Origin of the sequence: Pseudomonas sp. NY5710 (assembly GCF_013305665.1) — a bacterium.
Lineage (GTDB): Bacteria > Pseudomonadota > Gammaproteobacteria > Pseudomonadales > Pseudomonadaceae > Aquipseudomonas > Aquipseudomonas juntendi.
In genome coordinates this window covers 918,315-975,985 of record NZ_CP045554.1, presented here as the reverse complement: position 1 = coordinate 975,985, position 57,671 = coordinate 918,315, and the positions used below count along the sequence as shown (strand labels likewise).

53 protein-coding genes (2 of these 53 cut by a window edge) are annotated in these 57,671 nt (G+C 62.4%); 30 read left to right on the top strand and 23 right to left on the bottom strand.

The genetic code is table 11. The annotated features are described in order from the left end of the window. From GEV39_RS04405 to GEV39_RS04385, 5 genes are all read left to right on the top strand, one after another. On the top strand, positions 1–176 hold the end of the coding sequence (locus tag GEV39_RS04405) for an RNA polymerase factor sigma-54 (RefSeq protein ID WP_173887685.1). 1,318 nt of this gene lie to the left of the window's left edge; the window shows 176 of its 1,494 coding nt (coding positions 1,319–1,494); its start codon lies beyond the left edge, outside the window; the stop codon is at positions 174–176. A gap of 79 nt (positions 177–255) precedes the next feature. Continuing rightward, a complete protein-coding gene (gene hpf, locus GEV39_RS04400) occupies positions 256–564 on the top strand; it encodes a ribosome hibernation-promoting factor, HPF/YfiA family (protein ID WP_003255135.1) in 309 nt (102 codons plus the stop codon). Between the two features lie 12 nt (positions 565–576). Further along, entirely contained in the window at positions 577–1,041 is a 465-nt protein-coding gene (gene ptsN, locus GEV39_RS04395; RefSeq protein WP_173887684.1) for a PTS IIA-like nitrogen regulatory protein PtsN, read from the top strand. 2 nt (positions 1,042–1,043) lie between these two features. After that, positions 1,044–1,898 carry an RNase adapter RapZ gene (gene rapZ, locus GEV39_RS04390; protein ID WP_009683042.1) on the top strand — a complete coding sequence of 285 codons (855 nt, stop codon included), beginning with the start codon at positions 1,044–1,046 and terminating at the stop codon, positions 1,896–1,898. Positions 1,899–1,917: 19 nt separating this feature from the next. After that, on the top strand, positions 1,918–2,190 hold the full coding sequence (locus tag GEV39_RS04385; RefSeq protein WP_173887683.1) for an HPr family phosphocarrier protein: 273 nt from the start codon (positions 1,918–1,920) through the stop codon (positions 2,188–2,190). Between the two features lie 84 nt (positions 2,191–2,274). On the opposite strand, the gene GEV39_RS25925 is transcribed toward GEV39_RS04385, so the two are convergent. The 5 genes from GEV39_RS25925 to pmbA all read right to left on the bottom strand — a co-directional run bounded on the left by GEV39_RS25925 (position 2,275) and on the right by pmbA (position 6,472). Next, positions 2,275–2,397, bottom strand: coding sequence for a hypothetical protein (locus GEV39_RS25925; protein ID WP_283246104.1), 123 nt, complete (start codon positions 2,395–2,397; stop codon positions 2,275–2,277). A gap of 11 nt (positions 2,398–2,408) precedes the next feature. Then, positions 2,409–3,020, bottom strand: a complete 612-nt coding sequence (locus GEV39_RS04380; protein WP_173891649.1) for a superoxide dismutase — start codon at positions 3,018–3,020, stop codon at positions 2,409–2,411. A gap of 105 nt (positions 3,021–3,125) precedes the next feature. Next, positions 3,126–4,502 (bottom strand): class II fumarate hydratase, encoded by a 1,377-nt coding sequence (locus GEV39_RS04375; protein ID WP_173887682.1) that lies wholly within the window; start codon positions 4,500–4,502, stop codon positions 3,126–3,128. Then, positions 4,495–4,896, bottom strand: a complete 402-nt coding sequence (locus GEV39_RS04370; protein WP_173887681.1) for a FagA protein — start codon at positions 4,894–4,896, stop codon at positions 4,495–4,497. The genes GEV39_RS04375 and GEV39_RS04370 overlap by 8 nt, the downstream gene beginning before the upstream one ends. Positions 4,897–5,125: 229 nt before the next feature. Further along, positions 5,126–6,472: a metalloprotease PmbA gene (gene pmbA, locus GEV39_RS04365; protein WP_173887680.1), complete on the bottom strand. Its 1,347-nt coding sequence runs from the start codon at positions 6,470–6,472 to the stop codon at positions 5,126–5,128. A gap of 108 nt (positions 6,473–6,580) precedes the next feature. Here pmbA and yjgA point away from each other — a divergent pair, with 108 nt between their 5' ends. Continuing rightward, positions 6,581–7,102: a ribosome biogenesis factor YjgA gene (yjgA, locus tag GEV39_RS04360; protein WP_009683052.1), complete on the top strand. Its 522-nt coding sequence runs from the start codon at positions 6,581–6,583 to the stop codon at positions 7,100–7,102. Between the two features lie 114 nt (positions 7,103–7,216). Here yjgA and tldD read toward each other — a convergent pair whose 3' ends face one another. From tldD to mreB, 8 genes are all read right to left on the bottom strand, one after another. Further along, entirely contained in the window at positions 7,217–8,656 is a 1,440-nt protein-coding gene (tldD, locus tag GEV39_RS04355) for a metalloprotease TldD (protein WP_173887679.1), read from the bottom strand. Between the two features lie 2 nt (positions 8,657–8,658). Further along, complete coding sequence (locus GEV39_RS04350; protein ID WP_173887678.1) at positions 8,659–9,510, bottom strand: carbon-nitrogen hydrolase family protein; 852 nt, start codon at positions 9,508–9,510, stop codon at positions 8,659–8,661. A 14-nt stretch (positions 9,511–9,524) separates the two neighbouring features. After that, on the bottom strand, positions 9,525–13,346 hold the full coding sequence (locus GEV39_RS04345; protein ID WP_173887677.1) for a YhdP family protein: 3,822 nt from the start codon (positions 13,344–13,346) through the stop codon (positions 9,525–9,527). Positions 13,347–13,434: 88 nt separating this feature from the next. Then, positions 13,435–14,892: a ribonuclease G gene (rng, locus tag GEV39_RS04340; RefSeq protein ID WP_173887676.1), complete on the bottom strand. Its 1,458-nt coding sequence runs from the start codon at positions 14,890–14,892 to the stop codon at positions 13,435–13,437. Positions 14,893–14,946: 54 nt separating this feature from the next. After that, positions 14,947–15,585 carry a Maf family protein gene (locus GEV39_RS04335; protein ID WP_173887675.1) on the bottom strand — a complete coding sequence of 213 codons (639 nt, stop codon included), beginning with the start codon at positions 15,583–15,585 and terminating at the stop codon, positions 14,947–14,949. Between the two features lie 32 nt (positions 15,586–15,617). After that, positions 15,618–16,106, bottom strand: a complete 489-nt coding sequence (gene mreD / locus GEV39_RS04330) for a rod shape-determining protein MreD (protein ID WP_029885529.1) — start codon at positions 16,104–16,106, stop codon at positions 15,618–15,620. Continuing rightward, positions 16,106–17,131 (bottom strand): rod shape-determining protein MreC, encoded by a 1,026-nt coding sequence (gene mreC / locus GEV39_RS04325; RefSeq protein ID WP_249414352.1) that lies wholly within the window; start codon positions 17,129–17,131, stop codon positions 16,106–16,108. Before mreC ends, mreD begins: the two co-directional genes overlap by 1 nt. 195 nt (positions 17,132–17,326) lie before the next feature. Continuing rightward, entirely contained in the window at positions 17,327–18,364 is a 1,038-nt protein-coding gene (gene mreB, locus GEV39_RS04320) for a rod shape-determining protein MreB (RefSeq protein WP_003255163.1), read from the bottom strand. Between the two features lie 205 nt (positions 18,365–18,569). Between mreB and gatC the strand changes: the two genes are divergently transcribed. The 5 genes from gatC (at position 18,570) to GEV39_RS04295 (ending at position 23,370) form a co-directional block, all read left to right on the top strand. Further along, a complete protein-coding gene (gene gatC, locus GEV39_RS04315; RefSeq protein ID WP_003255165.1) occupies positions 18,570–18,857 on the top strand; it encodes an Asp-tRNA(Asn)/Glu-tRNA(Gln) amidotransferase subunit GatC in 288 nt (95 codons plus the stop codon). Positions 18,858–18,872: 15 nt separating this feature from the next. Beyond that, a complete protein-coding gene (gene gatA, locus GEV39_RS04310; RefSeq protein ID WP_173887674.1) occupies positions 18,873–20,324 on the top strand; it encodes an Asp-tRNA(Asn)/Glu-tRNA(Gln) amidotransferase subunit GatA in 1,452 nt (483 codons plus the stop codon). A gap of 11 nt (positions 20,325–20,335) precedes the next feature. Next, positions 20,336–21,781, top strand: coding sequence for an Asp-tRNA(Asn)/Glu-tRNA(Gln) amidotransferase subunit GatB (gatB, locus tag GEV39_RS04305; RefSeq protein WP_009685165.1), 1,446 nt, complete (start codon positions 20,336–20,338; stop codon positions 21,779–21,781). Positions 21,782–21,891: 110 nt separating this feature from the next. Further along, positions 21,892–22,266 carry a septal ring lytic transglycosylase RlpA family protein gene (locus GEV39_RS04300; RefSeq protein ID WP_009685164.1) on the top strand — a complete coding sequence of 125 codons (375 nt, stop codon included), beginning with the start codon at positions 21,892–21,894 and terminating at the stop codon, positions 22,264–22,266. Between the two features lie 60 nt (positions 22,267–22,326). Continuing rightward, a complete protein-coding gene (locus GEV39_RS04295) occupies positions 22,327–23,370 on the top strand; it encodes a calcium/sodium antiporter (protein ID WP_173891647.1) in 1,044 nt (347 codons plus the stop codon). Between the two features lie 77 nt (positions 23,371–23,447). Here GEV39_RS04295 and GEV39_RS04290 read toward each other — a convergent pair whose 3' ends face one another. From GEV39_RS04290 to GEV39_RS04275, 4 genes are all read right to left on the bottom strand, one after another. Continuing rightward, entirely contained in the window at positions 23,448–24,809 is a 1,362-nt protein-coding gene (locus GEV39_RS04290) for an amino acid permease (RefSeq protein ID WP_173887673.1), read from the bottom strand. Positions 24,810–24,865: 56 nt separating this feature from the next. Beyond that, positions 24,866–25,807 (bottom strand): AEC family transporter, encoded by a 942-nt coding sequence (locus tag GEV39_RS04285; RefSeq protein ID WP_173887672.1) that lies wholly within the window; start codon positions 25,805–25,807, stop codon positions 24,866–24,868. Positions 25,808–25,959: 152 nt separating this feature from the next. Continuing rightward, on the bottom strand, positions 25,960–26,520 hold the full coding sequence (locus GEV39_RS04280; protein ID WP_173887671.1) for a response regulator transcription factor: 561 nt from the start codon (positions 26,518–26,520) through the stop codon (positions 25,960–25,962). Then, a complete protein-coding gene (locus GEV39_RS04275) occupies positions 26,520–27,776 on the bottom strand; it encodes an ATP-binding protein (protein ID WP_009685158.1) in 1,257 nt (418 codons plus the stop codon). Before GEV39_RS04275 ends, GEV39_RS04280 begins: the two co-directional genes overlap by 1 nt. 201 nt (positions 27,777–27,977) lie before the next feature. Here GEV39_RS04275 and GEV39_RS04270 point away from each other — a divergent pair, with 201 nt between their 5' ends. From GEV39_RS04270 to GEV39_RS04230, 9 genes are all read left to right on the top strand, one after another. Continuing rightward, positions 27,978–28,694, top strand: a complete 717-nt coding sequence (locus tag GEV39_RS04270; RefSeq protein ID WP_009685157.1) for an SIMPL domain-containing protein — start codon at positions 27,978–27,980, stop codon at positions 28,692–28,694. Positions 28,695–29,106: 412 nt separating this feature from the next. Beyond that, the gene (locus GEV39_RS04265) at positions 29,107–30,732 is read left to right on the top strand and encodes an ABC transporter substrate-binding protein (protein WP_173887670.1); all 1,626 of its coding nucleotides are present in this window, start codon (positions 29,107–29,109) and stop codon (positions 30,730–30,732) included. Positions 30,733–30,877: 145 nt separating this feature from the next. After that, positions 30,878–32,470: an ABC transporter substrate-binding protein gene (locus GEV39_RS04260; RefSeq protein WP_173887669.1), complete on the top strand. Its 1,593-nt coding sequence runs from the start codon at positions 30,878–30,880 to the stop codon at positions 32,468–32,470. A gap of 144 nt (positions 32,471–32,614) precedes the next feature. Continuing rightward, positions 32,615–33,994, top strand: a complete 1,380-nt coding sequence (locus tag GEV39_RS04255) for an OprD family porin (protein ID WP_173887668.1) — start codon at positions 32,615–32,617, stop codon at positions 33,992–33,994. Positions 33,995–34,072: 78 nt separating this feature from the next. Next, positions 34,073–35,683, top strand: a complete 1,611-nt coding sequence (locus GEV39_RS04250) for an ABC transporter substrate-binding protein (RefSeq protein ID WP_173887667.1) — start codon at positions 34,073–34,075, stop codon at positions 35,681–35,683. A 90-nt stretch (positions 35,684–35,773) separates the two neighbouring features. Beyond that, on the top strand, positions 35,774–36,784 hold the full coding sequence (locus tag GEV39_RS04245; protein WP_009685151.1) for an ABC transporter permease subunit: 1,011 nt from the start codon (positions 35,774–35,776) through the stop codon (positions 36,782–36,784). A gap of 10 nt (positions 36,785–36,794) precedes the next feature. Next, positions 36,795–37,721 (top strand): ABC transporter permease subunit, encoded by a 927-nt coding sequence (locus GEV39_RS04240; RefSeq protein ID WP_009685150.1) that lies wholly within the window; start codon positions 36,795–36,797, stop codon positions 37,719–37,721. Positions 37,722–37,731: 10 nt separating this feature from the next. Beyond that, positions 37,732–38,700: an ABC transporter ATP-binding protein gene (locus tag GEV39_RS04235; RefSeq protein WP_029885062.1), complete on the top strand. Its 969-nt coding sequence runs from the start codon at positions 37,732–37,734 to the stop codon at positions 38,698–38,700. Continuing rightward, entirely contained in the window at positions 38,700–39,668 is a 969-nt protein-coding gene (locus GEV39_RS04230) for a peptide ABC transporter ATP-binding protein (protein ID WP_054881444.1), read from the top strand. The genes GEV39_RS04235 and GEV39_RS04230 overlap by 1 nt, the downstream gene beginning before the upstream one ends. A 300-nt stretch (positions 39,669–39,968) precedes the next feature. On the opposite strand, the gene GEV39_RS04225 is transcribed toward GEV39_RS04230, so the two are convergent. After that, on the bottom strand, positions 39,969–40,292 hold the full coding sequence (locus tag GEV39_RS04225; RefSeq protein WP_173887666.1) for a TylF/MycF/NovP-related O-methyltransferase: 324 nt from the start codon (positions 40,290–40,292) through the stop codon (positions 39,969–39,971). A 541-nt stretch (positions 40,293–40,833) separates the two neighbouring features. Continuing rightward, on the bottom strand, positions 40,834–41,826 hold the full coding sequence (locus tag GEV39_RS04220; protein ID WP_173887665.1) for a hypothetical protein: 993 nt from the start codon (positions 41,824–41,826) through the stop codon (positions 40,834–40,836). Positions 41,827–41,951: 125 nt separating this feature from the next. Here GEV39_RS04220 and metG point away from each other — a divergent pair, with 125 nt between their 5' ends. Then, on the top strand, positions 41,952–43,502 hold the full coding sequence (gene metG, locus GEV39_RS04215; RefSeq protein WP_173887664.1) for a methionine--tRNA ligase: 1,551 nt from the start codon (positions 41,952–41,954) through the stop codon (positions 43,500–43,502). A gap of 532 nt (positions 43,503–44,034) precedes the next feature. On the opposite strand, the gene GEV39_RS04210 is transcribed toward metG, so the two are convergent. Beyond that, entirely contained in the window at positions 44,035–44,934 is a 900-nt protein-coding gene (locus GEV39_RS04210; protein ID WP_047150133.1) for a hypothetical protein, read from the bottom strand. A 211-nt stretch (positions 44,935–45,145) separates the two neighbouring features. On the opposite strand from GEV39_RS04210, the gene GEV39_RS04205 reads away from it, so the two are divergent. From GEV39_RS04205 to GEV39_RS04190, 4 genes are all read left to right on the top strand, one after another. Next, positions 45,146–45,946 (top strand): AraC family transcriptional regulator, encoded by an 801-nt coding sequence (locus tag GEV39_RS04205; protein WP_173887663.1) that lies wholly within the window; start codon positions 45,146–45,148, stop codon positions 45,944–45,946. Between the two features lie 64 nt (positions 45,947–46,010). Further along, positions 46,011–47,417: an NAD(P)/FAD-dependent oxidoreductase gene (locus GEV39_RS04200; protein ID WP_173887662.1), complete on the top strand. Its 1,407-nt coding sequence runs from the start codon at positions 46,011–46,013 to the stop codon at positions 47,415–47,417. A gap of 31 nt (positions 47,418–47,448) precedes the next feature. Continuing rightward, on the top strand, positions 47,449–47,790 hold the full coding sequence (locus tag GEV39_RS04195) for a cupin domain-containing protein (protein ID WP_009685143.1): 342 nt from the start codon (positions 47,449–47,451) through the stop codon (positions 47,788–47,790). Between the two features lie 52 nt (positions 47,791–47,842). After that, positions 47,843–48,922 carry a polyamine ABC transporter substrate-binding protein gene (locus GEV39_RS04190; protein ID WP_173887661.1) on the top strand — a complete coding sequence of 360 codons (1,080 nt, stop codon included), beginning with the start codon at positions 47,843–47,845 and terminating at the stop codon, positions 48,920–48,922. 132 nt (positions 48,923–49,054) lie between these two features. Here the strand turns inward: GEV39_RS04190 and GEV39_RS04185 are convergent, their stop codons facing one another. After that, the gene (locus GEV39_RS04185; protein ID WP_003248481.1) at positions 49,055–50,638 is read right to left on the bottom strand and encodes a peptide chain release factor 3; all 1,584 of its coding nucleotides are present in this window, start codon (positions 50,636–50,638) and stop codon (positions 49,055–49,057) included. A 557-nt stretch (positions 50,639–51,195) separates the two neighbouring features. Here GEV39_RS04185 and GEV39_RS04180 point away from each other — a divergent pair. From GEV39_RS04180 to GEV39_RS04160, 5 genes are all read left to right on the top strand, one after another. After that, positions 51,196–51,909 carry an ABC transporter permease gene (locus GEV39_RS04180; RefSeq protein WP_173887660.1) on the top strand — a complete coding sequence of 238 codons (714 nt, stop codon included), beginning with the start codon at positions 51,196–51,198 and terminating at the stop codon, positions 51,907–51,909. A 13-nt stretch (positions 51,910–51,922) separates the two neighbouring features. Beyond that, on the top strand, positions 51,923–52,837 hold the full coding sequence (locus GEV39_RS04175; protein WP_173887659.1) for a glycine betaine ABC transporter substrate-binding protein: 915 nt from the start codon (positions 51,923–51,925) through the stop codon (positions 52,835–52,837). Then, the gene (locus GEV39_RS04170) at positions 52,834–53,487 is read left to right on the top strand and encodes an ABC transporter permease (RefSeq protein WP_029885069.1); all 654 of its coding nucleotides are present in this window, start codon (positions 52,834–52,836) and stop codon (positions 53,485–53,487) included. The genes GEV39_RS04175 and GEV39_RS04170 overlap by 4 nt, the downstream gene beginning before the upstream one ends. Beyond that, the gene (locus GEV39_RS04165) at positions 53,484–54,641 is read left to right on the top strand and encodes an osmoprotectant ABC transporter ATP-binding protein OsmV (RefSeq protein WP_110680044.1); all 1,158 of its coding nucleotides are present in this window, start codon (positions 53,484–53,486) and stop codon (positions 54,639–54,641) included. Before GEV39_RS04170 ends, GEV39_RS04165 begins: the two co-directional genes overlap by 4 nt. 505 nt (positions 54,642–55,146) lie before the next feature. Further along, positions 55,147–56,310, top strand: coding sequence for a type III PLP-dependent enzyme (locus GEV39_RS04160; RefSeq protein WP_029885071.1), 1,164 nt, complete (start codon positions 55,147–55,149; stop codon positions 56,308–56,310). A gap of 105 nt (positions 56,311–56,415) precedes the next feature. Here GEV39_RS04160 and GEV39_RS04155 read toward each other — a convergent pair whose 3' ends face one another. Continuing rightward, a complete protein-coding gene (locus tag GEV39_RS04155) occupies positions 56,416–57,165 on the bottom strand; it encodes a tetratricopeptide repeat protein (protein WP_029885072.1) in 750 nt (249 codons plus the stop codon). 2 nt (positions 57,166–57,167) lie between these two features. Next, positions 57,168–57,671: the 3' portion of a Fe2+-dependent dioxygenase gene (locus GEV39_RS04150; protein ID WP_029885073.1), read on the bottom strand. 177 nt of this gene lie beyond the right edge of the window; the window shows 504 of its 681 coding nt (coding positions 178–681); its start codon lies beyond the right edge, outside the window; it ends in the stop codon at positions 57,168–57,170.

Below are 57,671 nucleotides of genomic sequence, written 5' to 3'. Positions count from 1 at the left end.
TCCGCGCGATCATCAAGAAACTGGTTGCAGCGGAAAATCAGAAAAAGCCATTGAGTGACAGCAAGATCGCTGGTTTACTGGAGGCACAAGGCATCCAGGTGGCCCGCCGCACCGTCGCCAAGTACCGCGAGTCTCTCGGCATCGCACCGTCGAGTGAGCGCAAGCGACTGATGTAGCCCCTGGGCTCTGCCATAGCGTTTGCGGGGCAGGTGCAAGACCTGCCTCTTTATGCACGGGCAACAAAGGAGAAGCTGTATGCAAGTCAATATCAGTGGACAGCATGTAGAAGTCACCCAGCCACTGCGCGATTACGTGCTTGAAAAGCTCGCCCGCGTGGAAAGTCACTTCGACAAGATCACCAACGTGCAGGTCATCATGAAGGTCGAGAAACTGCAGCAGAAGGTCGAGGCGACCCTGCAGATTCCCGGCGGCGAAGTGGTAGCAAACGCCGAACACGAAGATATGTATGCAGCGATCGACGCCTTGGCCGACAAGCTCGACCGCCAACTGAAAAAACACAAGGAAAAACAGCAAAGCCTGCTGCAAGGTGCAGCTGCCCGCTGATCCCCCTCATCCATGATCCGACTTGAAACCATCCTGACCCCCGGCCGTTCCCTCGTGAACGTGCCGGGCGGCAGTAAGAAGCGCGCCCTGGAAAAGGTCGCCACCATCATCGCCGAACAAGTGCCGGAACTGGAGATGCAAGTTGTCTTCGAAAAGCTGGTCGCCCGGGAAAAACTCGGTTCAACCGGTTTCGGCAATGGCATCGCCATTCCGCACTGCCGGCTTGAAGGCTGCTCCGCGCCAGTCAGCGCCCTGCTGCACCTGGAAGCACCCATCGATTACGATGCCATCGATGGCGCGCCGGTAGACTTGCTGTTCGTCCTGCTGGTCCCTGAAGCCGCCACCGATGCCCACCTGGAACTGCTGCGCCAGATCGCCAGCATGCTCGACCGCAAGGACGTGCGTGATCGCCTGCGTTCGGCCCCCAGCAACGAGGCCTTGTACCAGGTTGTCCTGGACGTACAGAACGAGCACTGAACATGCGCCTGATCATCGTCAGCGGCCGGTCCGGCTCCGGCAAGAGCACCGCCCTCGATGTCCTGGAAGACAACGGTTTCTATTGCATTGACAACCTGCCCGCCGGGCTGCTGCCGCAGCTCGCGGAAAATGCACTGATCAACACCGAACTGCTGCAGCCGAAAGTGGCAGTGTCGATCGACGCCCGCAACCTGCCCAGCCACCTGTCGCGCTTCCCCGAGCTGCTAGCCGACGCCCGTGCCCGCCACATCCAGTGCGATGTGCTGTACCTGGATGCCGATGAAGATACCTTGCTCAAGCGGTTTTCAGAAACCCGCCGCCGCCACCCGCTGACCAACGCCGACCGCTCGCTGGCAGAGGCCATCCGCGTGGAGAGCGAGCTGCTGGGGCCGATTGCCGACCTGGCCGACCTGAAGATCGACACCACCAGCCTGAACCTCTACCAGTTGCGTGACACCATCAAGTTGCGCCTGCTCAACAAGCCCGAGCCTGGTACCGCATTCCTGGTCGAGTCATTCGGCTTCAAACGCGGCATGCCGGTCGATGCCGATTTGGTGTTCGACGTACGCTGCCTGCCCAACCCCTACTGGAAGCCCGAATTGCGTGAGCACTCCGGCCTGGAACAGCCAGTGATCGACTACCTGGCCGCGCAGCCGGACGTCGAAGACATGTTCAACGATATTTCCAGCTACCTGCTCAAGTGGCTCCCCCGCTTCGCAGCCAGTAACCGTGCCTACGTGACCATTGCCATTGGCTGCACCGGCGGCCACCATCGTTCGGTGTACATCACCGAACGTCTCGGCCAGTTGCTGCAACAGTCCCTGAAAAACGTCCAGGTCCGCCACCGCGACCTCTAGCCCAAGGATCCGCCCCACGATGCCCGCCCGCGAAATCACCATCATCAACAAGCTGGGCCTGCATGCCCGGGCGGCAGCGAAGTTCGTCGGCGTGGCCGGCCGCTTTCCCTGCCAGGTGCGGGTCGGCCGCGCGCCGGACAAGCTGGTAGACGGCAAAAGCATCATGGCCGTGATGATGCTGGCGGCTGGCAAGGGCACCCAAGTGCACCTGCATACCCAGGGTGAGCAGGAAAACGATGCCATGGACGCGCTGGTCGAGTTGATCAACAACTACTTCGACGAAGGCGAATAAGCTTCCCGCTGCAACTTGAGTGTTCAGCGCATGTGAAATCGAGCGCCGCCCGCGCAGCGCTCGATTTCACATGTGCAAAAATGTCTAGGTGAACAGCCAGGCAACACCGCGCGCCGCCAGCAGCGCGGTACCCGCCAGCAACAGCAAGGCCCCCAGCGCCTGGCGAAACAGGCGCACACTACTGACCGACATGATCTGCGAGCGCATACCGCTCCGACTCACTTCAGGGCGTCGAGATAACGGCGTTGGACTTGCGCCCAGTCGATGACGTTGTAGAAGGCACCAATGTATTCCGGCCGCCGGTTCTGGTATTTCAGGTAATACGCATGCTCCCACACGTCCAACCCGAGAATGGGCGTATTGCCATGCATCAGCGGGCTGTCCTGGTTGCCGCTGCTTTCCACGACCAGTTTTTTTTCCGGCGTTACACTGAGCCAGGCCCAGCCGCTGCCGAAGCGGGTCAGGGCGGCCTTGGTGAAGGCCTCCTTGAAGGCGTCGAAACCGCCCAGTTGCGTGGTGATGGCTAGTGCCAGCTCGCCCGTGGGCTCACCGCCGCCCTGCGGCGACATCACGGTCCAGAACAGGCTGTGGTTGGCGTGACCGCCACCGTGGTTGGTCACGGCGCCACGCAGCTGCGCCGGCAAGCGCGCAACCGCAGCAACCAGTTTTTCGACCGGCCACTCAGCCCACTCGGTGCCTTCGACGGCGGCATTCAGGCCGTTGACGTAGGTCTGATGGTGCCTGGTGTGGTGGATCTCCATGGTCTGCGCGTCGATGTGCGGCTCCAGCGCGTCGTAGGCGTAAGGCAAAGCAGGCAAGGTATGGGACATGTCAGTGAATTCCATAGGCTTGTAGGCATGTTCGAACAGGCGGTTGGCGGCTCCCGTGGTGCGGGTCCAGTGCGGCACGGTTGCCTTCTGAACGGTGACGCAGGGTCATATGCCGCCAGCGGTGAGTTTTTCCGGGTCTAGCAGCGTTTCCAGCTGGTCCCGCGACAGGTCGGTGTGCTCCAGGGCTACATCAATGATCGGGCGGCCTTGCTGGTAAGCGGTCTTGGCAATTTCAGCAGCCTTCAGGTAGCCGATGATCGGGTTCAGTGCAGTGACCAGGATCGGGTTGCGCGCCAGCGCCTCCTTCAGCTTGCCCTCGTTGACCTTGAAGCTGGCAATGGCTTTGTCGGCCAGCAGGCGGCTGACGTTGGCCATCAACTCGATGCTCTCCAGCAGGTTGCGTGCGATCAGCGGCAACATCACGTTCAGTTCGAAGTTGCCCGACTGCCCAGCCACGGCGATGGTGGTGTCGTTGCCGATGACCTGGGCGGCGACCATGGCCGTAGCCTCCGGGATCACCGGGTTGACCTTGCCTGGCATGATCGAAGAGCCTGGCTGCAGACCTTGCAGTTCGATTTCCCCAAGGCCGGCCAGAGGGCCCGAGTTCATCCAGCGCAGGTCGTTGGCAATCTTCATCAGTGCCACAGCTGTGGTCTTGAGCTGGCCGGACAGGGCTACGGCGGTATCCTGCGAACCGATCAAGGCAAACAGGTTGTGCCCCGGCGTGAACTGGACCTGGGTCAGGCCGCTGAGCTGGCGCGCGAAAGCGGCAGCGAACTGCGGGTGGGCATTGATGCCGGTGCCCACTGCGGTGCCGCCCTGGGCCAGCGCCTGCAGGCTTGGCAGGGTGGCTTCGAGGTGCGCCTTGGCCCCCTCGATCTGCGCTGCCCAACCGTCCAGCACCTGGCTCAGGCGCACGGGCATCGCATCCATCAGGTGGGTACGGCCGGTTTTCACGTACTGATGCACCTGCCTGGACTTGGCCTCGCTCACCTTCACCAGGTGCGCCAGGGCAGGCAACAGCTGCTCATGTACGGCGAGGGCAGCGCTGACGTGAATGGTGGTGGGAATGATGTCATTGCTGCTCTGGCCGCAATTGACGTGGTCGTTGGCATTGACCGGCTCGCCGAGCACACGGCTGGCCAGGGTGGCGATCACCTCGTTCGCGTTCATGTTCGAGCTGGTGCCCGAGCCTGTCTGAAACACGTCGACCGGGAAGTGCTGGATGTAGTCTTGCGCCAGCAAGTGTTCCACCGCCTTGACGATGGCCTGCCCCTGGGCGGCGGACAGCTGCTCCAGCTCTACGTTGGCCTTGGCCGCAGCCGCTTTGGCCAGCAGCAAGGCACGGATGAACTGTGCCGGCATGCGCTGGCCGCTGATCGGGAAGTTGTCGACCGCGCGCTGGGTCTGGGCGCCGTACAGGGCTTGGGCCGGCACCTGCAATTCACCCATGCTGTCGCGCTCGATACGGGTATCACTCATCATCAAATCCTTGCATCAGTTCATCGGGAGAAATCGACGGCAGCAGGCTGCAATTGGCCAACTGCATGGCGTAGGGCTGCCAACGCTGGTTCTGGGCCTGGCGGTCGAGGTTGCGCAGGTCCAGCAACGGCCGCCAGGCCTGGTCCAGGCACAGGCAGCGCCAGTGCCAGGGCAACATGCGGTCGCAGGCGGTGTCGAGCAGCAGGCGGAAGGAGGTCAACGCCACCGTCCATGGCGAGGTTTCGGTACAGCACACCAAGTAACGGCCTTCGGCCAGGTAGTGCTCGATCAGGCGCGGCTCGTCAGGTTCGAGCGCGCAGCGGATCCGGCGGCTGAGCCAGCGCCAGTTTTCCAGGTAGGGCAGTTCGCGGAGGACGGAATTCATGAACATCATCGCCGAGTTACTGGATAATGATATTCATTATTAATTGATAAATAGAATCACTTCAAGGGGAGCTGATGAAAGAAAAAACCCGGCGCGAGGGCCGGGTCTTGTATTCCACTGAAATTCTTTATTGCCTGTACCGGCCTCTTCGCGGGCTTGCCCGCTCCCACAGGGGATTGCATAGGCTTCAAGCTGTGGGAGCGGGCGAGCCCGCGAATGGGCCGGTACAGGCAATGAATCAGCTACCTGCCACAGTCATCCGCTCGATCAGCACCGACCCAGTGTGGATATTGCTGCGTGTTTCAAGATCGCTACCAATCGCGACAATCTGCTGGAACATATCCTTCATGTTGCCGGCAATCGTCACTTCCTGCACCGCATGCTGGATTTCACCATTCTCGACCCAGAAACCCGCTGCGCCTCGGGAGTAATCACCCGTCACCATGTTCAGGCCATGGCCCATCAGCTCGGTCACCAACAGCCCACGCCCCATACGCCGGATCAGGGCAGCCTGGTCCTCGACGCCGTGGCTGACGAACAGGTTGTGTACACCCCCCGCGTTGGCCGTGCTGGGCAAGCCCAGCTTGCGCCCCGAATAGGTACCCAGCAGATACGACACCAGCTCGCCTTTGTCGACGAACGGTTTGGCATAGGTCGCCAAGCCGTCGGCGTCGAACGCTGCACTGGCCAGCGCGCGCGGAATGTGCGGCCGCTCGTCGAGTGTCAGCCAGGACGGGAACAGGCGCTGGCCAATGCTGCCTTCAAGGAACGACGACTTGCGGTACAGATTGCCGCCAGAGATCGCCGACAGGAAGCTGCCGAACAACCCCCCTGCCAGTTCTGCCGAAAACAGCACCGGCACTTCGCAGGTTGACACCGGCCGCGCGCCGAGGCGGCTGGCGGCCCGCTGCGCGGCACGCACGCCAATGCTGCGCGGGTCGGCCAGCAGGTCGCCCTGGCGGTTGACGTCATACCAGTAATCGCGCTGCATCTGCCCGTCGCCTTCAGCGATCATCACGCAGCTCAGGCTGTGCCGGGTCGAGGCGTAAGCACCGATGAAACCGTGGCTGTTGCCGTACACGCGGCAGCCCTGGTGGGTGTTGAGGGTGGTGCCATCGGCATTGAGGATGCGCGGGTCGGCATCGAACGCCGCCGCTTCGCAAGCCAGCGCCATCTCGATGGCTTTCTCGGGCTCGAGAGCCCAGTCATGATACAGGTCCAGGTCAGGGATTTCCCGGGCCATCAACGCTGCGTCCGCCAGGCCCGAACAATCGTCCTCGGAGGTGTGCCTGGCAATGGCCAGCGCTGCGGCGACGGTTTCCCGGATCGCCTCCGGGCCACTGGCCGAGGTACTGGCCGAGCCTTTGCGCTGGCCAACATAGAGGGTGATGCCAAAGCCCTGGTCGCGGTTGAATTCAACCGTTTCGACCTCGCGCTGACGTACCGTGGTGGACAGGCCCTGCTCCAGCGACACGGCCACTTCGCAGGCACTGGCCCCTTGGCGGCGCGCTTCGGCGATGATCGCCTCGACCTGCTCTTGCAATGCTGGCAGGTCTTTCGGACCTACGCTCTGGACTGCACTCATGGTTCTCTCCACTCAAATTCTGCGTTCGGCGAGGGTCATTCTACGACCGGGCCGGACAAGCGGCCCCCGACTGGTTATCATGGCGGCGATTTCTAGCGGACTGCCACCATGGTTGATTCAAACGACGACGCCTTCGACGGCGAAAAAAGCAAAACCCAGATCAAGCGCGAGCTGCATGCGCTGGTCGAACTCGGCGAGCGCCTGACTACGCTCAAGGCCGATACCCTGGCCCGCCTGCCGTTGACCGACGAGCTGCGCAAGGCCCTGGCCGAGGCCAGCAAGCACACTGCTCATGGTGCGCGTAAACGCCACATGTCGTTCGTCGGCAAGCTGATGCGCGTGCAGGACCTGGATGCCATCCATGCCCTGCTTGAGCAGATGGACAGCTCCACTCGCCAGTACAACGAACGCTTCCACGGCCTGGAGCGCTGGCGCGACCGGCTGATCGACGGTAACGACGAAGACCTTGAACGCTTCGTCAACGAATACCCCGACACCGATCGCCAGCAACTGCGTTCGCTGGTGCGCCATGCCCAGCACGAGAAGGCGCGGAACAAACCGCCGGCCGCCGCGCGCAAGGTGTTCAAGTACATCCGCGACCTCGACGAGTTGCAGCGCGGGTTGCGCTGACAGGCTGGGACCCTGTGGGAGCGGGCGTGCCCGCGAAGCAGGCGACGCGGTGCTTGGCACCGGCTTCGCCGGTGCTGGCGGGCAAGCCCGCTCCCACAACGACCCCCAAGGCCGTCACGCGCCGGTACCGCCCACGGTAATCGCATCCAGCTTCAGGGTCGGCTGCCCGACCCCGACCGGCACCGACTGCCCGTCCTTGCCGCACGTCCCTACCCCGCTGTCCAGCGCCAGGTCGTTGCCGACCATCGACACCCGGCTCATCGCCTCCGGACCATTGCCAATCAAGGTCGCACCTTTCACCGGCGCGGTAATCTTGCCGTCTTCGATCAGGTAGGCCTCGCTGGTCGAGAACACGAACTTGCCGCTGGTGATGTCCACCTGGCCACCCCCGAGGTTGGCGCAGTAGATGCCCTTCTTCACCGAGGCGATGATTTCTTGCGGGTCGCTTTCGCCGGCACGCATGTAGGTGTTGGTCATGCGTGGCATCGGCAAGTGCGCGTAGGATTCGCGGCGACCATTGCCGGTCACTGCCATGCCCATCAGTCGCGCGTTCAGCTTGTCCTGCATGTAGCCCTTGAGCACACCGTTCTCGATCAGGGTGGTGCACTCGGTCGGCGTACCTTCGTCATCCACGCTCAGCGAACCGCGGCGGCCTTCCAGGGTGCCGTCATCGACGATGGTGCACAGGCTCGACGCCACTTTCTCGCCAATCCGGCCACTGAACGCCGAGCTGCCCTTGCGGTTGAAGTCACCTTCCAGGCCGTGGCCGACCGCCTCGTGCAGCAGCACGCCCGACCATCCCGAGCCCAGCACCACTGGCAAGGTGCCGGCCGGCGCCGGGATCGCTTCGAGGTTCACCAGCGCCTGGCGCAGCGCCTCACGGGCATAGCCCATGACCCGCTCTTCGGTGAAGAAACGGTAGTCGGTACGCCCGCCACCACCCTGCCCGCCGCGTTCGCGACGACCGTTCTGCTCAACGATGACGCTTACATTGAAACGCACCAGCGGCCGCACATCTGCAGCCAGGCTGCCGTCCGCTGCAGCGATGAGAATGCGCTCCCAGACCCCGGCCATGCTCACGCTGACCTGCTGGATACGTGGGTCAAGCGCGCGGGTCGCGGCATCGACACGCTTGAGCAATTCGACCTTTTCGGCACGGCTGAGCACATCGAGCGGGTTGTCTGCCGCATACAGGGCGGTCACTGATGGGCTGTGGAAGGCCTGCACGGTGCCGTTCTGCCCGGCGCGGGAAATCGAACGGGCGGCGCGCGCGGCCGACGTCAGCGCTTCAAGGTTGATGGCATTGCTGTAGGCGAAGCCGGTCTTTTCACCGGACTGGGCACGCACGCCCACGCCCTGGTCGAGGTTGAAGCTGCCCTCTTTGACGATGCCGTCTTCCAGCGCCCAGGTTTCCGAAATCTGGCCCTGGAAATACAGGTCGGCAGCGTCGATGCCGGGGCCGGCCAATTCACCGAGCACGCTTTGCAGGCTGTCCAGGGTCAAGCCGCCTGGGGCCAGGAGCTGCTCACTGACGGTGGATAACATCTGGCTCATAGTCACTCCGAGGTGGGCGCAGGCCGCAATGCGTCCTGCGAAAAAAAGCGCCGGTGGGCTACCACCGGCATGCGCGCCCGGATGGACGCCTGTTCTTCAATGTCGCGCTCGGCAAGCAATACCGCTTCGCCTTGCGCCTGTTGTGCCACGATCCGCCCCCAAGGGTCGACGATCGCCGCATGGCCGTGGGTGTCCCGTGGGCCTGGGTGGGTGCCGCCCTGCGCTGCCGCCAACAGGTAGCACTGGTTTTCGATGGCCCGGGCGCGTACCAGCACCTCCCAGTGTGCGGCGCCGGTCACCGCAGTGAAGGCCGCCGGAGCGCTGATCAGTTCCGCGCCCGCGGCACGCAACGCGCCATATAACTCAGGGAAGCGCAAGTCGTAACATACGCTCAAACCCAGCCGCCCGACCGGCGTGTCCGCCACCACCACGTGTGCGCCATGGGCAAAATCATCCGATTCACGGTAGCGGCCGCGGTTATCGGCAACATCCACGTCGAACAAGTGCAGCTTGTCATAGCGCGCAGCCACTTCACCGTGCTCATCGATCAGCAGCGAGCAGGCGTGCGCCTTTGCGTCGGGTTGGCCGACCGGCGGCAAGGGCAAGGTACCGGCGACTATCCATAACCTGAGGTCGCGGGCGGTACGTTTCAACCATGGCAGGATAGGCCCGCTCCCCAAGGCCTCGGCTCGGCCGATGGCAGCGGCGTCCTTGCGGCCCATGGCAGCGAAGTTTTCCGGCAGCACCGCCAGCCGCGCACCACCCTGTGCAGCCTGCTCCAGCAAGGCACCGGCACGCTGCAGGTTGGCCAGCACATCGTCCTGGCTGACCATCTGGATCACCGCTGCCTTCATGGGCACTCCTGACACTATTTCTCGAAGGGTTTCACAAAGGTGATTCTAGGCTCTTTCCACGGCCCTTCGACACGGTAATGCACGCTGGCAAAACGCGATACACGGTCACCGATCAGCCGGTCGACCAGGAACAACGCCCCGCCCACGGCTGGCGCCCCCACGATCAACGCGGCCAGCGGCAGGTTGTTGGTCACCGGTAGGCTCACCTGCAGGTTGGCATTGACCTGGTCACGTACCAGGTCCAACGTGCCTTCCAGCTCGAAGCTGCTCGACGGGCCGGTCATGGTGATGGGTTCGCGGGTCACGTACACGCCATTGCTGGCCGCCAGCAGGCCTTTGACCCGGTCATAGGCCAGGCCTTTGTCGAACAGGTCGGAGAAGTCCAGCCGCAGGCGGCGACCAATCGAATTGAAGTTGAGCAGGCCAAAGACCCGCAACGCCTGGGCACTGCCGTCGACCTCGACGAACTGGCCGGATCGCAACGCCGCGTCCATGCTGCCCGAGAAGCGCGTCAGGCTGACGGCTGCCGGCGAGCCTGGCCAACGGCCGTCCACGTCCAGGCGGAAGTCGCGGCTGGTGACGGTGGGTGCAAAGCCCCAGGCCTTGAGCACGTCGCCCAGGTTCTTGCCTTGCAGGCGGCCTTTGTACCAGCTGCTGGTCTTGCCCGTTTCACCCTCCCAGCCACCGCCACCGCCAATGCTCAGGCCCTTGAAGTCAAGAGCGATATCGCTGGCGGCAACCCCACGTGCGGTGGGCCGCAGCTTGATCGAGGCGCTGCCGAACAGGTCGTCACCGCGGTACAGCTTGTCGATGCTCAGGTCCAGCGCCGGGACTTTGCGTGGGTCGAAGGTGGCAAGCGGGTCCGGCCCATCTTCGGCGCGCTCCTGGGCTTGCTTTTCCGCGGGGCTGGGCGCTGGCAGCCGCAGCGTCTGCAGGCGCACGACCATTGGCGCACCCTTGGCATCCGGCACGCGGGCATTGCCGATGACTTCCTGGCTGTCGAGGCGCAGGTCCCAGGCGGGGCCGCCTCGGCTCAACCGTACCAGGGCCTGGTTCAGCTCGGTGCCAAACGCCTTGAGCTGGCCAATGCTCAGGTCCACGCTTTGCAGCATCTGCCGCGCACTGCCACCTGGGTCGTCTCCGGCCAGCCGTGAGGCCTGCTCTTGCCAAGGGGCCAGGTCCAGCGTTTCCAGGCGCCCACGCACGCGCAGGCCCTGTGCAGCGGGCAATTGGGCATCGCCGGTGCCCAGCAACAACTCGCCCCGGCCTTGGCCGAGCTTGTCGGCCGGCGCGGCGTAGGCAGCACGGGCAAGGTCACCGTAGCCGGCGTCGAAACGCCGCTCCGGGCCCTGTAGCGTCATGCTGAAACGGCTGTCACGGGTTTCCCCCGCCGCCTTGCCGAATGGCGCTGGCAAATCGACCGCTAGCCCCTTGAGGTTGGAGTTGACGCTCAAACGATTGTCCCGGCTGCCCAGGCTCAGTTGCAACTGGTAAGGCAGGTCACCGGAAGCCGGCAGGGCTTGCTTGAACTGCAGCCAGTCGGTCAACGCCTTGAGCGCTACCTGGCCATTGGCATCGATGCGGGTCTGCATCTGCCCGGGTTGGCCCTCGGCTGTTATCTGCGCCGTGACGGGCTTGCCGAAGGCCTGCAGGCTGATGCCCTTGCCGCTGAGGCCTTTGTCGAAATCGAAGCTGAAGTCACCTTTCAAGCGGCTCAGCTCGAGGGTGGGCGGGGCGACCTTCAGGCGCGCGTCATGGGTGGCGAAGTCTACCTGCACTTTGGGCCGCTGCCCGTGAGCCAGCGGGATATCGAGCTTGAGCTTACCCTTCAGCGGCCCTTCACCCTCCCAATCGGCGAAGATCTCACCGGTGCCGATAGGCGCTTGCTTGAGGATCTTCAGGCCATCACCCAGGCTGCCATCGAAATTGCCCGTCAGGAACAGGTGGCTCTGCTGGCCCTCGTCGACATGCGGGATATCGACGTCGACGTCACTGACCTTGGTGTCCAGCAGCACCCCGCGCCGGGCCTTGACCCGCACGCCGCTGTCCTCGATGAAGACGTCGCCATCCACATGCTGGACTTGCGGCCAGCCCGGCTGGAAGTCCAGTGCGGCGTCATGCACCTTGAAGAACAGGCTGATACTGCGTGCCTCTGGCGCCGCGCCATGGTTCAGCGAGCCCTGGTACTGGAAATAGCCTTCGTCCACCGCGCCCTTGACGATGGCGCTGCGCAGCCACTCGTCGAGGGCCGGGCTGAGCACTTCGGGCAGATACTTGGCGGTATACCGGCCATCGCCGTCGGTCAAGCCGACGCGCAGGTCCATGTAGTCCTCGCGGCCTTCCTCGAACAGCAGGCGAATCAGGAAATCGCCGGCAATCTTGCCTTCTTCGCCCAGCACCTTCAGGTAGGGCGCGACAAGGGTGAAGCCCTGCTTGTCCAGCACCCAGGTCAAGCGCGCGTTGGCCTTCTGGTAGTGCCAGGGTTTGGCGAAGATCGGGTACAAGTGCAGCATGAAGGCTTCAGTGTCCAGGCGCAGCTCGCCATGGCCCAGGTCGCCACTGATACTGCCGCTGACGTTACCCGCGGCCGGGGCACCGTGATAGGCATCGAAACCGACCTTGTCCAGGTTCGCCTCGAACTGCAGACGCTGGTCGCCTTCGGCCTTGGGCCGGGCCTGCAGCCGCACGTTGCGCAGACCACCGGTCACTTTGAGGCTAGTGACCGCCGCCATAGCTGCGTCGGGTAGCGGTGCCAGGGCCTCGATCAGCGGCGTCAGGGGCGTGAGGTCGAGCCGATCGGCCTGCACCTGCCAGCTTTCATCGGCCGCCTGCTCGCCGGGGCGCTGCTGCACCTGCAGGTGCGTCTCCCAACGGCTTTTACCGAGGTCCATGGCCAGCGAGTCGACCACAACGTCGAAGCCCTGGTCGCGGCGCTGGAACCAGGCGCCCATAGCCAGGTTACTCAACGTGGCGGCCTTGCGCCCGCTGTAGGCGCCTTTCAGCTCAGGGGCATTGAGACGCACCACGGCCTTCTGCAACTGCCCTTTGCCCCAATCGACCCAGAACTCGCCGCCTGCATGCAATGCGTCGGCATGCCATTGGCCCAGCAGGCTGGGCGGCAACCACTGCGACCAGTCGCTTTGCGGCAGGCTCAGGTAGGCCTCGACCTGGCCGTCACGCCAAGCCTTGGCAGAAACGCGACTGCGCAGGTTCATCGCCAGGGGCTGGCCATCGGGCAGCGTCGCCCGCAGGTCCAGGGCCTGGCGCGAGGGGCCGGCCTGCAAGCCGGCACTCACATACGTAAGGGTCAGCGGGTCACGCTGCCACGGGTGCACGGTGACCTGGCTGTCGAACACATCGACGCGGCCCAGCTGGCGCAGGCGCTGCAGCAACTCGGCAGGGTTCAGCGGCGCATCGTCCTGCTGCGGCAGGCCCTCGAGGTTCCAGGCGCCCTGCCCGTTCTCGCGCACGATCAATTGCAGGCCGCCGAGCTGGATACGCGACAGGCGTACCTCACGCGCCAGCAGGCTGGCCCATACATCAGGCACGACCATGACCTCATCCAGGCGCAACGCCTTGGCGCCTTCACCCAGTTGCAGGTCGCGCACCCGCAGTACCGGCGCCAGGCCGCTCCAGCGCCCCTCAAGGGCGCCCACATGTACCGGCATGCCAAGCGCTTGCTCGGCCTGGCTCTGCACGTCGGCACGGTACTCGGCTACCAGGGGTATCAATTCACGGCCGAGGCTGACATACAGCGCCACCAATACCGCCAACAAGGCGCATATGCCCAGCCCCCAACGGGTCAAGGCGACAAGAACGCGGGTCAGACGTCCCATGGCCGTGGCCCTCCAAGTCGTTTATCCATGATGGCCCGTCGCACGGGTTTCGCCAGCGCGACGAGGCAGCGACGTGTTGCTGAGGGCCTCAGAGCAGCACCACGTCGTATTGTTCCTGCGAATACATCGACTCGACCTGGAAGCGAATGGTTCTACCGATGAAGGCTTCCAGTTCGGCAACGTTGCCCGACTCCTCGTCCAGCAGGCGGTCAACCACCTTCTGGTTGGCCAGCACACGGTAGCCTTCGGCCTGGTAGGCACGGGCCTCACGCAGGATCTCACGGAAAATTTCGTAACAGATGGTCTCGGGGGTTTTCAGCTTGCCACGCCCCTGGCAAGCCAGGCAGGGCTCACACAGCACCTGCTCCAGGCTTTCGCGCGTGCGCTTGCGGGTCATCTGCACCAGGCCCAGTTCGGTGATGCCGATGATGTTGGTTTTCGCATGGTCGCGCTCCAGCTGTTTTTCCAGGGTGCGCAGAACCTGGCGCTGGTGCTCTTCATCTTCCATGTCGATGAAGTCGATGATGATGATGCCGCCAATGTTGCGCAGGCGCAGCTGCCGGGCGATGGCGGTAGCGGCTTCGAGGTTGGTCTTGAAGATGGTTTCTTCAAGGTTGCGATGCCCAACGAAAGCCCCGGTGTTGACGTCGATGGTGGTCATCGCCTCGGCCGGGTCCACCACCAGATAGCCACCCGACTTGAGCGGGACCTTGCGCTCCAGCGCGCGCTGGATTTCGTCCTCGACGCCATACAGATCGAAGATCGGCCGCTCGCCAGGGTAGTGCTCAAGGCGGTCGGCGATTTCCGGCATCAGTTCGCTCACGAACTGCATGGTTTTCTGGAAGGTTTCCCGCGAGTCGATGCGAATCTTCTCGATCTTCGGGTTGACCAGGTCACGCAGGGTTCGCAGGGCCAGGCCCAGGTCTTCGTAGATGACCATCGGTGCACCGCAGGTCTTGATCTGGCTGCCGATCTGCTCCCACAGGCGGCGCAGGTAGCGGATGTCCTGCAGGATTTCCTCAGCCCGCGCGCCTTCGGCGGCAGTGCGCAGGATGAACCCGCCGGCATCCTTGATGTTCTCGCTCTCCATGCAGTTGCTGACCACCTGCTTGAGGCGCTCACGCTCGGCTTCATCTTCGATCTTCAGGGAAATGCCAACGTGGCTGCTGCGCGGCATGTACACCAGATAACGCGAAGGGATCGACAACTGCGTGGTCAGGCGCGCGCCTTTGGTGCCAATCGGGTCCTTGGTCACTTGTACCACCAGCGCCTGGCCCTCGTGAACCAGCGCCGTGATGTTCTCGACCGCCGAGCCTTCGCGCTGGGAAATTTCCGAAGCATGGATGAACGCCGCGCGCTCCAGGCCAATGTCGACGAAGGCTGCCTGCATGCCTGGCAGCACACGCACCACCTTGCCCTTGTAGATATTGCCGACGATGCCACGGCGCTGAGTGCGCTCGACGTGCACTTCCTGCAGCACCCCGTTTTCCACCACCGCCACGCGTGACTCCATCGGGGTGATGTTGATCAGGATCTCTTCACTCATGGCAGGCTCTCGTCAAATGTTTCTTGTAATGATGGATGGCGAAGGAAGAGCTGGCTACCGCGGGTTTGTTACCTCTGCTGCAGGCACGAGCGGCTGCCAGCAGGCAATGCCGAACTGGCCGAGCAATTCTGCGGTTTCACACAGCGGCAAACCCACCACTGCCGAATAGCTGCCGGCCAGGCCGGTGACGAACACCGCGCCCAGGCCCTGGATGGCATAACCGCCCGCCTTGTCCGCCGGTTCGCCGCTGGCCCAGTAACGTTGCGCTTCATCGGCACTGATCGGGCGAAAATGCACGCTGCTGGCCACGCACAGGCTGCGCACGCGCAAGCCATCGTTCAGGGCGACAGCGGTCAGCACCTGGTGCTCGCGGCCGCCCAGATCAGCCAGCATGGCCAAGGCATCCTCGCGATTTTGTGGTTTCCCCAGAATACGCCCCTCGAGCACCACTGCCGTGTCTGCGCCGAGCACCACAGCACGGCGCTCGGGGGCCGTGGCGTTTTCGGGATGGGCGAGGCAGGCCAGGCCAGCGGCAGCCTTGGCCCGGGCCAGACGCTCGACGTAAGCCTGGGCGCTTTCATCGGCCAGCGGGGTTTCGTCGATGGGGGCGCTGATGACGCTGAACGGCACGCCGATCTGGGTCAGCAGTTCACGGCGGCGAGGCGAGCCGGAGGCCAGGTAAAGCGGGTTCATGCAGACATCTCCCTGTCAGCGGCGCATCGCCGTCAGTTGATACGCAAGCGGCGACGCAGGTCGCGCAGGGCGAAACTGATCCACGGCCAGAGCAAGGCGCTGATCACCGCCGACCAGACCAATGCCAGGGTGGGCAAACGGTTGCCGGTCAGCGCGCTAAGCCACAGCTGGATCAGCTGGGCAATGCCGAAGATCACCAGAATGACCAGGCTTTGCTGCCACATGGGGAACATGCGCAGGCGCTGCTGCAAGGACAGCACCAGGAAGGTGATCAGGGTAAGGATAAGCGCGTTCTGCCCGAGCAAGGTGCCGTACAGCACATCCTCGGCCAGGCCCAGCACGAACGCCGTGGTCATGCCCACCTTGTGCGGCATTGCCAGGGTCCAGAACGAAACCAGCAAGGCTAGCCACATAGGCCGGAACACTTCCATGAACTGCGGCATGGGCGAAACGCTGAGCAGCAGGCCGATGGCGAAAGTCAGCCAGATCACCCAGCCGTTGTTGCGGCGCGATGCAGCCATCATTGTCTCCGGGTGTGGGCGGGGGCAGCCGGCGCTGCCGCCGGGGCAGCACTTGGGGCCGCAGGCTGCGCGGTCGGGGCCGTTGGCGTGGCCGGGCTGGCCGGCGCTGCCGGGTTACCTGTGGCTGGTGCGGCCTGCTCGCCGGTTGTAGCTGGCTGGCTGGCGGGCGCGGCGCCCTTGCGGTCGGCTTCCTCCTGGGCCATGGCAGCATCGGTGGCACGCTGCTCTGGGGTGCGCCGGTCACTGAACACCAGCAGCATGTAGCGGCTGCGGTTGAGCGCGGCGGTGGGGATGGCACGCACGATAGCGAACGGCTGGCCGGAGTCGTGGATCACTTCATTGACGGTGGCCACCGGGTAGCCGGCCGGGAAGCGCTGGCCCATACCCGAACTGACCAACAGGTCGCCTTCCTTGATATCGGCAGTATCGGCCACATGGCGCAATTCGAGGCGCTCGGGGTTACCGGTACCGCTGGCGATCGCGCGCAAGCCATTGCGGTTGACCTGCACCGGAATGCTGTGGGTGGTGTCGGTCAGCAGCAGCACCCGCGAGGTATAAGGCATCAACTCGACCACCTGGCCCATCAGACCCCGGGCATCGAGCACCGGCTGGCCAAGGAACACCCCGTCACGCTCGCCCTTGTTGATCAGGATACGGTGCGTGAAGGGGTTGGGGTCGACCCCGATCAGCTCGGCCACTTCGACCTTTTCGTTGACCAGCGCCGAGGAGTTGAGCAATTCGCGCAGGCGCACATTCTGTTCGGTCAGGGCCGCCAGCTTCTGCAGGCGCCCCTGCAGCAGCAGGGCCTCGGTCTTGAGCTTCTCGTTTTCGGCAATCAGTTCGGTGCGGCTACCGAACTGGCCCGCCACGCCCTGCCAGGCACGCTGCGGCAAGTCGGTGATCCAGTACGACTCCATCAGCACCAGGCCCATCTGGCTGCGGACCGGTTTGAGCACGTCGAAGCGCGCGTCGACAACCATCAACGCGACTGACAGCACCACCAGAACGAGCAGGCGAACGCCCAGCGAAGGGCCCTTGGAGAAAAGCGGTTTAATGGGCCGTTCCTCGTGGACGACTCAGGAGGTCATTGGACATGGGACAACGCACCAGCCTGGTTGCGGGTTGACGGATACGGCGCCCGTGTGGGCGCCAGCCCAGCACATACAGGTAGCACTGTGCGTACTACCTGTAAACCGGGCGCTCATGAACCGCGAGCAGGATCACTCGCTGGAGAGCAGGTCCATCGCGTGCTTGTCCATCATCTCCAGGGCGCGACCACCGCCACGGGCGACACAGGTCAGCGGGTCTTCGGCGACGATCACCGGCAGGCCGGTTTCCTGGGCCAGCAGCTTGTCGAGGTCACGCAGCAGTGCACCACCACCGGTCAACACCAAGCCACGCTCGGCGATGTCGGAGGCCAGCTCGGGCGGGGATTGCTCGAGGGCGCTCTTGACCGCCTGGACGATTGTCGCCAGCGATTCCTGCAGCGCTTCGAGGACTTCGTTGGAGTTCAGGGTGAAGGCACGCGGCACGCCTTCGGCCAGGTTACGGCCACGCACGTCGACTTCGCGCACTTCGCCGCCCGGGTAGGCAGTACCGATTTCCTGCTTGATGCGCTCGGCGGTGGATTCGCCGATCAGGCTGCCGTAGTTGCGGCGTACGTAGGTCACGATGGCTTCATCGAAGCGGTCACCGCCAACACGCACGGACTCGGCGTAGACCACACCGTTGAGCGAGATCAGCGCGATTTCGGTGGTGCCACCACCAATATCGACGACCATCGAACCGCGGGCCTCTTCTACCGGCAGGCCGGCACCGATGGCGGCAGCCATTGGCTCTTCGATCAGGAACACTTCACGGGCACCGGCCCCCAGGGCCGACTCGCGAATGGCGCGGCGCTCTACCTGGGTCGATTTGCACGGTACGCAGATCAGCACGCGCGGGCTTGGCTGCAGGAAGCTGTTCTCGTGAACCTTGTTGATGAAATACTGCAACATCTTTTCGCAAACGCTGAAGTCGGCGATCACGCCGTCCTTCATCGGACGAATGGCTGCAATGTTGCCAGGCGTACGGCCCAGCATGCGTTTGGCTTCGGTACCGACGGCGACGACGCTTTTCTGGTTGCCATGGGTACGGATGGCAACAACCGAGGGCTCATTCAGGACGATACCGCGCTCACGCACGTAAATAAGGGTGTTGGCAGTACCCAGGTCGATGGAAAGATCGCTGGAAAACATGCCACGCAGTTTCTTGAACATGGGAAAGTGACCCTGGGGAAAGCGTGGGTAAAAAAGTGCGGCAAACTCTAACAATGGCAGGGATTTTGGGCAAGGAGCCAATATGTTAAATTGGCTGTTTTTCCGAGCACGCCAGCAGAAATTCGCGGCTGTTAGACCGCCAAAAAGCTGACATGTTCCTCACTGCGGACCCAAATTCCGTTCTTTGTTTCCCTTGGAGATCCCCATGGCGCTTGAACGCTGCGACGTGGAAAAGATCGCCCATCTGGCCCGCCTGGGCCTGAATGATGGCGAACTGCCACGCATTACCGACGCCCTGAACAGCATTCTTGGGCTGGTCGACCAGATGCAAGCTGTCGACACCACTGGCATCGAGCCCCTGGCTCACCCGCTGGAGGCCAGCCAGCGCCTGCGTCCCGACCAGGTCACCGAAAGCAATCAGCGCGACGCTTACCAGGCCATCGCGCCATCGACCGAAAGCGGTCTGTACCTGGTTCCCAAAGTCATCGAGTAAGGGATAGAGCCTGCCATGCACCAATTGACCCTGGCCGAGATCGCCCGCGGACTCGCCGACAAGTCGTTTTCTTCCGAAGAGCTGACCGGCGCGCTGCTGGCGCGCATCAAGCAGCTCGACCCACAGCTCAACAGTTTCATCAGCGTCACCGACGAGCTGGCCCTGGGCCAGGCACGTGCCGCCGACGCCCGTCGCGCCGCTGGCGAAACCGGCGCGCTGCTGGGTGCGCCCATCGCCCACAAAGACCTGTTCTGCACCAACGGCGTGCGCACCAGCTGCGGCTCGAAGATGCTCGACAACTTCAAGGCGCCGTATGACGCCACCGTGGTCGCCAAGCTGGCCGACGCCGGCATGGTCACCCTGGGCAAGACCAACATGGACGAGTTCGCCATGGGTTCGGCCAACGAATCCAGCCACTACGGCGCGGTGAAGAACCCGTGGAACCTGGAACACGTGCCAGGCGGCTCGTCCGGCGGCTCTGCCGCGGCCGTGGCGGCGCGCCTGCTGCCAGCCACCACCGGCACCGACACCGGCGGGTCGATCCGCCAGCCGGCGGCGCTGACCAACCTCACCGGCCTGAAACCGACGTACGGTCGTGTTTCTCGCTGGGGCATGATTGCCTACGCCTCCAGCCTCGACCAGGGTGGCCCATTGGCGCGCACCGCCGAAGACTGCGCCTTGCTGCTGCAAGGCATGGCCGGCTTCGACGCCAAGGACTCCACCAGCATCGAGGAGCCGGTGCCGGACTACAGCGCCAACCTCGGCGCCTCCTTGCAGGGCCTGCGCATCGGCCTGCCCAAGGAGTACTTCGGTGCAGGCCTGGACCCACGCATTGCCGACCTGGTGCAGGCCAGCGTCAAGGAGCTGGAAAAGCTCGGTGCCGTGGTCAAGGAAATCAGCCTGCCGAACATGCAGCACGCCATTGCGGCGTACTACGTGATCGCACCTGCCGAGGCCTCGTCCAACCTGTCGCGTTTCGACGGTGTGCGCTTCGGCTACCGCTGCGAGGCGCCCAAAGACCTGACCGACCTGTACAAGCGTTCGCGTGGCGAAGGTTTCGGCGTTGAAGTCCAGCGCCGCATCATGGTCGGCACCTACGCCCTGTCGGCCGGCTACTACGACGCGTACTACGTGAAGGCGCAACAGATCCGCCGCCTGATCAAGAACGACTTCATGGCCGCTTTCAACGAGGTCGATCTGATCCTTGGCCCGACCACGCCTAACCCGGCCTGGAAGCTGGGCGCCAAGAGCAGCGACCCGGTCGCCGCCTACCTCGAGGACATCTACACCATCACCGCCAACCTGGCGGGCCTGCCGGGCCTGTCGATGCCTGCGGGCTTCGTCGACGGCCTGCCGGTCGGCGTACAGCTGCTGGCGCCGTACTTCCAGGAAGGCCGGTTGCTCAACGTCGCGCACCGCTACCAGCAAGTGACCGACTGGCACACCCGTGCCCCCAACGGCTTCTGAGGAGTTCACACATGCAATGGGAAGTTGTGATCGGGCTGGAAATCCACACTCAGCTCGCCACCCAGTCGAAGATCTTCTCCGGCAGCGCTACCACCTTCGGCTCCGAGCCGAATACCCAGGCCAGCCTGGTTGACCTGGGCATGCCGGGCGTTCTGCCGGTGCTGAACCAGGAAGCCGTGCGCATGGCCTGCATGTTCGGCCTGGCCATCGATGCCGAGATCGGCAAGCGCAACGTGTTCGCGCGCAAGAACTACTTCTACCCCGACCTGCCCAAGGGCTACCAGATCAGCCAGATGGACCTGCCGATCGTCGGCAAGGGCCACTTGGACATCGCCCTGGAGGACGGCACCATCAAGCGTATCGGGGTCACCCGCGCGCACCTGGAAGAAGACGCAGGCAAAAGCCTGCACGAAGACTTCAGCGGCTCCACCGGCATCGACCTGAACCGCGCCGGCACACCGCTGCTGGAGATCGTGTCCGAGCCTGACATGCGCAGCGCCAAGGAGGCCGTGGCGTACGTCAAGGCGATCCACGCCCTGGTGCGCTACCTGGGCATCTGCGACGGCAACATGGCCGAGGGCTCGCTGCGCTGCGACTGCAACGTATCAATCCGCCCGAAGGGCCAGGCCGAATTCGGTACCCGCTGCGAGATCAAGAACGTCAACTCGTTCCGCTTCATCGAGCGCGCCATCAACAGCGAGATCCAGCGCCAGATCGACCTGATCGAGGATGGCGGAAAGGTGGTGCAGGAAACCCGCCTGTACGACCCGAACAAAGATGAAACCCGCTCCATGCGCAGCAAAGAGGAAGCCAACGACTACCGTTACTTCCCCGACCCGGACCTGCTGCCGGTCGTAATCGAGGACAGCTACCTCGACAGCATCCGCGCTGCCCTGCCCGAGCTACCGCCGCAGAAGGTCGAGCGCTTCCAGCGCCAGTACGGCCTGTCGGCCTACGATGCCAATGTGCTGGCCTCCAGCCGCGAACAGGCAGACTACTTCGAAGAAGTGGTGAAAATTGGCGGTGACGCCAAGCTGGCCGCCAACTGGGTCATGGTCGAACTGGGGAGCCTGCTGAACAAGCTGGGCGTGGAGATCGACCAGGCACCGGTCAGCGCCGCGCAACTGGGTGGCATGCTGCTGCGCATCCGCGATAACACCATCAGCGGCAAGATCGCCAAGACCGTGTTCGAAGCCATGGCTGGCGGTGAAGGCGATGCCGACAGCATCATCGAAAGCAAAGGCCTGAAGCAGGTCACCGACACCGGCGCAATCGAGAAGATGCTCGACGAAATGCTGGCCGCCAATGCCGAGCAGGTGGAACAGTACCGCGCGGCTGATGAAGCCAAGCGTGGCAAGATGTTCGGCTTCTTCGTCGGCCAGGCCATGAAAGCCTCCAAAGGCAAGGCCAACCCGGGGCAGGTGAACCAAATGCTCAAGGCCAAGCTCGAAGGGTGATTGTTTTATCCCTGTAGTCCTGCGAGGGCTTCGCCCTCGTTCGCGGGCATGCCCGCTCCCACAGGTACAGCGCCGACCTGTGGGAGCGTCGCACTAGGAGAGCACCTGACTTGCTAAAACGATCCCTCGGCACCCTCGCCCTGTTTTCGTTCCTGGCCGGCTGCGCCAGCCATGACATCGACCCGCGCGGTTACGACCAGACCGGCACCGCTTCCTATTACGGCTCGCGCCACCACGGCAAACGCACCGCCAGCGGCGAACCGTTCAACCAGCACGGCTTTACCGCCGCCCACCGCAGCCTGCCGTTTGGCAGCCGCGTTCTGGTGACCAACATGGCCAACCAGCGCAGTGTGGTGGTACGCATCAACGACCGTGGCCCGCATACCCGCGGCCGGCTGATCGACCTGTCACGCGCCGCCGCCGAAAAAATCGGCATGCTGCGTAGCGGCACTGCGCGGGTGCGGGTACAAGGGCTTAGCGACTGACGCAACAGGAGTTCGACCATTTTCGACCTGGCCACCCTTCCCACCTTCAGCCTGCTGCAACTGGGCACAGCCCTGCTGTTGCTGGTAGGCGGCGCCGAACTGCTGGTGCGCGCAGCCCTGCGCCTGGCGCAGCGCCTGCATGTGCGCCCGCTGATCATCGGCTTGAGCCTGGTCGCCTTCGGCAGCACCGCACCCCAGCTGACCGTCAGCCTGCAGGCGGCCTACCAGGGCGCGCCGGATGTTGCAGTCGGCAGCGTGGTCGGCAGCAATATCTTCAATGTGCTGGTGGTGCTCGGCCTGGCCGCATTGATCATTCCGCTGCGGGTTTCGCGCCAGTTGGTACGCCTGGACATACCGCTGATGATCCTCGCCAGCGGCCTGGTCTACGCACTGTGCGCCAACGGCCAGCTGGGCCGGTTCGAAGGTGGGTTGCTGTTGCTGGGCCTGGCCGGCTACCTGGCCATGCTCTGGCACCAGTCGCGCCATTACGCACGCACCTACCCTGCCCCCGACGCCGCCCAGGCCAGCGCCGGGCGCTTCTGGTCAGCCACCGTGCTGCAGGTGCTGTTCGGCTTGGGCCTGTTGAGCCTGGCAGGCCACTGGCTGCTTGAAGCCGCCGTCGAGGTAGCCACCGACCTGGGCCTGTCCGAGCGCGTCATCGGGCTGACCGTGGTCGCTGTGTGCACCTCTCTGCCGGAATTGGCCGCCGCCTTGATTGCGGCCCTGCGGGGCGAGCGGGAGATCGCCGTGGGCACGGTCATCGGCAGCAACCTGTTCAACCTGCTGGCGGTGCTGGGCCTGACCGCACTGGTGACCCCGCAGCCGCTGTCGATTTCACCCAATGCACTGTCGTTCGACCTGCCCGTGATGCTCGGCGTTGCCGTACTGAGTATGCCGGTGTTCTATTCCGGCTACCGCATTACCCGCGCCGAAGGGCTGGTCTTCCTGTGCCTGTACCTGGCTTACGGCCTGCACGTCGCGGCCTTCACCATGGGGCTGCCGCTGGCCGGCCGCCTTGAGCGGCTGATGCTGTTCTACGTGCTGCCGCTACTGGCCCTGGTGTTGCTGTACACCACCGTGCGCGCCTGGCGGCGGCAGCATTGAGGGGCATGGATAGGCAGCGCGCCAGGGCCACCAGGCGGCGAAAGGCTGGTGGCCTGCCCCTCACGAACAAGCCCGACTCAGTACTTCGCCTGGCGAGCCTTCTTCAGCTTGAAGGCCACCCAGAGCGCGGCAATCCATGCCGGTATCAGCATCACTGAAATGCGAATCGGCGGGGTGAGGTACATCACCACCAGGATCAACACGATGAATGCCAGGCACAGGTAGTTGGTCAGCGGGTGCCCCAGGCTCTTGTAGAACGGGGTGATGCCCGCGGCCAGCTTGGCTTTGCGAAACTTCAGGTGGGTGATGCTGATGCTCGCCCAGTTGATCACCAGCGCCGATACGGCCAAGGCCATCAACAAGCCAAAGGCTTCACCCGGCATCAGGTAGTTGATCAATACGCACAAGCCGGTGGCGAACGCCGATACCCCCAGCGCTGTCAGGGGCACGCCGCTGCGGCTGACCTTCAGCAACTGGCGCGGCGCATCGCCCTGGCTGGCCAGGCCGAACAGCATGCGGCTGTTGGCATACACACAGCTGTTGTACACCGACAGCGCGGCGGTAAGCACCACAATGTTGAGGATGGTAGCCACCAGGTCGCTGTCCAGTTCGTGGAAGATCATCACGAACGGGCTACCGCCTTGCACCACCTTCTGCCACGGGTACAACGACAGCAGCACGGCCAGCGCGCCGATGTAGAAAATGAGGATACGGTACACCACCTGGTTGGTGGCCTTGGGAATGCTCTGGCGCGGGTTGTCGGCCTCGGCAGCGGTAATGCCCACCAGCTCCAGGCCGCCGAACGAGAACATGATCACCGCCAACGCCATCACCAGGCCGCTGACGCCATTGGGGAAGAACCCGCCGTACTGCCACAGGTTGGCTACGCTGGCATCGGCGCCGCCCTGCCCGCTGCTCAGCAACCAGGCACCGAAGCCGATCATGCTGACGATGGCCACCACCTTTACCAGGGCGAACCAGAACTCCATTTCGCCATAGACCTTGACCTGGGTAAGGTTGATCAGGTTGATCACCACGAAAAAGATCGCCGCGGTGGCCCAGGTCGGAAATTCCGGCCACCAGTACTGCACGTAGATACCCACAGCCGTAAGCTCGGCCATGCCGACCAGCACGTACACCACCCAGTAGTTCCAGCCCGAGACGAACCCGGCAAACTCGCTCCAGTATTGGTGGGCGAAATGGCTGAAGCTGCCGGCGACCGGCTCTTCCACCACCATTTCACCCAGCTGGCGCATGATCAGGAAGGCCATCAGGCCGGCGATGGCATAACCCAGCAGTACCGAGGGGCCAGCCAGCTGGATGGTCTGGGCGATGCCCAGGAACAACCCGGTACCGATGGCCCCACCCAGCGCAATCAGCTGGATGTGGCGATTCTTCAGCCCGCGCTGTAACCGCTCGGGCGTGCTCTGGTCTTGCATGAAGTGTCCTTTAGCTCAGTGAGGCAGTGTTGTTGCTGTTGTTTGCAGTCAAGGATCTAGATCCATCCGCCCCACTGCAAGATGAAAATACCAATGTTGGTGGTGATTGCTGCCATCAACGTGGTGATCACGATGATCGACGCCGCCAATTGGTGGTTACCGTTGGCGGCGCGCGCCATCACGTAGCTGGCGGCCGCCGTCGGGCTACCGATGTACAGGAACAGAATGCCCAGCTCGGCACCGCGAAAACCACACAGCCAGGCACCCAGGGTGCCGAGCAGCGGTAACCACACCATTTTCACCAGGCTGGCATCGATGGCCAGGCGGCCACTGTCGCGCAGTGCCGCCAGCGACAGGGTGCCGCCGATGCAGATAAGCGCCAGCGGCAGGGTCATCTGCGCCAGGTAGTCGCCTGAAGTGAGTAGCCAGTTGGGCAGCGGCACCTGGCCGTAGGCCATCGGGGTCGCCACCAGTACGCTGATGATCAGCGGGTTGCTGAAAATGCTCTTGCAGATGCTCCAGGGGTCGGACTTGAGGTCCGGGCTGTACACCGCCAGCACCACCGCAGACAGCGAGTTGTACATGAGGATGACCACGCCGGCGAGTACCGCCCCCAGGGAAATACCATAGTCCCCGTACAGGCTGGCGGCCAAGGCCAGGCCAATGACGCCGTTATTGCCGCGAAAGGCGCCTTGGGCATAGATACCGCGATCGGCCATGGGGCTGCGCCAGACAGCCATGCCCCAGGCAAAGGCGAAGCCGATCAGGGTCGCAACGATGAAGTAGAGGATGACCCCGGGCTGGACCGCCGTAGCCAGGTCAGCGTGGTAGATGCCCAGGAACAGCAGGGCCGGCATGCACACGTTGAACACCAGCTGCGAAGCGACCTGGTTGAAGTTGTCGTCGATCAGGCGAATGCGTTTGAGCAGCACGCCCATGAACAGCATGGCGAAAACCGGTGCCGTGATATTCAGCGTCTGGATGAGAAGGGCGAGCATGCGCTAGCGATCCTGGAGGGGTTGCCGTCAGGTGGCAATGATACGCCAACAGCCGGGATTTGCGGGGATCGCGGGGTGTTACAGATAAATTTCTGTACACACCGGCCCTATCGCCGGCTTGCCAGCGATGAGGCCGGTACAGGCAATATGAATCAGCGCCGAACTGGACGCTTCTGCAGTTTGCGCTGCAAGGTCCGCCGGTGCATGCCCAGCGCCCGTGCGGTGGCCGAGATATTGCCATCGTGCTCGGTCAGTACACGCTGGATATGCTCCCACTGCAGGCGGTCGACCGACATCGGGTTTTCCGGCACCAACGCGTCCAGGTCGGTGTGCTCCGACAGCAACGCCGCCAGCACGTCGTCGGCATCAGCCGGTTTGCACAGGTAGTTGCAGGCGCCGCGCTTGACCGCCTCCACCGCTGTGGCAATGCTCGAATAACCGGTCAGGATCACCACGCGCATTTCCGGGTCCAGCTCCAGCAGCTTGGGCAGCAGCACCAGGCCGGAGTCGCCGTCCATCTTCAGGTCCAGCGTGGCGTAATCGGGCAGGTCCTGCTGGGCCAGGATCAAGCCCTCTTCAGCGGAACTGGCAGTGCTCACGCGGAACCCGCGACGGCTCATGGCACGCGCCATGACCCGGGTGAAGGTGGCATCGTCATCCACCAGCAGCAGGTGGGGCAGCTCTTCGCTCTCGACCTGGTTTTCTTCGCTCATCATTCATCTCCTCGCTTGCCATAGGGCAGGCGCAGTTCGGTCAGGGTGCCACCCTGCTCATGACTATAAAGTTTTACCGAACCGCCCGCACGGGTCACGCTGGCCTTGCTCAAGAACAGGCCCAGGCCGAAACCTTTGCCCTTGGTGGTAATGAAGGGTTTGCCGATGGCTTCGGCAATGGCTGGCGGCACGCCAGGGCCATGGTCGCGAATGCTGATCACGATATCCTGAGCGTCCCAGTCCAGGCGCACTTCGAGGTCATCGGGGCAGGCATCGGCCGCATTGTTCAACAGGTTCAGCAGCGCCTGGGTCAGATCCGGTGGCGGGGTCAGGCGCGGCACCTGGCCGTCACGCAGGCGCTGGAAGCGGTAGCTGCTTTCCGGGCGCATCAGGTGCCAGCGGTTCAGCGCTTCGTCCAGCCAGGCGGTGACATCCTGCTCGACTACCGCCAGGCGGCGGTTGGCTTCAGCGGCGCGTACCAGTTGTTGCAGAGTTTCCTTGCACAGCTTCACCTGGTCCTGAAGGATTTGCAGGTCTTCCTGCAACAGCGGGTCGGTGTGGTCCTGGCGCATTTCATTGATCAGCACACTCATCGTGGCCAGCGGCGTGCCCAGCTCATGAGCGGCGCCGGCGGCCTGGGTGGCTACGGCCAGCAACTGCTCGTCGCGCAGGCTTTCTTCACGCCGCTCGGAGCGTAGTTGCTCCTGGCGCCGCAGCTCTTCAGCCATGCGTGCCGCAAAGAAGGTAATCACCGCCGCCGCCAGGGCAATACTCAGCCACATGCCGTACACCTGCATCTTGTCCCGCGCCATGGGCAGGCCTTCGAGCGGGTAGAACTGCACCAGCAGCAAGCTGTAGGCGGTCAGGGCAATACCGGACAGGATCAGCGAATACAGCCACGGCAGGGTCACTGCGGCAATGGCCAACGGTACCAGGTAGTAGGACACGAACGGGTTGGTCGAGCCGCCGGAGTAATACAGCAAGGCACTGTGGATCAACAGGTCACAGGCCAGCTGCAGGGCGTATTCCATTTCGGTGACGGGCACCGACAAGCGCAGGCGCAGGGCGGTGAAGGCACACAGCAGCGACGACAAGGCCAAGGTGCCGGCCAGTGATAGCCAGGGTAAGGGCAGCAGTTCGGTCCAGTAGGCGACACCGACCGAGCCGGCCTGGGCAGCCAGGACCAGCACACGAATGACGGTCAGGCGCCAGAGGTTCTGGCGGGTAGCGGATAACGGTTGTACGGCGGCGAGCATGAGCTCTCCTGATGAGTGCTCCAGAAAATCGGCTGGAGTATACCGAAGCCGCGCCCTCTGCTGCAGCGCTGCGGCAAAGCGCCACACTTTGTCACACTGTCATGATGGCACTGTTGAACCCACTACACTGATGCCGGTCTGATAGGCCATGCGTGGCATGGATGACCAGCGCCCACGCCTTTTATTGCCAAGGAGTACCACATGCACATTCCACGTCACGGCGCCGCCCTGATCATGTCTTGCGGCCTGCTCGCCAGCCTGCCGGCACTGGCGGCCGATGAACCGCGCTACAACCAGGTATCGCTGCGCGCCGAGGTCAGCAAAGAAGTGGCGCGCGACCTGATGGTCGTGACCTTGTATAGCGAAGCGCAGAACAGCGACCCCGGCAAGCTCGCCAAGCAGATCACCGAAACCATGAACAAGGCCGTGCAGCAGTCGCGCCAGGTCAAGGATGTGAAGATCAGCCAGGGCAGCCGCAACAGCTACCCCGTTTACGACAGCAAAGGCCAGAAGATCACCGGCTGGCGTGAACGCGCCGAGCTGCGCCTGGAAAGCGCCGATTTCCCGGCCCTCTCGCAACTGACCGCCGACCTGCTGCAAGAGCTGAAAATGGGTGGCATGGACTTCTCCATCGCGCCGGCCACGCGCAAGTCCAGCGAAGACGAGCTGCTCAAGGATGCCGTCGATGCGTTCAAGGCACGTGCACAACTGGCCACGCAAGCCTTGGGCGGCACAGGCTACAAAGTGGTCAGCCTGAACCTGAACAGCAGCGGCTACCCACGGCCGTACCTGCGCAGCGCCCCCATGGCCATGAAGGCCATGAGCGCAGATGAAGCGGCGCCGGCGCCGGACATCGAAGCCGGTACCAGCGAGGTGAGCATGAATGCTGATGGGTTGATTGAAGTGCAGATGCCTTAAGCAACCAGCGCCGGTATGCGCGGCCTGGGGTCGCGACGGGCCGGTGGCGCTCCCCTGTTGTAGCAGTGTGCTGCCCAGGGGGCCGCTGCGCGCGGCCCATCGCGACGCAAGGCCGCTCCTACAGGGGCCGTGTGGGGGCTGAAAAAAGCGTTTCAGACCTTTCTTACGCACCGTTCAGGTGCATCCTACAAAATTCCTGCCTAGAAACACCTCGAAAAAAGCCATCATTTTGCCCACGCAAACGTTTAACTTCGCCGAAAGTTATAGCGATGCGACATCCATGTACGTTCGTGCCACATTCCCGGCGCCAACTATCCTTGTACCTGTTGCATTGGGAACATCCCCTGCATAAGTATCCGCAGGTCGGCTCACGAGGCCACCTCACTCGAAAAATGACAAAAATGAGGCCACCATGCTCAAACACGCAGTCATACCGTTCCTGCTCGGTGCAGGCTTGCTCACCGGTGCTCCGTCGGCACTTGCCGCGTCCAACCTGGTGTTCTGCTCCGAAGGCAGCCCGGCCGGCTTCGATCCAGGGCAGTACACCACCGGCACCGACTTCGACGCCTCGGCCGAAACCGTCTTCAACCGCCTGACGCAGTTCGAACGCGGCGGCACTGCAGTGATACCCGGCCTGGCCACCCGCTGGGACGTGTCCGACGATGGCAAGACCTACACCTTCCACCTGCGCGAGGGGGTGAAGTTCCACACCACCGACTACTTCAAGCCGACCCGCCCGTTCAACGCCGACGACGTGCTGTTCACCTTCAACCGCATGCTCGACAAGGACCACCCCTTCCGCAAGGCCTACCCGACCGAGTTCCCGTACTTCACCGACATGGGCATGGACAAGAACATCGCCAAGCTGGAGAAGCTTGACGAGCACACCGTCAAGTTCACCCTCAACGAGGTCGATGCAGCGTTCATCCAGAACCTGGCCATGAGCTTCGCCTCGATCCAGTCCGCAGAATACGCCGACCAGTTGCTCAAGAACGGCAAGGCCGCCGACATCAACCAGAAGCCGATCGGCACCGGCCCGTTTGTGTTCAGCAAGTACCAAAAGGACGCGCAGATCCGCTTCAAGGGCAACAAAGACTACTGGAAGCCCGAGGACGTGAAGATCGACAACCTGATCTTCGCCATCACCACCGACGCCTCGGTGCGCATGCAGAAGCTGAAAAAAAACGAATGCCAGGTCACCCTGTTCCCACGCCCGGCCGACATCGAGCCGCTGAAGGCCGACAAGAACCTGCAGATGCCCCAGCAGGCCGGCTTCAACCTGGGTTACATCGCCTATAACGTGATGGACCAGATCAAGGGCAGCAACCAGCCCAACCCCATGGCCCAGCTGAAAGTGCGCCAGGCGCTGGACATGGCCGTGGACAAGAAGCGCATCATCGAATCGGTCTACCAGGGCGCCGGCCAGCTGGCGGTCAACGCCATGCCGCCCACCCAATGGTCGTATGACACCAGCATCAAGGACGCACCGTTCGACCCGGAAAAAGCCAAACAACTGCTCAAGGAAGCCGGCATCAAGGAAGGCACCGAAATCACCCTGTGGGCCATGCCCGTGCAGCGCCCGTACAACCCCAATGCCAAGCTGATGGCCGAAATGCTGCAGTCCGACTGGGCCAAGATCGGCATCAAGGCGAAAATTGTCAGCTATGAGTGGGGCGAGTACATCAAGCGCTCCAAAGCCGGCGAACAGGGCGCCATGCTGATTGGCTGGAGCGGCGACAACGGTGACCCGGACAACTGGTTAGGCACCCTCTACGGCTGCGATGCCATTGACGGCAACAACTTCTCCAAGTGGTGCTACAAGCCCTACGACAGCCTGATCAAACAGGCCAAGGCCACCTCCGACCAAGCCAAGCGCACCGAGCTGTACCAGCAGGCACAGCACATCCTCAAGGAGCAGGTGCCGATCACCCCGATCGCCCACTCCACCGTCTACCAGCCGATGAGCGTCAAGGTGAAGGACTTCAAGATCAGCCCGTTCGCGCTGAACGCCTTCTACGGCGTCAGCGTGGACAAATAGGGTAGCCCCGGCACCCGCCAGGCGGTGGGTGCCCTCCCCTCCAATCACTGATTTCTGTCGGCCTGCAGCTATCCGCTGCGGGGTCGGCACACTGTTGCCGCCATTCGTACCCGTAGGCGGCGCAAACAGAGGAAAAGGACTTGCCATGCGCCATGCCACCCGACTTGCTGCCCTGCTGGCCCTGGGCCTGATCAGTCAGGCCCCCCACCTGTACGCCAACAGCCTGGTGTTCTGCTCAGAAGGCAGCCCTGCCGGTTTCGACACCGCCCAGTACACCACCGCCACCGACAACGACGCCGCCGAACCGATCTACAACCGTCTGGTCGAGTTCGAACGTGGCGGCACCGCGGTACAGCCTGCCCTGGCTACCCGCTGGGAGGTGTCCGACGACGGCTTGAACTACACCTTCCACCTGCGCGAGGGGGTCAGGTTCCACAGTAACAAGGCCTTCACGCCCAGCCGCGACTTCAATGCCGACGACGTGCTGTTCACCTTCAACCGCATGCTCGACAAAGGCCACCCGTTCCGCCAGGCCTACCCCACCGAGTTCCCCTATTTCATCAGCATGGGCCTGGACAAGAACATCGCCCGGGTCGAGAAACGCGACCCGCTGACCGTGGTGTTCACCCTGAACGCGGTGGATGCCGCATTCATTCAGAACCTGGCCATGAGCTTCGCCTCGATCCTCTCTGCCGAGTACGCCGAGCAATTGCTGGCCAGCGGGCGTGCCAGTGACATCAACCAGCAGCCGATCGGCACCGGCCCGTTCGTGTTCCAGCGCTACCAGAAGGACTCGCAGATACGCTACAAGGGCAACAAGGCTTACTGGGCCCCCGAGCAGGTCAAGCTCGACAACCTGGTGTTCTCGATCAACGTAGACCCCTCGGTGCGCATCCAGAAACTGCGCCGCAACGAATGCCAGGTCACCCTGCACCCGCGCCCCGCCGACCTGCCGGCCCTTCGCGCCGACAGCCAACTGCAGGTGCTGCAGCAGCCGGGCTTCAACCTCGGCTACATCGCCTACAACACCCGCCATGCACCGTTCGACCGCCTGGCAGTACGCCAGGCGCTGGACATGGCGGTGAACAAGCAAGCCATTATCCAGGCGGTGTACCAGGACGCCGGCCAGCTGGCAGTCAACGCCATGCCACCGACCCAATGGTCCTACGACAACAGCCTCAAGGATGCCCCTTACAACCCGGAAAAGGCCCGCCAACTGCTGCGCCAGGCCGGCGTAGCGCCAGGTACCGAGGTCACCCTGTGGGCCATGCCGGTGCAGCGCCCGTACAACCCCAACGCCAAGCTGATGGCCGAAATGCTGCAGGCCGACTGGAACAAACTCGGCCTCAAGGTGCGCATCGTCAGCTACGAGTGGGGCGAATACGTAAAGCGCATGAAAAACGGCGAGCACGACATCGCCCTGATCGGTTGGACCGGTGACAACGGCGACCCCGACAACTGGCTGGGCACCCTCTACAGCTGTGCCGCCATTGGCAGCAACAACTACTCGCAGTGGTGCGATCCGCAGTACGACAGCCTGGTCATGCAGGCCAAGCGCGTGAGCGACCCGGCGCAACGCAGCGCCCTGTACCAGCAGGCACAGCAGCGCCTCAAGCAGCAGGTGCCGATCACCCCGGTGGCCCATTCCACCGTCAACCAGCCGCTCAGCGTCAAGGTTTCCCAATTCAAGGTCAGCCCGTTTGGGCGCAATGATTTCTCCGGTGTGAGTGTTGACTGATTGCCAACCTGCACCGGCCGCTTCGCCGGTAAAAGCAACAGCGTTCGGATCAAGCCCGGCAACCCCGCGGCAACCCTGGCAACACCGCAGCAAGCACCCGGCCCACAAGGCCGGCCATAACTAGAAAAGAAAGGGAGCTTCAACTTGAAACTATTCACCTTGAGCGCACTGGCCTTATCCATCAGTGCAGTGACCACCGTGGCCCAGGCTGACCCGCAAAGCCAGGCGTTCATTCCCATCACCCTCAAGAGCACCAGCGAGCAAGCCCAGGCCAGCGGTTTCGTCGAGGGGCAGAACCTGTCCGGCAGCACCCGTAACTGGTACGCCCGCGAACGCGCGGCGCGCGCCCCCCTGTGGAAGTACTACAAGAATGACGGCACCCGCCACGACACGCACAGCCGTGAGAACTGGGTGCAGGGCACCATCCTCAACTACAGCTCCGGCTTTACCGAAGGCACCGTCGGCATCGCCGTCGAGGCTGCCGGCTACAATGCCATTGCGCTGCAGCAGAGCCGCCAGGCCGTAGCCGGCCCCAACAACCGCACCCTCACCCACAGCGACGGCGACCCCATTGGCCAGTGGAGCAAGCTGGGCCTGGGCAACATCAAGGCACGCGTGTCCAACACCACCCTCACCCTGGGGCGGCAGTCGGTGGACACGCCCATGATCGCCTACATCGGCAACCGTGCCCTGCCGTCGAGCTTCCAGGGCGTGTTCCTGCACAGCGCCGAGTTCGACAACCTCAACTTCGACCTGGGCACCTTCGACCGCGTTTCGCCGCGCACCGAGCAAAGCCTCAGCAAGTTCCGCAGCGAGTACAGCGCCACTGGCGTGGAAACCGACCGTGCCAGCACTGCCGGCATCAACTACCAGCCGTTCAAGAGCCTGAGCACCAGCCTGTACGCCACCAAAGTCGATGACTTCTGGAACCAGTACTACTTCGGCGCCAACCATGTGCTTGGCGACAGTGCGGTGCTCAGCCTGACCACTGGCCTGAACTACTACAAGACAGTCGACGCCGGCAGCCAGAAGATGGGCAAGATCGATAACGACACCTACAGCCTGTCGTTCGGCCTGACCCACCAGGCGCACACCCTCAGCGCTTCGTGGCAGCAGGTCAACGGCAACGAATACTTCGACTACCTGCACGAAACCAACGGCATCTACCTGGCCAACTCGTTGCTGTCGGACTTCAACGGCCCGAACGAGAAGTCCTTGCAGATTTCCTACGTGCTGAACATGGCGCCCTACGGCGTGCCAGGCTTGAAGTTCAACCTGTACAACGCCCGTGGCTGGGGCATCGATGGCACCCACTACCGTGGCACGGCCTATGACGTAAGGGGCCTGGATGGCGAAACCCATTACGAGTGGGGCATCGGCACCAGCTACGCGGTGCAGAGCGGGCCGCTGAAGGACACCAGTATCCGCGCCACCTACACCACGCACCGCGCCAGTAAAGCGCAGGCCGATGGCAGCCTGGACGAGTTCCGCCTGGTCACCACCATTCCATTCAACATTCTCTGACCGTTTGCGCCACGGCCCGCTGCACGGCGGGCCTTGGCGGCTACGCTGGAATCAATGCACGCAGGGAGTCTTCAACCCATGCACAGAGTTTTCATCAAGTCGCGACCGCTACGCCTGGCGCTGGCTGCGCTGGTGCTCGGCAGTGCCACGCAACTGGCGGCCAAGCCGCTGGTGGTCTGCACCGAAGCCAGCCCGGAGGGCTTCGACGTGGTCCAGTACACCACCGGCGTCACCTTCGATGCGTCCTCTGAAACACTGTTCAACCGCCTGGTGGACTTCAAACCCGGAACCACCGACATCGAGCCGGCCCTGGCCGAGCGCTGGGACATTTCAGCAGACGGCCTGACCTATACCTTTCACCTGCGCAAGGGCGTGAAGTTCCACAGCACCGACTACTTCACACCCACCCGCGAATTCAACGCCGACGATGTGCTGTGGAGCCTGCGGCGCCAGCTGGACCCGGCGCACCCGTGGCACGACAAGACCAGCGTCGGCTACCCGTACTTCGAGAGCATGGCCTTCAGCCAGTTGCTCAAGGCGGTGGACAAGACCGACGAGCATACCGTGGTGATCACCCTCACCCGCCCCGAAGCACCGTTCCTGCATGACATGGCCATGGGCTTCACCTCTATCTATTCGGCAGAATACGGCGACCAGTTGCTCAAAGCCGGCAAGGCCGCCGAGCTGAACAGCAAACCCATCGGCACCGGGCCGTTCATCTTTCAGCGCTACAACAAGGACGCCCAGGTCCGCTTCAAACCCAACCCCGACTACTTCCGCGGCAAACCGCCGGCCGACGCCCTGATCTTCGCCATTGCCACCGACAGCAATGTGCGCCTGCAGAAATTGCGCGCCAACGAGTGCCAGGTGGCGCTGTACCCCAAGCCGGACGACGTGCCGTCGATCAAGGCCGACCGCACCCTCAGGGTGGCCGAGACCGAAGCGCTGGTGACCGGCTACGTTGCCATGAACACCCAGCACAAGTACCTCAGCGACGTGCGCGTGCGTAAAGCCATCAACATGGCGTTCGACCGCCAGACCCACGTCGACCAGTTGTTCGGCAAAGGTAATGCCTTGGTCGGGGTGAACCCCTACCCGCCCAGCATGATGGGCTTCAACCCGGCCAACCAGAACCCGCCGCGTGACCTTGCCAAGGCGCGGGCCCTGCTCAAGGAGGCGGGTGTGCCGGAGGGCACCGTCATCACCCTGTTCACCCGCAACGGCGGTGGCATGACCAACCCCAACCCGCGCCTATCGGCCGAGATGCTGCAGGCCGACCTCGGCCAGATCGGCCTGAAGCTGGATATCCGTGTGATGGAGTGGGCCGAGATGCTGCGCCGCGCAAAGCGCGGTGAAGCCGACCTGGTGTCCACCGGCTGGGCGGGCGACAACGGCGACCCGGACAACTTCCTCACCCCCCTGCTCAGTTGCGAGGCGGCCAAGACCGGCGAGAACTATGCGCGCTGGTGCAACCCTAAGTTCCAGGAGCTGATCAGCCGAGCCCGCGAGGTGGTCGACAACGACGAACGGGCAAGGCTCTATAGCGAGGCATTGAAGGTGTACGATGACGACCAACCGTGGATCAGCATGGCCCACCCGAAGATGTTCACCGCCATGCGTGACAATGTAGAGGGCTACGTGATCAGCCCTCTGGCCAAAAACAACTTCGCCACCACCCGGGTGAAGTAGAACAACGACGACCGCCGGCGCCCAGCAGGGAACCGGCGGCACTGCCGTAGCGTGCTGCTGGCCGTACGGTCTGATGAGGTAACCCCGACAATGTTGAGTTTTATTGCCCGGCGCCTTGGCCTGCTGATACCGACCTTTTTCGGCATCACGTTGCTGACTTTCGCGCTCATACGCCTGATCCCCGGCGACCCGGTGGAAGTGATGATGGGCGAGCGCAGGGTCGACCCCGAAATGCATGCCCAGGCCATGGAGCGCCTGGGCTTGAACAAACCCCTGCCGGTCCAGTACCTGGACTATGTCGGCAAGCTGGCCCAGGGCGACCTGGGTGAATCGCTGCGCACCCGCGAAAGCGTGTGGCGCGAGTTCCTGACCCTGTTCCCGGCCACCCTGGAACTGGCCTTTGCCGCACTGTTGTTCGCTGGCGTGGTCGGCCTGCTGGCCGGGGTGATCGCGGCGCTCAAACGCGGCTCGCTGTTCGACCACGGGGTAATGGGCATATCCCTGGCGGGCTATTCGATGCCGATCTTCTGGTGGGGCCTGATCCTGATCATGTTCTTCTCCGTGAGCCTGGGCTGGACCCCGGTGTCCGGGCGCATCGACCTGCTCTACGACATCGAGCCGAAAACCGGCTTCATGCTGATCGATACCCTGCTCAGCGATGAGGAAGGCTCATTCAAGGACGCGGTGATGCACCTGATTCTGCCTGCCATCGTGCTCGGCACCATCCCGCTGGCGGTAATCGCGCGCATGACCCGCTCATCGATGCTTGAAGTGCTGCGCGAAGACTACATCCGCACAGCCCGTGCCAAAGGCCTGTCGCCGGCCCGGGTGGTGTTCGTGCATGGACTGCGCAACGCATTGATCCCGGTGCTCACCGTGTTCGGCCTGCAGGTCGGCACGCTGTTGGCCGGTGCGGTGCTGACCGAAACCATCTTCTCCTGGCCGGGCATCGGCAAATGGCTGATCGAAGCCATCGGCGCCCGTGACTACCCCGTGGTCCAGAACGGCATCCTGCTGATCGCCTGCCTGGTAATCCTGGTCAACTTCGTCGTGGACATTCTCTACGGCCTGGCCAACCCACGCATCCGTCATCAGCGCTGAGGCCCTTGCCATGACTAGCCCGATTCCGAAATCCGTGTCGCCGGCCAGCCCGGTGGACCAAAGCCTGCTCTACCCTTCGCCGTACAAAGAATTCTGGCAAGCCTTCGCGCGCAACAAAGGCGCGGTGATGGGCCTGGCGTTCATGTGCCTGGTGGTGTTCTGCGCGCTGTTCGCGCCATGGGTCGCCCCCCATGACCCCAGCGAGCAGTACCGCGACTTCCTGTTGACCCCACCGGTGTGGCTGGAAGGCGGCACCTGGCAGTTCATCCTTGGCACCGACGAACTCGGCCGCGACCTGCTTTCACGCCTGATCCAGGGCGCGCGGCTGTCGCTGCTGATCGGCCTGTCCTCGGTGGTGATGTCGCTGATCCCGGGCATCCTGCTGGGCCTGCTGGCCGGGTTCTTCCCGCAACTGCTGGGCCCGTCGATCATGCGCCTGATGGACGTGATGCTGGCACTGCCGTCGCTGCTGCTGGCGGTGGCGATCGTCGCCATTCTCGGCCCAGGCCTGATCAACACGGTGATTGCGATCGCCATCGTGTCGCTGCCCTCTTACGTGCGCCTGACCCGCGCCGCCGTGATGGGCGAGCTGAACCGCGACTACGTCACGGCCGCACGCCTGGCCGGCGCCGGCTTGCCCCGCCTGATGTTCGTCACGGTGCTGCCCAACTGCATGGCACCGTTGATCGTGCAGGCCACCTTGAGTTTTTCCTCGGCGATCCTCGACGCCGCTGCCCTGGGCTTCCTTGGCCTGGGCGTGCAGCCGCCCACCCCCGAGTGGGGCACCATGCTGGCTTCGGCGCGTGACTACATCGAGCGTGCCTGGTGGGTGGTGAGCCTGCCCGGCCTGACCATTCTGCTCAGTGTGTTGGCAATCAACCTGATGGGCGACGGCCTGCGCGATGCGCTGGACCCGAAACTCAAGAACGCCGCCTGAGGAGAACGCCATGTCACTGTTACAGATCAACAACCTGAACGTGCGCTTCGGCGACGCCACTGCCGTACCGGTGGTCGATGGCCTGGACCTGGCGGTGGACGCCGGCGAGATCCTGGCGATCGTCGGCGAGTCCGGCTCGGGTAAATCGGTCACCATGATGGCCCTGATGGGCCTGATCGATGCGCCTGGGCGCATTACCGCCGACGCCCTCACCTTCGACGGCACCGACATGCTCAAGCTCAGCGGCCGGCAACGGCGCAAGGTGGTGGGCAAGGACATCGCCATGGTCTTCCAGGACCCGATGACCGCACTGAACCCCAGTTACACGGTAGGTTTCCAGATCGAGGAGGTGCTGCGCCAACACTTGGGCCTGAAGGGCAAGGCGGCGCGCCAACGTGCCCTTGAGCTATTGAAAAAGGTCGAGATCCCGGCGGCGGAAAGCCGCCTGGATGCCTACCCGCACCAGTTGTCCGGCGGCATGAGCCAACGTGTGGCGATTGCCATGGCGATTGCCGGCGAACCCAAGCTGCTGATCGCCGACGAGCCCACCACCGCGCTGGACGTGACGATCCAGGCGCAGATCATGGAGCTGCTGGTGAACCTGCAGAAAGAGCGCAACATGGCGCTGATCCTCATCACCCACGACCTTGCCGTGGTCGCCGAAACGGCCAGGCGGGTGTGCGTGATGTATGCCGGCCAGGCGGTGGAAGTTGGCCAGGTTCCGGAGCTGTTCGACCTGCCGGCCCACCCTTACAGCGAAGCCCTGCTGGCGGCCATCCCCGAACACAGCCTTGGCGCCGAGCGCCTGGCCACCCTGCCCGGCATCGTGCCTGGGCGCTACGACCGCCCTGTGGGTTGCCTGCTATCGCCGCGCTGCCCTTATGTGCAGGACAACTGCCGGCGCCAGCGCCCGCCCCTCGACCCTCAGGCGCACAGCCTGGTGCGTTGCTTCTACCCGCTGAACCAGGAGGTGGCGTAATGGCCGTGGTTCTGACTGCCCGGGAATTGACCCGGCATTACGAAGTATCCCGCGGGCTGTTCAAAGGCCACGCACTGGTGCGCGCGCTCAACGGCGTATCGTTCGAGCTGGAGGCCGGCAAGACCCTGGCGGTGGTGGGTGAGTCTGGCTGCGGCAAGTCGACCCTGGCCCGCGCCCTGACATTGATCGAAGAGCCGTCTTCCGGCTCGCTGCAAATTGCCGGCACCGAGGTCACTGGCGCCAGCAAGGCCCAGCGCAAGCAACTGCGCCGCGACGTGCAGATGGTATTCCAGAGCCCCTACGCTTCGCTCAACCCTCGGCAGAAGATTGGCGACCAGTTGGCCGAACCTTTGCTGATCAACACCTCGCTGAGCAAGGCCGAACGGCGAGACAAGGTGCAGAAGATGATGGAGCAGGTCGGCCTGCGCCCCGAGCATTATCAGCGCTACCCGCACATGTTCTCTGGCGGCCAGCGCCAGCGCATCGCCCTGGCCCGGGCGATGATGCTGCAGCCCAAGGTATTGGTGGCAGACGAACCGACCTCGGCGCTGGACGTGTCGATCCAGGCACAGGTACTGAACCTGTTCATGGACTTGCAGAAGGAGTTCAACACCGCCTACGTGTTCATCTCGCACAACCTCGCGGTGGTGCGGCACGTGGCCGACCAAGTGCTGGTGATGTACCTGGGAAGGCCCGCAGAAATGGGGCCCAAGGAGGACATCTACGAGAAGCCGCTGCACCCGTACACCCAGGCACTGCTGTCAGCGACACCGGCGATTCATCCCGACCCGTTGAAGCCGAAAATCAGAATTGCCGGGGAGTTGCCCAACCCGCTGAACCCACCGAACGGCTGCGCGTTCCACAAGCGCTGCCCACATGCCACTGAACGCTGCGCCAAGGACGTGCCGGCGTTCAGGCAAGTCGGTACCCGGCAAGTGGCCTGTCATTACGCGGAGCAGTTTCTTTAACTGTTAGAAAACTGGGCAGCCCTCAACGCAAAAAAGCAGTAGCTTGCTGCGTAATATCTGTCACGTTTTCTGATAGGAGGCAAGAGTACAGCTCATGTAGCAGGACATTTCTTGTGATACAGAATACCCTGCCCGTCTCGCACCACGGGCAGGGGTGTCAGGAAACCTCAGCTCTTGTGAATTATGAATTTATGGCCGAAAGGACCATAATCACCGCAGTCACTGAACAAAGGCTTGTAACGCTCGACACATTCCCTCCAGGCCCGACGCCCCCAAGGCGTTGAAAGCGTTACTGCAGTTTCAGTCATCAAAGAACAAGTGGTAACCGTCGGCAAAGCGATCATTGTCGAACAGATAGTCGAGGATCTCGACAGCTGACACATAGAAATCAGAATCAATGTGGACAAAGCCGAAAACCGTACCCTTTGACAACATCGGCAAGGTTTCGTTGAACCAGCCCTTGAGAATTTTGATGCGCTCGGAAGGTATCGGAAGGTAAATGTTGGGCGCACTGCGCCATGAGTTGATGCGGATCCAACGCTTTGCACGCCCCCCGGATCCAATACCCCGACTGAACATGTGGCATGTTCGCATCCGCTTCACGCTCAGCAGTGGGCAATCCATCGAAACTGTCGAGCAGGTATAACACCTGACTTCGCTTGACACCATGACGTTCGGCCCAATCAGCCGGCCAAGATCGCTCACAGGCCGCCATGGCTAGTGCCAAAACTCCCGCAGTGGTGCCCCAGCCGCTACCGAACTCAATGATATCCCCCTAGATTGCCGAGCCGTAGACAGCGTCCACACCCTCACAAAGCTTCTACACCGAAACAACCTGATAGCTGCGCACACCAAACGGATAGTTGATTCTAGGCCGAGCGGCCATGCATCCAGAAGTGATTGTTGAGCACAATGCTACCAGGCGCCGGTGCAAATTATTATACATATCTGGAATGCTTCCAAGGATGCGTGTAAACGTGCAATGAAGCGCGCTTGGGCGATGCTACTGGGAATAATATTCTGACCGACGAATTTTACCTGCCGCCTTCCCGCCCGCTTATAAGGAATGGGCGAGAGACTAGACTGGAGAGAGCTAAACTTTGTGAAGACATTGTAACGCCTCTCCTTCTACAAGAGCCCATGACGAATGTTTTGGTTGTCAGGGTCACGAAAGCGCCCCATTGCTAACCGCCCATCCGGACGTGCCGTCCCAACGTCCAGTACCCACCGCCTGAGGCTTCGGAAGCGCCAACACCTGTACAACATCCCTCGCACGTTCAACCAGCTGTATTCGCTCGTGGATCAATATGTCCCAGGCCTGAGCCGAGACTTCGCTCCCCACTACTACACCATGACCGCCATAGCCGTCGGTTGGTTTGATGACCAGGCGCTGCTGTTCGCTGCGCAACCATTCAATATCGGCACGTTCAAGCCACTGGGTAAACGGCACATGGGCTTTCAGAAAAGCGCTCTGATTTTCACTGAGGCTGTTTTCTTGATGCATCTCCCAAAGCTGCGCGAAGACACCCTTGTCGGCAAAAACCGGGGCCAATGGCGACATCAGAAAGTCCGCTGCGCCGTCCTGTAAGGCTTGAATCAACGGCTGCATTCGCGCTTGCTCATCATGCAGTTCGCGGTCACTGAGCCATGAATAGATCGCGTTCACTTCACGCCCTGCCGCATACCGCTTCCCCCTGCGGTAGCTGAAGGCTTCACAGTCGACCAAGGGCGTGTCGATACCCGTATGCAGCGCCAACTCGCGGCTGAGCTGCTGACAGTAAGGAGACATCCATGCAGCACCCGCAATACTATCGGTGAAGACCATCGAGGCATTTCTATCCAGCCGGTTCATCACATGCGTGGACCACCCCTTCAGAGCATCATGCTCTTGAGTAATGCCCGCAAGACGGGGTAACGATGCATAGTACATGCCACCGATCTGACTACCCAGATTGAGCTCGATGATCTTGAAGCCGTCATCGGTTCGGACGATATCCGCACGCGCAAGTATCGAGGACATTATTGGCTTCGAAGATAGCGACAGAAGCAGCTCGATGAGTGATTTCGACTTTCCCAAGCCTCGAGCAAATTGCTCGTGATTTGCCTGATGGCGACACTCGAATACATGAAACACCAGTTCAACCAGAATTTTGGTCATGCTGCCTAAAAGTCACCGGTTATTTACAGGAGAAATCCTACGCTCAAATTTAAACATCGCGTTTATTTACCCGCCCTCCATTACCAGCTACCTTGCTGTGTTCCCCCCTAACTTGGACGTAGACAATGAGATTAGCCCGCTATTTCACGACCCCCATCTACTACGTCAATGACGCACCACACATTGGTCACATGTTTTCCACGCTACTCGCCGATATTGGCGCACGTGCGGCACAACTCGAAAACCAGGAAAAATTCTTGTTGACCGGGACGGACGAACACTCGATGAAGGTAATCGACGCAGCGCAAGCCCAAGGAGTGTCTGTGGAGGATTGGGCACAAAAAAATGCCAATACGTTCCGCCACACATTCGCGGCATTTAACATTGACTTCGATGACTTCATCAGAACTAGCGAACCACGACACAAGATAAATGTAAACAAACGCATTGAACAGTTGATGGCTACCGAAGATGTCTATTTAGGCGAATATATTGGCTGGTATGATGCGGGCCAAGAAGAATACGTGCCCGATGCCAAGGCCAAGCAGTATGAATACAAATCACCCATCAACAAAAAGCCTTTGCTTCAACGCACTGAGAAAAACTACTTTTTTCGCCTTAGTCGGTACCAGGAGCAATTGCTAGCGTTATTCAATACCGGTGAACTGAAAATCTATCCCGCTAGCCGCACTGCAGAAATCGTCGCAAGGGTTCAAGATGGATTGAGCGACATTCCAATTTCAAGACATAGCACCGAAGCTTGGGGTATCAATATTCCTGGCGATAGTTCACATGTCGTTTACGTTTGGGTCGACGCTCTGTTCAATTATCTTACTGCAATTGACACCGTGGAGCGTCGTCACCTATGGCCAGCGGCGCTTCACGTGGTCGGCAAAGATATCCTCTGGTTCCATGCTGTAATCTGGCCTGCGATGTTGATGGCACTGAAACAGGTGGAGGGTAACCAGTGGTTAGATCTACCACGTAACATCCTTGCTCACGGTTTCTGGATACGCGAAGGCGAAAAAATGTCGAAAAGCATGGGGAATTTCATCGACATCAAAGTCCTGCAACGTTACTGCGACGAACTAGGAGTGGACAGCATTCGTTTTTTTCTCGCCAGCGCTGGCCCGGTTGGCGCCAGCGACTCGGATTTTTCGAATTCGCGCCTCATAGAGAGCTACAACGCAAACCTAGCCAACACGGTGGGAAATTGCTTCAACAGAATAATAGGAATGGTCAATCGCTACTTTCACGGCATAATACCCGACAAGCCGGATGTTACCAGCGATTTTCACAAAAAAATTAAAGACCTCAGCATAGCCTCTAGGGACAAGGCCCAGGCATTCCAATACGACAAAATGATTGCCTTGGCGCTCGCTATCTTCCGGACAATCGATCAGCATGTGAACTTGAGCGAGCCCTATAAGTTGGTTAAACAGCCTGAGAATCTCGTGCACGTAGGCCATATCCTGCATGATTGCCTGGAAGCTCTGCGTTATGGCGCGCTTGCCTTGTGGCCGGTCATGCCAGACAGCATGGCCGAGTTGCTGCAGAACCTAGGTTGTCTGGATGCTGAGCAACCTCCATCCTTCGACAACAGTCGTTCAATATCACCGGGTTATCGCATCGGAAAAACTCGAGTGTTATTCCCTCGCTATCAGGAAGCTCCGTAGCGCCCACCGTACCCATGGTCTTCAGAACGGGGGCGTGGATCGTAATGCCAGACTCAGTTCGATGTTTCCTGAGTATGCAAGGTACTGATGGCGTCCGTTTCATCAAATCAAATACCTTTGATGAACGCATCATCTGGCAGGTCGCGGGAAGGGTGTGCGTTTCACAATCGGTGCCTGCATGCGACCAAGCGGTGTGGCAAGGAGGTGCCCGGGTTGCGGCAGGTGAGTAACCAGCAGATGGCTTGTCATTATGCCGAGCAGTTTCTTGAGGCTTTAAATCGCCAGAGGCCGCACCGCGGCCCCCAGCCGCTCAATGCATGAAAATCCAAATCAGGATAATCACCGGTATCGGCACGCCGATCATCCACAGCAATATCGAGCGCATGTTCAACCTCCGTCAATGGTGGCAATAGCAAAGGGCGGCCTGGGCCGCCCTTTGCTGTCAGTGCATGAACAGTGCAATCAGGATGATCACGGGAATCGGTACTCCAAGCATCCACAGCAATATCGAGCGCATGGTAATTCTCCTTGCTTAACGTTGAACGGTGCGGGTAGTGACGTAGTCGCCTTCCAGCCACTGCACGCGGTCGCGCAGGCGACCGCCATACAGGGCCGCGACGCTGGCGATGAAGGCGCCGCACAGCAACGCGACGAAGGTCCACAGGGCAGTCCAGGCAGCTACCTTGGCGGCAGTATCGGCGGCTTGCTTGGCATCGGTTTTCAGCTGTTGCACCTGAGCCATTACCTGGTCCACACGGGCTTCGGCTTCGGCCTGGGTCAGTCGGGTACGCTGCGCCACCAACTGGGCCAGGTAGGTACGGTCCTCAGGAGGCAGTGCGCCGTCCCCGGCAATGCCCTTGGCCAGAATGCGCGCGGCAACCCCATTGGCAGCGTCTTCGCTGACTGGCGCCGGGCCGTCACCGCGGAACAGGCTGTCGACGAAGTACCCCATCGAATCATTGTTGCTGCCGGTAGCCGCCGATGCACCTGCGGCAGCAGACACCGTGGCCGCTTGCGACGCAGCGCTGGCCCCGGCACCTACCAGGTTGCCCGCCGCACCCAGCACCAGCATGGCGGCGACCAGGGTGGCCACTGCCCACGACAGGAAGCCATGCGCGGTATCGCGGAAGTACACCTCGTCACCGTGCAGGTTGGCCCACTTCACCCGCAGCCGGCCGGCAATGTAGCCGCCCATGCCCGATGCGATGATCTGCGTGAGCAGCAGCCAGACAATGGTAGAAACGCCCAGGGCTTTGGCACTCGCCCCTTCGTCAGCCCAAGGCGAGGTGGCGGCGAAGCCCAACCCCGCGCCCAGCACCACAAGGATGAGGGAAACGGATGCGGCAGCAGCCGCGCCAGCGAAGATCGCCGCCCAGGAAACACCTGAACGGCTTTGCGTATCGACAGCGGGGTAGTCGGCAGAGGTGATCATGATGTGTGCGCCTTATGTTGTTAGCGAGAATTCCATTCGCGCAGTAACCTTTGCAGTAGCTGTGCCAGCTGTGACAAAAAATGACACCCATATAAATCAGTGTCTTAGCTCGCTGGCCGCCTGCTGAACCGTGCAAAATGCGCGAAAGCGCCCTATCCATCAGGTGTTCTGCATTCTTGTGATGGCCTGGCCGGCAAGGCATGATCCAGCCATGACGCTCCCCGATGACCCCGCCCAGACCCCACTCACCGCCGAGACCGTGCTGCGCTACCACCTGTGCTGGAAGCACCGTGACCTCGACGGCGTGATGGCGCTTTATCACCCCGATGTCCACTATCACGACTTCTTCCAGAACCGCGTGCTGGGCTATCGCGAACTGCGCGACTACGTGCGCGCCTGCCTACCCCACGAAGCCGGCGAAGACATCGTCCACAGCGACCGTATCCGCGTCGATGGCTGCACCGCGTTCATCCAGTACCAGGTTACGGTGCAGGGCGGCGATGGCCTGGTGGCGTTTCAGTCCAGCGAGGCAATTACCGTGAGGGACGGCCTGATCTGGCGGGTCAACGAATACGCCACCCTGGTGCGTCAGCACGGCAACACCGCGGGCACCGGCGGCGCGCGGCCAGCCACCAGCCGCCTTGGGCTGTCACCGCGGCAACTGTCGACCATGGCCCAGGACCTGGAACACTATTTTCAGCGCCAGCGCCCCTACCTGGACCCTGAACTGGACCTGCAGCAAGTTGCCGATGCCAGTGGCTACAGCCGCAACCAGATTTCCTACCTGCTGAACCAGGTGCTTGGGCAAAGCTTCTACCGCTACGTCAACCAGGCCCGCCTGCAGCACCTGATGGCCAGCCTTGATGACAACAGCGCCGGAACACCCATCGATGACCTGGCGTTCAACGCTGGCTTCAATTCGCTGTCGGCGTTCTACAAGTGCTTCCGTGAACACACCGGGCTCACACCCAAGGCCTACCTGAAGCAAATTTCCCTGCGTGCACGCACGTAAGACAGCCGCCCACTCGCCCGACTAGGATCGGCCACAGACCTTGACGGACGTGGAGCCGAACCCGATGCAACCCCTGCGCACGCTCAGCCTGTGGATGGACCAGCTCGACGAGCCGCTGTGCGCCCGCCCGGCCCTGCGCGACGACCTGGACGCGGATGTGTGCATCATCGGCGCGGGCTACACCGGGCTATGGACCGCCTACTACCTCAAGCGCCAGGCACCCCAGCTGAACATTGCGCTGATCGATGCCAACATCGCCGGCTTCGGCGCCTCTGGGCGCAACGGTGGCTGGCTGATGGGCAACCTGCTCGGCGAAGACCGCCTGCTCGCCAGCCTGTCACCGCAGCAGCGCCGCGCCAGCATCGACCTGCTGCACGGGATTCCGGACGAGGTGCACAGCGTGCTGCAGCGCGAAAGCATCGACTGCCACTACCGCAAAGGCGGCGTACTGTATTGCGCCGCGCGCTACCCGGAACAGGAACGCAGCCTGCGCGCCTACCTCGACGACCTGTACCGCCAGGGCATGACCGAAGACGACTACCGTTGGTTGCGCCCCGAACAGCTGGACGCGCAGCTACGGGTCAGCAACGCCTATGGCGCGATCTACAGCCCGCACACGGCGACCATCCAGCCGGCCATGCTCGCCCGTGGCCTGGCCCGGGCGCTGGAAGCGCTGGGTGTACCGATCTACGAAAACACCCCAGCCATCGACTGGCAACCGGGTGAGGTGCGTACACCGCTGGCGCGCATTCGCTGCCAATGGGTAGTGCCCGCCGTGGAGGGCTACGCTGCCAGCCTGCCACCGCTGGGCAAACACCAACTGCCGGTGCAGAGCCTGCTGGTGGCCACCGAACCACTACCCGAGGCGACCTGGGAACAGATCGGCCTGAGCCAGGGCCAAGCCTTCAGCGAAAGCAGCCGCCAGGTCACCTATGGCCAGCGCACGGCCGACAACCGGCTGGTATTCGGCGCCCGGGGCGGGTACCGCTTCGGCGGCCGCCTGCGTGAAAACTTCAACCTCGACGAACATGAAATCGAGCTGCGCCGCTACCTGTTCAGCGAACTCTTCCCACAGCTAAAGCATGCGCGTATCACCCATTCGTGGGGTGGCAACCTTGGCATGGCGCGGCGCTTCCGCCCACACATGCTCTGCGACCGCCAGCGCGGCATCGCCCTGGCCGGCGGTTACGGCGGCGAAGGCGTTGGCGCCACCAACCTGGGCGGGCGGACCCTGGCGGCACTGATCCTCAACCAGCACAACGCGCTGACGGCGCAACCGTGGGTGCTCGACAACCGCCCGGTTTCAAGCCTGGCCAGCTGGCCCCCCGAGCCCTGCCGCTGGCTGGGCTACAACGCAATCATCCAGAGCTTCGTCCACGAGGACCGGACCCTCGCCAACCCCGCCAGCGCGCCTTGGAGGCGGCGCCTGGCCAGCTCGCTCGCGGACTTCATGGAAGGCTTCATGCACTGATTCCCTTTCCCCAACACAGGATCCACCGGTCATGCGCATCACCCAGTTCAAGAATACCGACAGCGTCGCACTGGCTAGCGCCAGCCCGGTAGCGGTGCCGCTCGGCGAACCCGTGGCGGTGGCTTCGGTCACCAGCGTGGAACGCGACGACGGCGTCGAAACCGGTATCTGGGAGTGCACCCCCGGGCGTTGGCGGCGGCAGATCGTGCAACAGGAGTTCTGCCATTTCATCAAGGGCCGCTGCACCTTCACCCCCGACGGTGGCGAGCCCCTGCTTATAGAAGCCGGAGACGCATTGATGCTACCGGCCAATAGCACCGGCACCTGGGACATCCAGGAGACCGTACGCAAGACCTACGTACTGATTTTCTGATCCGCTGATCGCCTGCCTTCGATAACAACAGACAAAGCAAGGTAACCCCGACATGCGCACACGCCTTCTTGCACCCTTGATGCTGGCCGCCAGTGTGGCCAGTGCCGCCGAAACGGTGAAAATCTACAACTGGTCCAGCTACGTGGCACCCGACACGCTGAAAAATTTCCAGCAAGCCACTGGCATCGTGCCCACCTACGACGTGTATGACAGCAACGAAACCCTCGACGGCAAGCTGATGACCGGCAACTCCGGCTACGACGTGGTGTTCCCCTCCAACCACTTCATGGCCCGGCAGATCCAGGGCAAGGCCTTGAAACGCCTGGACAAGTCGCAGCTGCCCAACTGGCAGAACCTCAACCCGGTGCTGCTCAAGGCGCTGGAGGTGAATGACCCGGGCAACCAGTACGGTTTCCCCTACCTGTGGGGCAGCACCGGAATCGGCTACAACATCGACAAGGTCAAGGCGGTACTGGGCGACAACGCGCCGCTGGACTCGTGGGACCTGATCTTCAAACCCGAGTACATGAGCAAGCTGAAAAGCTGCGGTGTAGCGGTGCTGGACAACGGCCCCGAGCTGCTGCCAATTGCCCTGCACTACCTGGGCCTGCCGCACCACAGCCAGAACCCGGCAGACTACGACAAGGCCAAGGCGCTATTGATGCAGGTACGGCCCTACATCAGCTACTTCCACTCCTCGAAATACACCGGCGACCTGGCCAACGGCGATGTCTGCGTAGTGGTGGGCTTCTCGGGGGATGTGCTGCAGGCGAAGAACCGCGCCGAAGAGGCGCACAACGGCGTCAAGGTGGGCTATTCGATACCCAAGGAAGGCGCGCCCTTGTGGTTCGACATGGTGGCCATGCCGGCCGATGCACCAGATGAAAAGGCTGGCTATGCCTACATGAACTACCTGCTGCAGCCGGAGGTGATGGCCAACATCAGCAACCATGTGCAGTATGCCAACGGCAACCTCAAGGCGGACGGCCTGGTAGACCCTGCGCTGAAAGGCAAAGCGATGATTTACCCGAGCGAGGCCGTGATGGGCAAGCTGTATGCGCTGGAGGCGATGCCGGCCAAGATCGACCGTATCAGGACGCGGATCTGGACCAGTATCAAGGCCGGGAATTGAAATGGGGCCGCTTTGCGGCCCTTCGCGGGCACGCCCGCTCCCACAGGGATATCACCAGAGCTGAGGGCAGTGATAGCCTTGTGGGAGCGGGCGTGCACGCGAAGGGCTGCAAAGCAGCCCCAAATCCAATAGTCAGTGGTGCTCGCGGGTAGCGCGGAACTTGATGTCCGGCCAGCGTTCTTCCATCAGCGCCAGGTTGACCCGGGTCGGCGCCAGGTAAGTGAGGTGGCCGCCACCATCGATGGCCAGGTTTTCCATGGCCTTGGTCTGGAATTCCTCGAGCTTCTTCTTGTCGTCGCAGCTGATCCAGCGGGCCGACCATACGGTGATCGGCTCGTAGGCGCACTCGACCTTGTACTCTTCCTTCAGGCGGCTGGCGACCACGTCGAACTGCAGCACACCGACCGCACCCAGGATGATGTCGTTGCTGCGCTCCGGGAAGAACACCTGCGTGGCACCCTCTTCCGCCAGCTGCTGCAAGCCCTGGCGCAGCTGCTTGGACTTCAGCGGGTCCTTCAGGCGCACACGGCGGAACAGCTCCGGGGCGAAGTGCGGGATACCGGTAAAGCCCAGGGCCTCGCCTTCGGTGAAGGTGTCACCGATCTGGATGGTGCCGTGGTTGTGCAGGCCGATGATGTCGCCGGCAAAGGCCTCTTCCAGTTGCTCACGCTCGGAGGAGAAGAAGGTCAGCGCATCGCCGATACGCAGGTCCTTGTTCAGGCGCACGTGGCGCATCTTCATGCCCTTTTCGTACTTGCCCGAGCAGATGCGCATGAACGCGATACGGTCGCGGTGTTTCGGGTCCATGTTCGCCTGGATCTTGAACACGAAACCGGTGAACTTCTCTTCGACCGGTTCTACGGTACGTTCGTGGGCCACACGCCCCAGCGGCCGCGGCGCCCAGTCGACCACCGCGTCGAGCACGTGGTCGACACCGAAGTTACCGAGTGCCGTACCGAAGAACACCGGGGTCAGCTGGCCATTGATGAACTCTTCCTGGTTGAACTCGTGGCAAGCACCCTGCACCAGCTCCAGTTGCTCGACGAACGAATCGTATTGGTCACCCAGGTGGGCACGGGCCTCGTCGGAGTCCAGTTTCTGGATGATCTTGGCCTCGGTGCGCTCATGGCCGTGGCCAGGGGTGTACACCACGATGTAGTCACCGGTGAGGTGGTACACGCCCTTGAAGTCACGGTAGCAACCGATCGGCCAGGTGATCGGCGCGGCCTTGATCTTCAGAACCGCCTCGATCTCGTCGAGCAGTTCGATCGGGTCGCGGATGTCACGGTCGAGTTTGTTGATGAAGCTGACGATGGGCGTGTCGCGCAGGCGGCAGACATCCATCAGGGCGATGGTCCGCGGCTCTACACCTTTACCGCCGTCCAGCACCATCAGCGCCGAGTCCACTGCAGTCAGGGTGCGGTAGGTGTCTTCGGAAAAGTCTTCGTGGCCGGGGGTGTCGAGCAGGTTGATCATGTGCTCGCGGTACGGGAACTGCATCACCGAGGTGGTGATGGAGATGCCGCGCTGTTTCTCCATTTCCATCCAGTCGGAGGTGGCATGGCGGTCGGACTTGCGCGACTTCACGGTACCGGCGACGGCAATGGCCTTGCCCATCAGCAGCAGCTTTTCGGTGATGGTGGTTTTACCGGCGTCGGGGTGGGAAATGATTGCGAAAGTGCGGCGCTTCGCGACTTCGGCGGCCTGGTTGGTCATGGGAAATCGCCTGACTGGGGGATTTGAAAGGGGCGGTATCATACCTGAAGTTGGGCGGGGACCAAAATCTGCTGATTGAGAGGTTGCAGGTCCGGCCTTATCGCCGGCAAGCCAGCTCCCACAGGTACTGCACAGTACTCCAGCCCTGTGTAATACCTGTGGGAGCTGGCTTGCCAGCGATAGGGCCAGCACTGCCCCAGCAGATTCACCACACAATCGCTTTATCACGACAAATGGCCACAGGGCAGTTATTTCAACGCCTGCAGCGCGCTAAGCCGCTGTTTTCTCTCGCCAGATTTGCATTCGCCCAGTGATTAACGCTGGCCAAATGCCGCCTCAAATGGGAACCTTTAGGGCCTTGGAGACGTCCACTCCCCTGCAACCCGCTTCGGTTGGGGGCTGGTTTCATCAGCATTTTCGGGCCCGACGGGGTTCGGCTCATGGCCAGATCGCAGCCTTCGGTTTGCATCTGGCTGCTACTCGCGAACACACCACCCGCCGCCACCCCTGGCCGGCAACCAAGAAGTGTGCTCGCCGACAACACAAGGAGTCTGCCTGTGGCTAAAGGCTACGGTAAAGGGCTGTTGGGATGGGCCGCCGTGCTCGTCATCCTGGCCCTGCTGGTCCACTGGATCGGCATCGACACGATCGCGCGGTATCGCGACGATCTTGGGTTCTACCTGCAAGCGCACCTGGTATTGGTGCTGGCTTCGATGGCGGCGGCACTGGCCGTGGGCATCCCCGCCGGCATTGCGCTCAGTCGGCCGCACCGGGTCGACAAAGCCGAGCGCTTCATGCAGTTCTTCAACGTTGGCAACACCATTCCCCCCCTGGCCGTTCTGGCCATCGCCCTGAGTATCCTGGGCATCGGCGCCGGGCCGGCGATCTTCGCACTGTTCCTCGCCTCCCTCCTGCCCATCGTGCGCAACACCTACGAAGGCCTGAAAAACGTCCCCGCCTCGCTCAAGGAAGCCGCCACGGGCATTGGCATGACCCCACGCCAGCAACTGTGGCAGGTCGAGCTGCCCAACGCCGTGCCAATCATTGTCGGCGGTGTTCGCGTGGCCCTGGCCTTGAACGTGGGCACCGCACCGCTGGCATTCTTGATTGGCGCCAATAGCCTGGGCAGCCTGATCTTCCCCGGCATCGCCCTGAACAACCAGCCCCAGCTGCTGCTGGGGGCCGCCTGTACCGCACTGCTGGCCCTGCTACTGGACGCGGCGGTGAGTTTCTCCAGCAAGCGCTGGCTGGAACGTGGCCTGGCCCACTAAGGATAGGGAACGCATGAAGAAAACAATCGCCTTGCTGCTGGGCGCGGCCCTGCTGTTCGCAGGATTTGCCCAGGCAGCGGAAAAGCCCCAGATCCGCATCGGCGCGCGGGTGTTCACCGAACAGACCGTACTGGCCGAAATCACCGCGCAGTACCTGCGTGCCAACGGTTTCGACGTGCGCGTCACCACCGGCCTGGGTAGCAACATCGCGCGCCAGGCCCAGGAAACCGGCCAGCTCGACCTGATGTGGGAATACACCGGCGTATCGCTGGTGTCGTACAACCACATCGAAGAACGCATGCCCAGCGCCGCAGCCACCTACGCCAAGGTCAAGGCGCTGGACGCGAAAAAGGGCCTGGTCTGGCTGACCCCGTCGAAGTTCAGCAACACCTACGCCTTGGGCCTGCCCAAGCAAGTGGCCGAGGCCTATCCGCAGGTCAACAGCATCAGCGACCTCAACCAGGTACTGCGTGACGAAACCGAGCGCAAGCACCTGGTGGCACTGGACACCGAGTTCGCCAACCGCCCCGATGGCCTGGTCGGCCTGAAAGCGATGTACGACCTGCAACTGGGCCGCGCCAACATCCGCCAGATGGACGCGGGCCTGGTCTACACCGCCATGCGCAACAACCAGGTGTTCGCCGGCCTGGTGTACACCACCGATGGCCGCCTGAGCGCCTTCAACCTGAAGCTGCTGGAAGACGACAAGCACTACTTCCCTGACTACACGGCCGCGCCGGTGGTGCGCAAGGCCGTGCTCGACGCCAACCCGCAGCTGGCGGGGCTGCTCAAGCCGCTGGCCGAGCAACTGGACGATGAAACCATGCGCCAGCTCAACGCCAAGGTCGATGTCGAGCACCAGAACCCGACCGCCGTGGCCGCCGCCTTCCTGCGCGATCACCCACTGACCAGCGAGGGCCAGCCATGAACCTGATCGATACCTTCAACCACCTCGACTGGGCCCAGGTACTGAACCTGACCGGCCAACACATCATGCTGGTCGGTGTGGCCGTGGGCCTGGCGATTCTGGTGGGCGTGCCGCTGGGCATCCTCATGACCCGCTTCCCGGCCCTGGCCGGCCCGCTGCAGGCCAGCGCCACGGTACTGCTGACCATCCCGTCGATCGCCCTGTTCGGCCTTTTGCTGCCGCTTTACTCCAAATTCGGCCAAGGCCTCGGGCCGCTCCCGGCGATTACCGCCGTGTTCCTGTATTCGCTGTTGCCGATCATGCGCAACACCTACCTGGCCCTGACCAATGTCGAACCCGGCATCCGCGAAGCCGCGCGCGGCATCGGCATGACCTTCGGCCAGCGCCTGCGCATGGTCGAGCTGCCCATCGCCGTACCGGTGATCCTCGCCGGCGTGCGTACCGCCGTGGTGATGAACATCGGCGTCATGACCATTGCCGCCACCATCGGCGCCGGCGGCCTTGGCGTGCTGATCCTGACCTCCATCAGCCGCAGCGACATGTCGATGCTGCTGGTCGGCGCGGTACTGGTCAGCCTGCTGGCCATCATCGCCGACCTGCTGCTGCAAACCCTGCAACGTGCCCTGACTCCAGAAGGACTGCGCTCATGATCGAACTGAAGAACCTCAGCAAAACCTTCAACGTCAACGGCAAGGACGTCAAAGCCGTCGACGCGGTAAGCCTCACCGTCAACGAAGGGGAAATCTGCGTGTTCCTCGGCCCATCGGGCTGCGGCAAAAGCACCACGCTGAAAATGATCAACCGTCTGATCACGCCAACCTCGGGCCAGGTGTTCATCAATGGCGAGGACACCACCGGGCTCGACGAAGTGACCCTGCGCCGCCACATCGGTTACGTGATCCAGCAGATCGGCCTGTTTCCCAATATGACCATCGAAGAGAACATCACCGTGGTGCCGCGCCTGCTCGGCTGGGACAAGCAGAAATGCCACGAGCGTGCCCGCGAACTGATGCACATGATCAAGCTCGAGCCCAAACAGTACCTGCAACGCTACCCGCGCGAGCTTTCCGGTGGCCAGCAACAGCGTATCGGCGTGATCCGCGCGCTGGCGGCCGATGCGCCGGTGCTGTTGATGGACGAACCGTTCGGCGCGGTCGACCCGATCAACCGTGAAATGATCCAGAACGAATTCTTCGAAATGCAACGGGCGCTGAACAAGACCGTGATCATGGTCAGCCACGACATCGACGAAGCGATCAAGCTTGGCGACAAGATTGCCATCTTCCGTGCCGGCAAGTTGCTGCAGCTGGACCACCCGGACACCCTGCTGGCGCACCCGGCAGACGAGTTCGTGAGCAACTTCGTAGGCCAGGACAGCACCCTCAAGCGCCTGCTGCTGGTGCGCGCCGAAGATGCGGCAGACAACGCCCCGGCGGTCAGCCCGGAAACGCCGGTAAGCGATGCGCTGGAACTGCTCGACGAGCACGACCGCCGCTACGTGGTGGTCACCGACGCGCAGAACAAGGCCCTGGGCTATGTACGCCGGCGGGACATGCACCGCCAGCAGGGCACCTGTGGTGACTTCCTGCGCCAGTTCAACGCCACCGCCTCGCACGACGAGCACCTGCGCATCCTGCTGTCGCGCATGTACGAGTTCAACCGGGCGTGGCTGCCGGTGCTGGATGCCGAGCAGGTGTTCCTCGGCGAGGTGACCCAGGAGTCGATTGCGGCGTACCTGAGTTCCGGCCGCTCACGCGGCGCCAAGACCAGCATCGTCTCCCCGGCCGAGGCGGTGGCATCGTGAGGAGCGCTGCCCACTGATGCGCAGCAAGGTGCGCATACGGGTTTCCCGCACCTGAAACGTCGCATCCGTTGGTCGGTAACAAAAAATTTATGCGCGATTTTCGGTACGTAGGTACCAGAAAAGCGTGGCCATAAATATGAACACCTGCGGTGCCATCGGCCATCAGGCTGCTGCCACAGGGTAGGTCAAAACCCTGTAGCAGCGGCTTCACCCGCACATGGGCCGGCGTGGTCCATTCCACAATTTTTTACGCTTGAAACACCACCGGGAACATCAGCCGGTCATATGAGTCGTTTATTCAAACGACAGGTGGCCGATCAACGCCGATCACGCCAGGATTGCCTGTTGATTCTGCATTCTTCACGCCCTAAAGTGCGCGCCGAACGTCCATGCTGGAAACGATCCATCCGGCTCAAGTACTGAGTAGGCGAACCAAAGTGGGGATACGGAGGACGTTCAGCTTGCAGCCACTTAATCTTTCAGTTTGCCCATGGAGTCCCTGAGCATGTCGATCCAGGTCGAAGACTATTTCGCGCGTGATACCTTCCAGAAAATGAAGGCGTTCGCCGACAAGCAGGAAACCCCGTTCGTACTCATCGATACCCAGATGATCAGCCAGGCCTACGACGACCTGCGCGCCGGTTTCGAATTCGCCAAGGTCTACTATGCGGTGAAGGCCAACCCGGCCGTCGAGATCATCGACCTGCTCAAGGAGAAAGGTTCGAGCTTCGACATCGCCTCGATCTACGAGCTGGACAAGGTGTTGGGCCGCGGCGTCAGCGCTGACCGCATCAGCTATGGCAACACCATCAAGAAGTCCAAGGACATCCGCTACTTCTACGAGAAGGGCGTGCGCCTGTATGCCACCGACTCCGAAGCCGACCTGCGCAACATCGCCAAGGCCGCCCCGGGCTCGAAAGTGTACGTGCGTATCCTCACCGAAGGCTCGACCACTGCCGACTGGCCGCTGTCGCGCAAATTCGGCTGCCAGACCGACATGGCCATGGACCTGCTGATCCTGGCCCGCGACCTGGGCCTGGTGCCCTACGGCATCTCCTTCCACGTCGGTTCGCAACAGCGCGACATCAGTGTGTGGGACGCCGCCATCGCCAAGGTCAAGGTGATCTTCGAGCGCCTGAAGGAAGAAGACGGCATCGAACTGAAGCTGATCAACATGGGCGGTGGCTTCCCGGCCAACTACATCACCCGTACCAACAGCCTGGAAACCTATGCCGAAGAGATCATTCGCTTCCTCAAGGAAGACTTCGGTGACGAGCTGCCGGAAATCATCCTCGAACCTGGCCGTTCGCTGATTGCCAACGCCGGCATCCTGGTCAGCGAAGTGGTGCTGGTTGCACGCAAGTCGCGTACCGCCGTCGAGCGCTGGATCTACACCGACGTGGGCAAGTTCTCCGGCCTGATCGAAACCATGGACGAAGCCATCAAGTTCCCGATCTGGACCGAGAAGAAAGGCGAAACCGAAGAAGTGGTCATCGCCGGCCCTACCTGCGACAGCGCCGACATCATGTACGAGAACTACAAGTACGGCCTGCCGCTGAACCTGGCCATTGGTGACCGCCTGTACTGGCTGTCGACCGGTGCCTACACCACCAGCTACAGCGCCGTGGAATTCAACGGCTTCCCGCCGCTGAAGGCCTACTACCTGTAATGCACAACGGGGCCGCGAGGCCCCGTTTTCATGTGTGCAGATGCCGAGATCAGCGCTGTCGAGGTGGGAGCCGGCTTGCCGGCGATTGGGCCAGCACAGGCAACTTCAAGCCTCGCGCCGTTCAATTTCCTCGGCATAGCGCGCGGCAAACGCCATGAGCACCGGCCCCGCGCCCTGCAGGGTCACCAGCGCCGCACGCAGGAAATTCAGGTTACCCTCGACCCGCGCACGCTCCAGCCAAGGCGCAGCCTCGGCCACCTGGCCACGCTCGACCAGCACCAGCCCCAGGCTGAACATGCCGCGAAAATCCCCTGCCTCGGCCGACCGGCGATACCAGCGCACCGCACGCGCTGGGCTGGGCGCGGTGGCAATGCCCTGCTCCAGATAGCGCCCGTACAGGTTCATCGACTTGGCATGCCCCTGCTGTGCGGCCTTCTCATAGCACATCAGCGCCTGCGCCTGGTTGGCCGGCACACCACGCCCGGTGGCCAGCAGGTTACCCAGGTTGTACAGCCCCCAAGCAAGCCCGGCATCGGCGGCGCGGGCATAGTGCACGGCGGCTTGCGCCAGGTTTACCGCGCCGCCCCAGCCATGCTCCAGGCAACGCCCGAGCATGTTATGTGCCATGGCGTTGCCACCTTGCGCGGCAATGGCAAACCAGCGCCGGGCAACCTCGGCGTCGGCTTCTATCCCGCGCCCATCGAGCAGGATCTGCCCGAGCAGCAACTGCGCTTCGACCACGCCCTGCCCCGCCGCTGCCAGGATGGCCTGGGCCGCCTTGCCCGGGCTTTGCTCAAGCATGGCCCGCAACCCGGCCACGTCCAGCACTTCCTCACGCCGCAACTGATAGCCCACGGTCAGACCTCGGCCCAGCGGCGCAGCAGGTTGTGGTAGGTGCCCGTCAGTTGCAGCAACGCAGGGTGTTCTGGCACATCGGCCGTCAGTTGCTGGATGGCATTGTCCATTTCGAACAGCAGCGCGCGCTGGCTGTCCTCACGCACCAGGCTCTGGGTCCAGAAGAAGGCGGCATAGCGCTGCCCGCGGGTAACCGGGTTGACCTTGTGCAGGCTGGTGCCGGGGTAAAGCACCAGGTCACCGGCCGCCAGCTTGACCTGCTGCTCACCATAGGTGTCCTGAATGACCAGTTCCCCCCCGTCGTAGCTGCCCGGGTCACTGAGAAACAGCGTGGACGACAGGTCGGTACGCACGCGCTCGGGGCTGCCCTTGGGCTGGCGCAGGGCATTGTCGATGTGAAAGCCGAAATTGCCGCCCTCGCGGTAGCAATTGATCAGTGGCGGGAACACCTTGTGCGGCAACGCCGCCGAAAGGAAGCGCGGGGTTTTCCACAGGCGATCGATCAG

Coding starts and splice junctions, on each gene's coding strand:
- GEV39_RS04370 (WP_173887681.1), bottom strand. CDS start 4,896: ATGATGTTCATGAATTCCGTCCTCCGCGAACTGCCCTACCTGGAAAAC.
- rng (WP_173887676.1), bottom strand. CDS start 14,892: ATGAGTGAAGAGATCCTGATCAACATCACCCCGATGGAGTCACGCGTG.
- mreB (WP_003255163.1), bottom strand. CDS start 18,364: ATGTTCAAGAAACTGCGTGGCATGTTTTCCAGCGATCTTTCCATCGAC.
- GEV39_RS04235 (WP_029885062.1), top strand. CDS start 37,732: ATGTCACTGTTACAGATCAACAACCTGAACGTGCGCTTCGGCGACGCC.
- GEV39_RS04290 (WP_173887673.1), bottom strand. CDS start 24,809: ATGCAAGACCAGAGCACGCCCGAGCGGTTACAGCGCGGGCTGAAGAAT.
- GEV39_RS04285 (WP_173887672.1), bottom strand. CDS start 25,807: ATGCTCGCCCTTCTCATCCAGACGCTGAATATCACGGCACCGGTTTTC.
- gatA (WP_173887674.1), top strand. CDS start 18,873: ATGCACCAATTGACCCTGGCCGAGATCGCCCGCGGACTCGCCGACAAG.
- GEV39_RS04345 (WP_173887677.1), bottom strand. CDS start 13,346: ATGGGACGTCTGACCCGCGTTCTTGTCGCCTTGACCCGTTGGGGGCTG.
- GEV39_RS04350 (WP_173887678.1), bottom strand. CDS start 9,510: ATGAAGGCAGCGGTGATCCAGATGGTCAGCCAGGACGATGTGCTGGCC.
- GEV39_RS04385 (WP_173887683.1), top strand. CDS start 1,918: ATGCCCGCCCGCGAAATCACCATCATCAACAAGCTGGGCCTGCATGCC.
- GEV39_RS04195 (WP_009685143.1), top strand. CDS start 47,449: ATGCGCATCACCCAGTTCAAGAATACCGACAGCGTCGCACTGGCTAGC.
- hpf (WP_003255135.1), top strand. CDS start 256: ATGCAAGTCAATATCAGTGGACAGCATGTAGAAGTCACCCAGCCACTG.
- gatC (WP_003255165.1), top strand. CDS start 18,570: ATGGCGCTTGAACGCTGCGACGTGGAAAAGATCGCCCATCTGGCCCGC.
- GEV39_RS04280 (WP_173887671.1), bottom strand. CDS start 26,520: ATGAGCGAAGAAAACCAGGTCGAGAGCGAAGAGCTGCCCCACCTGCTG.
- metG (WP_173887664.1), top strand. CDS start 41,952: ATGAGATTAGCCCGCTATTTCACGACCCCCATCTACTACGTCAATGAC.
- GEV39_RS04170 (WP_029885069.1), top strand. CDS start 52,834: ATGAACCTGATCGATACCTTCAACCACCTCGACTGGGCCCAGGTACTG.
- mreD (WP_029885529.1), bottom strand. CDS start 16,106: ATGGCTGCATCGCGCCGCAACAACGGCTGGGTGATCTGGCTGACTTTC.
- GEV39_RS04270 (WP_009685157.1), top strand. CDS start 27,978: ATGCACATTCCACGTCACGGCGCCGCCCTGATCATGTCTTGCGGCCTG.
- GEV39_RS04175 (WP_173887659.1), top strand. CDS start 51,923: ATGAAGAAAACAATCGCCTTGCTGCTGGGCGCGGCCCTGCTGTTCGCA.
- GEV39_RS04335 (WP_173887675.1), bottom strand. CDS start 15,585: ATGAACCCGCTTTACCTGGCCTCCGGCTCGCCTCGCCGCCGTGAACTG.
- GEV39_RS04190 (WP_173887661.1), top strand. CDS start 47,843: ATGCGCACACGCCTTCTTGCACCCTTGATGCTGGCCGCCAGTGTGGCC.
- GEV39_RS04210 (WP_047150133.1), bottom strand. CDS start 44,934: ATGATCACCTCTGCCGACTACCCCGCTGTCGATACGCAAAGCCGTTCA.
- GEV39_RS04245 (WP_009685151.1), top strand. CDS start 35,774: ATGTTGAGTTTTATTGCCCGGCGCCTTGGCCTGCTGATACCGACCTTT.
- gatB (WP_009685165.1), top strand. CDS start 20,336: ATGCAATGGGAAGTTGTGATCGGGCTGGAAATCCACACTCAGCTCGCC.
- GEV39_RS04240 (WP_009685150.1), top strand. CDS start 36,795: ATGACTAGCCCGATTCCGAAATCCGTGTCGCCGGCCAGCCCGGTGGAC.
- GEV39_RS04250 (WP_173887667.1), top strand. CDS start 34,073: ATGCACAGAGTTTTCATCAAGTCGCGACCGCTACGCCTGGCGCTGGCT.
- pmbA (WP_173887680.1), bottom strand. CDS start 6,472: ATGAGTGCAGTCCAGAGCGTAGGTCCGAAAGACCTGCCAGCATTGCAA.
- GEV39_RS04260 (WP_173887669.1), top strand. CDS start 30,878: ATGCGCCATGCCACCCGACTTGCTGCCCTGCTGGCCCTGGGCCTGATC.
- GEV39_RS04380 (WP_173891649.1), bottom strand. CDS start 3,020: ATGTCCCATACCTTGCCTGCTTTGCCTTACGCCTACGACGCGCTGGAG.
- GEV39_RS04265 (WP_173887670.1), top strand. CDS start 29,107: ATGCTCAAACACGCAGTCATACCGTTCCTGCTCGGTGCAGGCTTGCTC.
- tldD (WP_173887679.1), bottom strand. CDS start 8,656: ATGAGCCAGATGTTATCCACCGTCAGTGAGCAGCTCCTGGCCCCAGGC.
- GEV39_RS04160 (WP_029885071.1), top strand. CDS start 55,147: ATGTCGATCCAGGTCGAAGACTATTTCGCGCGTGATACCTTCCAGAAA.
- GEV39_RS04185 (WP_003248481.1), bottom strand. CDS start 50,638: ATGACCAACCAGGCCGCCGAAGTCGCGAAGCGCCGCACTTTCGCAATC.
- GEV39_RS04165 (WP_110680044.1), top strand. CDS start 53,484: ATGATCGAACTGAAGAACCTCAGCAAAACCTTCAACGTCAACGGCAAG.
- GEV39_RS04230 (WP_054881444.1), top strand. CDS start 38,700: ATGGCCGTGGTTCTGACTGCCCGGGAATTGACCCGGCATTACGAAGTA.
- ptsN (WP_173887684.1), top strand. CDS start 577: ATGATCCGACTTGAAACCATCCTGACCCCCGGCCGTTCCCTCGTGAAC.
- GEV39_RS04200 (WP_173887662.1), top strand. CDS start 46,011: ATGCAACCCCTGCGCACGCTCAGCCTGTGGATGGACCAGCTCGACGAG.
- GEV39_RS04225 (WP_173887666.1), bottom strand. CDS start 40,292: ATGGATTGCCCACTGCTGAGCGTGAAGCGGATGCGAACATGCCACATG.
- GEV39_RS04205 (WP_173887663.1), top strand. CDS start 45,146: ATGACGCTCCCCGATGACCCCGCCCAGACCCCACTCACCGCCGAGACC.
- rapZ (WP_009683042.1), top strand. CDS start 1,044: ATGCGCCTGATCATCGTCAGCGGCCGGTCCGGCTCCGGCAAGAGCACC.
- yjgA (WP_009683052.1), top strand. CDS start 6,581: ATGGTTGATTCAAACGACGACGCCTTCGACGGCGAAAAAAGCAAAACC.
- GEV39_RS04375 (WP_173887682.1), bottom strand. CDS start 4,502: ATGAGTGATACCCGTATCGAGCGCGACAGCATGGGTGAATTGCAGGTG.
- GEV39_RS25925 (WP_283246104.1), bottom strand. CDS start 2,397: ATGCGCTCGCAGATCATGTCGGTCAGTAGTGTGCGCCTGTTTCGCCAG.
- GEV39_RS04275 (WP_009685158.1), bottom strand. CDS start 27,776: ATGCTCGCCGCCGTACAACCGTTATCCGCTACCCGCCAGAACCTCTGG.
- GEV39_RS04220 (WP_173887665.1), bottom strand. CDS start 41,826: ATGACCAAAATTCTGGTTGAACTGGTGTTTCATGTATTCGAGTGTCGC.